This is a genomic window from Flagellimonas ulvae (assembly GCF_049333175.1).
GTDB lineage: Bacteria > Bacteroidota > Bacteroidia > Flavobacteriales > Flavobacteriaceae > Flagellimonas.
On sequence record NZ_CP186325.1, the window covers coordinates 3156103 to 3212755 of the forward strand.

Here is a 56653-nt window from a genome sequence, read left to right on the forward strand (position 1 = left end):
CAAAAAATATATCAAACAGAATGCGAAAGTGGTTGCTTTCAATGTAGACCCACTCTTCAACAATTCTGTGGATGGTTTGATGTATATTAAGATAGCCGATTTGCCAGAAAGCACGGTAAAACCGGTTATGGAAGAATTTCAAGCAGAGTTGGAACGGAAAACCGTTTAGCATGGAAAAAAGGGGAGTGCTTTTTGCCTTTTGCTTTTCTTTAATTGCCTTTGAATTCATCTTAGCTCAGGATTACCTTACCGGACAGGTAGTTAACGCCTCTTCCCATGAACCGCTCACAGATGTTTCTGTTTTTTATGATGGTACCGCTCTAGGAACTACCACGGATAGTAATGGATATTTTAGAATTCTATTACCTAATGGACTTTCCGTTGCTTTGATAATAAGTTTTATTGGATTTGAGACAATGGAAATCTCTGAAGTGACTTCAAAAGACCTTGGTATTTTGCAGCTCAAGCCTAAAACGGTTATTCTAGATGAGGTTGTGGTGGACGAAGATATTTGGAGCTGGGAGAAAAAGGCTGCTATTTTTGAAAAGGAATTTTTGGGGACTTCAAGAGGTGCATCAAAATCTCAAATTCTCAACCTAAAGGATTTGATACTTAAGTTTTCTCTAAGTGAAAAAAAATTATATGCTTTTGCTGATAAGCCTATACTTATCGATAATCCATACCTAGGATACTCTGTCAGTTGCATTTTAGAGTATTTTGAAGTAAGCTTTGAAAATATTGAGCGGAGAAAGCCTGTAGTTGAATCAACCATGTTTTCCTGTAGAACACTCTTTAAGGAGTATAATGGCGAGTTTGAGAAAAAAAGGGAGAAAGCCTATAAAGGCTCTGTGCTTCATTTCATGCGTTCGTTATCAAGAAAAGAATTGGAGAAAGAAAAGTTCAATCTCTATCGAAGAAGGTTTCAGATTGACCCTTACAGCCAATTAAAAGTAAAGCCCTCACAAAATTATGTAGAGGTCATGGCATTGGGAAAGGATTTTTTAATCCGGTTTAATGATGGAAAAATCTCTTCTATGAAATGCAAAACCCCTATTTTCTTTATTGACCAATTCGGTAATGAAAGCCCTAACAAAAGCGTTTTTTTCGGTGGTGAAATGGGCTCACAACGCATGGCAGATTTCCTTCCCAGCGATTATTGGCCAAATGACTAATTGGTCAATTCCTCCTTTACAAATTCGTACATAAAATCTTTGATTTCCCCTCTGGTCTTTAAAAAAGCTTTATGGATTTCTTCCCCAGTTCCTTTGACTTTGGATGGGTCAGAAAAATTATGATGAATTCGCTGAGCATTTTTCGCTGGAATAAAGGGACAATTTTCTTTAGCATGGTCGCAGACCGTGATGATGTAGTCCCATTCTATACCTTCATATTCGTCTACATGATTTGAAGTATGGTTGGAAATGTCTATTCCATCCTCTTGCATAATGGATACTGCACCAGGGTTTAATCCATGGGTTTCTATTCCTGCACTATACACGTTTGCCAAGGAATCCTGAAAATAATTAAGATAGCCATGTGCCATTTGACTTCTACAGGAATTGCCTGTACAAAGAATCAATACGTTTTTCATTTTTTTTGATGATTAATCTATACCTACTTTGGAACTTCGTTTTTCAAATAGAAGATTGTCTTTCCATATTCCATGGATTTTGCCGACTCTTTCACGTTTGCCAATAAAACGGAACCCAACTTTTTCATGAAGGGTAATGCTGTGCTTGTTTTCAGGAAAAATTCCAGATTGAATTGTCCAAAATCCAGCTTCTTCACTTTCTGTGATCAACTGTTTTAGGAGAGCTTTGCCAATACCTTTCCCCCTGCTATTCTCGCTTATGTATACACTCACTTCTCCAACCCCGCCATAAACACATCTACTAGATACAGGTGACAGTGCTGCCCAACCCAAAACTCTGCCGTCCTCTTCTGCTACTATTCTACAGGAATCAACATGGGCTTCGTCCCAACTTTTATAAGGTGGAACTCGCTGCTCAAATGTGGCAAAACCAGTTTTTATCCCTTCAGAATAAATACGGGCCACTTGATTCCAATCAGAAGCGTGCATGCTACGAATCTTCATGATGTCGCAAATTTAACAACAACCACTGTCAGGTGCACATGAACCTACTGTTGTTTTTAGGTTATTTTCTTCTGCGGTATCAGGAACACCACAAGTTTCTTTTGCTTTGCAATCTGTCTTTTGGATGGAAAGGAAGAATTGAAGTGTATCCTCTGTAGTGGTATAGCCGGAAACATATAACTGTGCGGTATGAAACTGATCGTTGCTATATTCCAATTTAAGTTCAGCATCTCGTACCATGGGTTTAATACGGTCTACCTTATTCAAAATGCCCAACGCCTTTGAAGCGGACATAAATTCGGTTTTAACGGATTCTGCTGGACTTTCCCATAATTGAATAACAGTTTCTTTCCAAAAATCAGTTCCTGTTCCACAGTCCACAGAGTCAACGGTAATGTTCTTTACCTCTGTTATGTGATAATTGGCCTTTACGAGAGCGCTTGGTTTATATTCAAACAATAGACTTTTTTGTCTATTTTCTTGTAATACGGATAAAAATTCTTGAGTGTTCATAAATCAACAACAGTTAAGGTTAATATTAGAAAAGAAATTATTGAAAGCTTGCTGAAGCTCAAGCCATCTTTTTTGGTCAATGCAATAGCATAAATTTTTACCTTCAAAAGTGCCTTGAAGCAAACCAATTTTTTTGATCTCATTGAGATGTTGGGAAATTGTAGGTTGTGCCAATCCTATTTCATCCACTAAATCATTACAAATACAGCCTTCCTGTTTGCTTATGTATTCCAATATGGCAATACGTGCAGGATGCCCCAGAACTTTAGCAACTTGGGCCAATTCATTATGTTGGATAGAAAAAATATGGGTCTTTGAACTTCCCATTGTAAATAAAATTTAATATTGCAATATTACGATAATATAATGAAATAAAAAAGCCAGAGAGATTTTCTGGCTTTTGTGTCTTATAGAGATTTAAACCAATTTTGGAAATGTTCTCCAACCAAAAAGACTGGTTTTTGATTTCCATTAATTGAGCCAATCAGACTTATGACCCATAAAATAACAGGAAATATCCATGCTATCAAGTTAACTACGGGGATTAGTCCCAAAACAAATCCTAACAGGAAGATTCCCAATACTTGCCTAATGTAGAATGACCCTATCTCAGTTTTGTTGCTACTGTTCATAATAATGGCAATGATCCAGCCAATTAAGGTCAAATGTGCAATGATTGCCACAGTCTTACCACTATCGGGGTTTTTTGGGTCAAATGCCTCTTTGACATCTTCTTGGAAATCTTTAGCGGCTTCCTTGGCATCCTCAGCCGCGTCTTTCGCTGCGTCTTTGGCTTTGTCAAAAGCTTCTTCTGCTTTATCTCCTAAATCTTTGTTTTCATCAGACATGGTACTTTTTATTTTGTTGGTTGTACATGCCTAAAAATAAACAATATTTTGTTTGTTAAAGGAATGCTTTATCAACAGGTTCCCAAAGCTCGATTTTATTCCCCTCTGGGTCTAGAATCCATCCGAACTTTCCATAATCATATTCCTCAACCTTATCGATTACCGTGACCCCTTCGGATTTTAAAACTTTCAGTAGCTCTTTAAGGTTTTCTACCCTAAAGTTCATCATAAATTGTTTTTTGCTCGGATTGAAATATTCGGTGTCCTCTTTAAAAGGACTCCACTGAGTCATACAATCTTTACCTTCTTTATCCTTCCACCAAAAACTCCATCCGTAGTTGTCCATAGGTATGCCTAAATGGGTTTTGTACCAAGTTTTGATGTTATCAGGGTCTTTGGACTTAAAGAAAAAACCGCCTATTCCTGTTACTCTGTTTTTCATTTTTTGATGTTTTTTTCATATAAATTAATCCAATCTTCAGGTGTCATCCTTTGACATAACTCTGCAATAAGCCCATATGGAATGTTTTCCATGTTCTTGAACCGTATGCAACTCTTGCCCATATCTAATTTGGTCTTCACATATTTTGGATACTCGCCCACAAACCAATCCAATAGTTTTTTATCCGCATATATTCCTGAATGGTATAAGGCCACAAAATTCTTTTGCGAAGCGATATTGATAAAAGGTAGAGGTAGTTTTGGGTCGCAATGGTATCCATCGGGATAAAGCGAATGGGGCACTACATACCCAATCATTTTGTAGCTTATACATTCCTTAAACCCCTTTGGTAAATTTTCTTGAATGGTCTTTCTCAATTTAGATACAGCTTCCTTCCTTTCTGGCGGAAGTTGGGCAATATATTCGTCTGGAGTTTTGGCATCTATGGTCATGGTAGCATCATTTTCGTTGCAATATCAGTGCAGAAAGTAATGAAACAATAAATCCAATCACAAAAACGGTCAATGACATAAGAACAAATGTCATTAGAGGATTGGCAAATATCTCCAATTGAGCGTCCATTTCCGCTTTCTTTAGTTTAAACTCTTCAGCTGACATGGTTTCTTCCATGGTCTTCAATGTTTCTGAGTAGTACGTATCCATAAATTCAGGATTCAGGACTTCGGTATAGATGACATCCAAGACTCCAAATACTACAGCGGTGATAAGACTGATGAGCAGACCTATCACCAATGCGTTTTTAAAACTGACCTTTCCTTCATTTTCCCTGTCACGATAATGCTTTATTCCAAAAAAGACAAAACTTAGGGATAAAATCATGGAAAGATACCCAAGAGCTTCCTGGGTAGGTAAAGGCAAATCATCAAGTATAAACCAACTGATCAAAAAAAGACCGCAAATGGCAATTGCGCCATATGTACCGTATTTGATTACTGTTTTTTTCATAGAGTTCAGTTTTAAGTTTAGCTCAAAATTAAAGGGAGATGGAGTTTTGGGTCTCATACTAAAGTACCAAAAGCATGGTACTTTAGTACAAAAGAGCTATTCGGAAATGATTTTCAGTTCTTTTGCCTTCTGAATTGCTTGGGTTCTGCGCTTGGCATCCAGCTTTACCAATAAATTGGAGACATGGGTTTTGATGGTACTTTCGGAAAGATGTAGTTTTTCCCCAATCTCTTTATTGGATAATCCTTTTACCACTTGTTGCAATACTTCGTATTCTCTCTGGCTAATACCAAGGGTTTCCAATTTCTTAAAATCTATCTTAAACGGGTTTGCTCCCCTTTTTACAAGTCCCTTTTTATTTATATAAATACCAATAATAAAAAATAGAATGGCAATGGCAGAAAGTAGCAGCTCAATGTTGAGATTGCCCGAACGATATGAATACTCACTTAATTTGAATAGAACGAGCAGAGCTACGATGAGGGAAGAAAAAACAAATACGGTTTTTTTCACATCATAAATTTAGCAAAAGCGCTCTTTGATTTTGTCAACAATAGTTTGGGCCAATTTTTCCTTGCTTTCAAAGGTCCAGCCCGCAACATGAGGCGACAGCATGACGTTCTTAGCCTTTCTCAAATATTTAAAAGCCTTTGGTCTTTGCACGAACATGTTTTCAAATGACTTTTTCTCATATTCCAAAACATCCAATCCAGCACCTAATATCTTACCAGTTTTTAGGCCTTTAACCAAATCTTCTGTCACTATACATTTGCCTCGGGCAGTATTCAAAAACCAGAAAGGTTTGTGGAATCCTTCAATGAAATCTGTATTGATCATACCCAAAGTAGATTCGGTTTGGGGAACATGCAAACTAACCACATCAGATTTTTGCTGGAATTCCATAATCCCAACCTGTCGTGCGTTTTCATCACCAACTCCGCCAATAATGTCGTAGCAAATGATTTCAACGTCAAAACCCATTAATTTTTTGGCAAAAGCCTTTCCCATATTTCCGTAGCCCAATATACCTACAGTCTTACCATCCAATTCTACGCCTCTATTACCTTCTCTGTCCCATTTTCCCTTTCTAACTTCTCTATGCGCCTTGTTCAATTTGTTTAGCAATGACAGTAACATGCCAAGAGCATGCTCACCTACTGCATTTCGGTTTCCTTCAGGAGCTGAGGCAAGGAAGATGTCCTTTTGCTTTGCGTACTTTGTGTCAATGTTTTCCAGACCGGCGCCTACTCGACCAATGAACTTTAAGTTGGTCGCCCTGTCCAAAAACTGTTGGTCTAAAGTAAACCTACTACGAATTATCACACCATCATATTCATGTATCTTCTTTTCTATCTCTTCTTTAGAGGAGGTATAATCTTCATGGTTTTCAAAACCGAGTGCTGCCAACTGATCTATTAGAAGAGGATGGTTGGTATCCAGGTGGAGTACTTTCATAAAATAATCGTCTTGTCGCAATTTACAATTTCCGAATAAATATCAAAGTCAGAAGAGTTGAAAGTAGTTCTGTATAGATTCGGTCGAATTTTATCAAAGTACAAACCTATTTTTCTTAACCATTGGGCAATTTTGACAGAAAAAAAATGTTAATACCACCGGATTGAATTCTTCCATTGGGTAGAACAATCAAGAAATCAAAACTATATACCAAGATTAAATTATGAGCAAAAAAAGTATTGCCAGTATCGCATTTGCAGTTATTTCACTAGGTACGTTCGCGCAGAAAGTAAAAGTGAAGAAAGATGTCATTCTAATTGACAAGCAGGAAACCCCTTTACGGGTTACTGAAAATAAGGTTGATAATAACACAATTTACACTTTTACAGATAGTGCAACGGGAGAAACTTTTGTAACCGTAGATTATTTTTTAGATGAAGTAAATGAAAGTAACAAATATGAGTGGCTTGTACTTTCAAAAGAAGGTGCCGCTTTTGAAAATGAAGTTGACATGGAGTATGTTTCCTTCACTTTGAATTACAGAAAAGCCATTGCAGAATTTTTAATGAAGAGAATGAATTTTTTTGATGCATCCGGAAAAGTAAATCAAGATGCAATTGGAAATTACTTTAGTCAAAAAAGGGAGAGGGAGAGCAAAGAAGAATATGATCAAATAGTGGCTCAAGAAAGAGAAGCAGGAGCTAAATTTGCGCAAACCGCCAGTTTGGGAATTGCAGTTGATCCCGATTACAAAAGAATTTTTAGAGGTGGGATTCCCTATACGTCCTCATCGGTGGATGACAGAAAGCGTAATGCAGAGGTTATTGAGAATATGATAGGGAGTTATAGATTTTCAGACCCAACCTCGTTAGTGGTACGAGATTTGGACAATATAAGGATAGGGACAATAACCCAAGATGCTTTTGGGGTTGTGAACATAGTTTCCCAATTGCTAACAAATCCTATAACCTATAAAACAAGAAATCGTTTCAGCGCAACGGACAAATACGCAACCAAAGATTTTCTTGTGGAAGCCGTACGTTGGTTGCACACACGCGGTATAGAATTAGGCCATAGCGCCAAGGAGTCTGTAGCTCAAGCTAACGCTGAGATAAGGGCAGAAGCACAAAAAGAATATGAAGTAGCTAAGGCAAATTCGTCCAATATCTACGATAAGAAGGGATATGCCTTGGACGAAAAAGGAGTTCGGTACGAGGGAGAAATAACGATACTTTTTGATGATATACCTAATCCAAACAGTCCAGAATCTGCAGGTACCGTGGTAAACTTGAATGGAGACGAATTTGGGAATAAGGTCAAAGTATCATACATCAATGAAAAAGACAAGAAACGCATAAAGACCCTTTCCGCCAAAAGTGGGGTTAGATTTTGTGTGTTTGAAGAAAGCGGTGAAGAAACTTGGTTTGAGGCTATAAAGGTAAAGAGCAATGGGCTTCTCGCTACCAGTGATGATGCTATATCAATTGGAGGTTCTGGAGGACTTTTTATGAAAGAAGTTTATAAAGAAGGCAAGGCTTCTGTGTACCAGTCTCCTAAAGGTGGACAGTATTATCTTAAGACTAAGGGTCAAGAAAAGGCATTCAGCTTTGCGTTTGGAGCTTTGATCAAAGAAGAGAAGAAAGCTTCAAAATTGAAGGATTACATGGGGGGATGTGAGTATAACTCTGGCAGTTATGACGAATCTAGTTTTCAAGATTTGGAGGAGATTAAAATACTGATTGATTTCTACAACAGCTCCTGTAAATAAAATTAAACTAAAACATAAATAGACCTACAATAGTCTTTATATTTCATAATAAGTCGGGTTCAACTCAAAGTTAATCCTTCAGAAGGTATTTAGATCTGTTCTGTACCGTACACCTTCCATTTTCTTTGTATAAATGGGAGGTGTACTTTGTTCCGCTGTATACATTGGGGCGATTGGCCATTGTTTTTCTTCTAAACTCGCTGTAAACTTTAAAGAAAAACCTCATGAAAACAATCAAACTCAATGCATTAAAAGGAAGTATGGTTTTTTCCGTATTCCTACTTTTCATGTCATCATGTACGGATGACTTTATTGGAAAAATTTCAGAAAAAGCAACAGTGGAAACCATTGTCCCCAACTTTCCCGGTAATGACGGAGTGTCCATTGACCGGCAAGGAAATGTTCTGACCAGTAATTTTGGTAATTTCTCAGGAACAGAAGTTTTTCGTACCATGCCGAGAACTGGAGAATTCGAGGTTGCCGTGGATAGTGTTTTGGCCCCAACAGGAAATGCAGTGGACCGACATGGAAACATCTATGTTGTGAACAATATCCGTTTCACTGCCCAAAATGATGGTACCACCGAGGCAGATGTACTCAAGGTTTCACCAGATGGCACTCGAACCGTACTTGCTACTTTGCCAGGATTCCCTTCAGGACTTACTTTGGATAGTAAAGGCAATGCTTACGTTTCAAATTTCAGTTTCCCCGGGGTTCATAAAGTAACTCCTCAAGGTGAAGCAACTGTGTTTGCAGAAGATGCACGTCTTGGTGGTTCAGTGGGAATAGATTTTGACATTAAGGGTAATCTCTACGTTGGTAACTTTGTTACAGGAGAGATATTAAAAATTAAAAGGAACGGTACCATAGAACTTCTGGCTACCCTGCCGACGGTAGTGAATGATTTTGTTATTGGATATCTAACCTATTTTGCTGGGTCGCTTTTCGTTACCGCTATCGGAGAAAATGTGATTTACCGAGTTACCTTGTCTGGCGATATGTCCATATTTGCCGGGAATGGGCAATCGGGAACAATTGACGGAGCATTGGAGGAAGCTTCTTTTGCCTCTCCAAATGGTATTGCTGCAGATCCGCTACGAAAAGTGCTCTATATCTCAGAGTTCGCTTCTGGAGGTGGGCTAAGGGCAATAAAATTCAAATAGGGATTACCAGTCACTATTTTAAACTGATGGTGCTTAGGTACCATCAGTTTTTTGTTTTGCAAATATCTAAATCTTAGGATACTCCGTCTGGGTCATTTCATGTTTCACATTGCCCGTATGCGCCGTGTTTTGTTTTTCAAAAAGCAATAAATGAACTTCCTCACCATCTTTTGTTGCAGGACAATGCTCCACCCCTTTGGGTACAACAATAATTTCGCCTTCCCTTACTACTTCCGTTCTATCCCGAAACTTCATGTACAAGGTCCCTTTTAGGACTTGAAAAAGTTCGTCTTCATCATCATGGGAATGCCAAACAAATTCGCCCTGTACTTTGGCCAAGATTACTTGCATGTCATCCACTGTGGCAATTTGGTGGGGATGCCATTGTTTTGAAAAGGCAGCATGTTTTTCCTTTAGATTGATAGGTTTCATATGAATAGCTAATTTAGATTCCTAAAATAATTTTTGCAATCCAGAAATAGATTAGAATTCCGAAAATATCATTACTTGTTGTAATAAAAGGTCCAGTCGCTATAGCAGGATCAATTCCACGTTGGTTTAAAAAGAGTGGTATAAAAGTGCCGATTATTCCTGCTACTACAATCACAACAACCAAAGAAATCGAAATAGCCAATGCTGTTGATAAATCTCCTTTCCAAACCCAAGTGAAAAATAACAGTAAAATGGCAAGAATCAATCCATTTAAAAGGGCCAAAAGCATTTCTTTCCACAGGCGATTTCCAACACTTCCCTTAAGATCATCATTAGCCAAACCTTGTACTATGATTGCGCTGGACTGCACGCCCACATTACCGGCCATGGCCGCAATAAGTGGAGTAAAGAAAAAGAGTATGGCATGTTGGGCTATCATCTCTTCAAAACCTCCCATTATGGCCGCTGCGCCCAATCCACCGAACAAGCCTAAAATCAACCAAGGGAGGCGGGCTCGGGTCAGTTCCCAAATGCTATCATCCGCCTCAACATCTTGCGAAATACCAGCAGCCATTTGATAATCCTTATCCGCTTCTTCACGGATTACATCTACAATGTCATCAATGGTAATACGACCTACCAAGCGACCAATTTCGTCCACTACGGGGATAGCTTCCAAATCGTACTTGGACATGATTTTGGCTACTTCTTCACCCTTTTCGTTTACCGTTACCGAATCTACCTTCGGAATATAAACGTCTTTAATATGTGTTTTGGTAGATGTGGTTAAAAGGTCTTTTAAAGAGAGTCTGCCTTTGAGTTTGCCTTCGTCATCCACGACATAAATAGAATGAACACGGGTTACATTTTCAGCTTGGGCCCGCATTTCTTTCACGCAGGTGAGCACATTCCAGTTTTCATTGACTTGAACCAGCTCTTTTGCCATCAGGCCCCCTGCGGTGTCTTCATCGTAACGCAAAAGGTCAACGATATCCTTTGCGTGCTCCTTGTCCTCAATTTCGGAGATGACTTCCTGAATGATATCCTTAGGCAACTCACTGACAATATCTGCGGCATCATCAGTGTCCAATTCCTCCAATTCTCCTGCAATCTCTTTTACGGAGAGATTGTTAAGAACCGCTTCCCGAACATCTTCATCCATCTCTGCAAGGATATCCGAGGTTTTTTCGCTGTCCAAAAGTTTGATAAGGTAGGTGGCCTCGTCCACTTCAAGCTCATCGGCAATTTCAGCGATATCCGCATAGTGAAATTCCTTCATCATAGCTCGCAAATCCACATTTTTTTGGTCTGCGATAAGTTGTTGGATTTCAGCTAGAAGCTCGTCTGTGAGTTTAAACGGAGTCATTGGCTATCTGTTGGGTCAGTGAAACAAAATCAGCTACATCTAGCTGCTCAGGACGCTGACCAAAGATAGTATCTTCTTTTAGATTATCAGAGAGATTAAAGGTTTTAAGGCTGTTGCGCAAGGTCTTTCTCCTTTGGTTAAAAGCGGCTTTGACCACTTTGAAGAAAAGATGCTCGTCGCAAGGTAACTTAAATTCATCTTTGCGGGTAAGCCGTAAAACTCCGGATTGAACTTTTGGAGGGGGGTCAAATACTTGTGGATGCACTGTAAAAAGATATTCCGCATGATAAAAGGCCTGTACAAGTACAGATAAAATCCCATAAGTCTTACTTCCTGATTTTTCACATATGCGTTGGGCAACCTCCTTTTGGAACATTCCAGAAAATTCAGGTATTTGGTTGCGCATTTCCAACACTTTGAAAACAATTTGGCTCGAAATATTATAAGGAAAATTGCCGGTTACGGCGAATTGCTCGTTGCCATAGAGTTGTTTCAAGTCGAATTTTAGAAAATCGGCCTCAATTACATTAAGCCTGCTATTCTTTTCCAAGACTTTGGGATGTTCCAGCGGAAAACTATGGTTGAGATACACTATGGATTCAGCATCCAAATCCATGGCCACTAAATCCAAGTCTCTCAAAAGAAGGTATTTTGTCAATACACCCATGCCAGGGCCAATCTCTACAACGTTGGTATATCCATTTAGGGATAGCGTGTCAGCAATTTGCTGGGCAATCACCTCGTCTTTCAAAAAATGTTGACCCAGATGTTTCTTTGCCTTGACTAGGTTTTGGTCATGTCCAGTTTTGATAGGTTTTTTTTTCTTCTTTTTGGACACGGTGCTTTTTTTGTGAGTTACTTGGAATTTTTGATAATGGGTTCCCGTCAGTTTTGAACCAGTACTCTACGGAATCTGCTGACTTACTACCTCAAGTTCGGTTCTAAAAGCTACGAACTTATCCGCAAAAAGCTTTAATCCATCTTTACGCAGTCTTTCGGCATCTTCTTTATAATATGCTTCAAGAGTTGACCGATCCTTGGTTGTGTATTGTATTGAATACGAAGTTCCACCCATTTCCTCCTCTACCAAAATTCGGGTCATCTTGGCATGGGAGAACTTACCTGTGGCTAACATATCTGGAATATGCTTATCCCTCATCCAATTAAGCCAATGATCGTGGACGGAGTTATCTATATTGATAGTGACATTATAAATGAGCATGGAAGGAATCTTTACGTTCTAAAAGTAGGGAGAATTAGTTAATGATATCCCCTCTTAACCTTCTAAAATGTTTTCTTGCTTTGGGAAAGTAATAACTGTCTTGATAGTTATAAATAATCTTTTCGTAATGGATTTTGGCATTTTCAGGTTCGTTCAGCTGATTTCGATATAGCTCACCCAAAGCAAAGTGCGCATCGTCTGCTAAAATACCATCAGCATAGAACTCCGTAATTTTTTTGTAATTGAATTCGGCATCTTTGTTTTTGCTGATGCTTTGAAGCAATTCACCTTGTTTTAGCAATGTCTCATCCTCAATTTTTTCGCCTTTATGATTTTGAAGAATATCTTCCAAAGCCTCAATGGCTTCGTTGGTTTTGTTCTGATAGGCAAGCAAATCGGCTCTTGCATATTTTTTGAGTGCGGTTTGGGTTGAATCTTCCAGCGAATTATCAGAGATAAGCAGACTTAGTTGCATGGCATCATTGGCAATAAGCTGTGAAGTAGAACCTCGTAAAACTTTAAGTTGGGTCAATGCCCAATCAAAATCGCCTTTGTAGAAGCTTGTCTGTGCCACTTTATAACGTGCATCCTGCCCCAAAACATCATTCTTGAGACTTTTTTGAATCTGGGTGAAATAGATGAGGGCTTGATTAAACTTCCGGTCATAAACCAAAATATCTCCCAACTCCATTTTAATATACGCTTTAGGCATTCGCCCCATAGGAAGCTCAAGACTTTCCTTCAACATGGTTATGGCGGGTTTTGGAGTGTTCTTCTTAAAGGTCAAAAAATTGGCATAGGCAATCTGTAGTTGTTGGGTCTGACTTTGATTGCCGTATTCGGAAATCAAATCTTGGTATTTTTTTTCTGCTGATGCCAAAGTTTTTGAGTTGTTTTCCATTAACTCAATGTCAATAAGATTTAAATGCGCATTAAGCTTTGTGACCGGATCATTTGCATTTTGAATAATGAATTCAAAAACATCCACAGCGCTGGTAGTATCCTTATCTTCCAAAGCAATATTACCCAGGCTTTCCAGTCGGTCCATTGTAGATATCTCGGAACGCTTGAAAATAGCTTTTTCTTGGTTAAATGCACTTTTGTATTGTTTCTGTTGGATAAACAGCCAGCTTAAGAGTTCGTTCCAAAGTACATCTGGATTCTTTTGGGCATTTCGTAGTAATACCTTTCTGAGTGTAACATTATTTGGCTGGGTAGCATCTTCAGAAATAAACTCGTCAATGTTTCGTAGGACGTTTGACCTTGATGTTCTTCCGTCAACTATGAGATTTAGATAAGCCTGATACATTTTTTCAATATCACCCTGTTCACCATATATTCGGGCCAATTGAAAATCATAGTTCAAATCTGGCTTCAAATCCATAGCTCTGGAATACGCTTTAATCGCTTGGTCCAAAAGAGCATATTTTTGGAAACGATACCCTACGCTATATCCAAAATTTGGATTTTCATCAATCTTCAACAGGGCCTTTTCATAATATTCATTTGCCTTCTCGGGTTGATTCTGTAGTGCATAGTTATAACCCAGTTCAATAAAAAAAGTGGGAAAAGCGTATGAGTCCTCAACTTTTTTTAGAAGAAAACTCTCGGCATCTCCATAGCGTTCCAATTGTTGGTAGCAAGCTACCAGACCTTCGCCATAGTCGGTTCTTCGTGGATTTTTTTTAGTCAGTTTTTCGAAAAAAACAACTGCCTTTTCGTATTCTCCATCATTAAAATATTGCTTGGCCAAAAAGTCTTCTTGACCATAAGAGTGGAAAAAAAGTAGGAATATAGTTATGAGACCTATCCATCGCATCGTTTAAATATAACGGGGAAAGTTTGATTTTTATGTTAATTGATTCTCAAAAACTCAATCTATGATATCAAACCCACAATAAGGTTTCAAAACTTCAGGTATCTTGATTCCATCTTCTGTTTGATAATTCTCTAAGATTCCAGCCAAAACCCTAGGCAGCGCTAATGAACTCCCGTTAAGGGTATGGGCCAATTGGCTTTTTCCATTCTTGTCTTTAAATCGAAGTTTAAGTCGATTGGCTTGAAAAGTCTCAAAATTGGAAACCGAACTTATTTCCAACCAACGGTCTTGAGCTGTAGAGAACACTTCAAAATCAAAAGTGAGCGCAGCGGTAAAGCCTAAATCTCCCCCGCAAAGTCTCAAGATTCGATAAGGCAATTTAAGATCTCGAAGAATATCTTTAACATGTTCCACCATTCCGTCGAGAGCTTTATATGAAGCATCTGGGTGTTCTATGCGCACTAACTCCACTTTATCGAATTGATGCAGTCGATTAAGACCTCTCACATGAGCACCATAACTTCCAGCTTCTCTTCTAAAACACGGAGTGTATCCAGTGTACGCAATGGGAAAATCTTTTTCAGCAAGCAAATCCCCTCGATGCATATTGGTGATGGGAACTTCAGAAGTAGGAATAAGATATAGATCATCTTCTTGAACATGGTACATCTGTCCTTCCTTATCCGGCAATTGCCCCGTGCCATATCCTGAAGCTTCATTGATCATCAATGGAGGTTGTACTTCAAAATATCCGGCATCAGTATTTTTATCCAAAAAATACGAAATTAAAGCGCGTTGTAGCCTAGCGCCTTTTCCTTTATATATTGGAAAACCTGCTCCTGTAATCTTAGCTCCTAATTCAAAATCAATTAAGCCATATTTTTTAGCGAGTTCCCAATGCGGAAGTGCACCTTCGTTCAACTTGGGAACGTCCCCTTCGCGAAAAATTTCTTCATTGTCCTCATCTGAATTTCCTGCAGGTACCGATTGGTGTGGCACGTTGGGGATTTGATATAGGTTTTGCTGAAGCGCTTCGGCTGCTTCGTTCAAATCCTCACTCAGTTGTTTTGAACTTTCTTTTAGCTCAGCAGTTTTTGCTTTTAGAAGATTCGCTTCTTCAGCTTTACCGCTCTTGTAAAGCATACCTATTTCTTTGGATAGCTTGTTTGATTCCGCCAGAGCATTGTCTAGTTTGGCTTGGATGGAACGTCTTTTTTCGTCCAATTCCAATACGGTATCCAATATGGATTCCGCGTCAAAGTTTCGCTTTTTCAATGCTTGGCAAACTGCATCCTTGTTTTCACGTAGTACCTGTAACTGAAGCATGAACTGGGTTTTAGAACGGCAAATTTACATCAATCTGCGAAAGGAGAACAACAGATTAATCGCTTTGTGAAGGACGAATCCACTCATTGTGTGAAAAGTGTTTCCACGGTATACTTGCCAGGTCAACCTTTGGGTCAATGAATTCTGAATACTTGCCTTGGTTTACTTTTACCCGATTAATAGCAAATACTTGGATATCTTCTCCTTTTTTTGCGTATTCCTTTTTGAGATATTGCGCAAATTGCCAAGTAAAATCAGGATAGCAAGCCACTTTTCTTTTCTGTTTCTTGGTCAAATGATCATTAAGTTTTACATATTCGGATTTGCCATTTTCCTTGTTCACCACCTTAAAACGGATATTCCCGGAACGGCTTCTTAGCATCATTCTCCAGCTTAACCGGTGTCCCTCCTCTGTCCAGAGCACATCATCAGGAAAGGTATGATGGCGAAGTGGGAGTAAGAGCTGGGTAATAAAATAAATACCCAATGCTCCAACAATCCATTTGTACTTTGAAGGATAGGAAACTTCTTGTGGAACTTCAACCTTTTTCTTTTTCAAAAAGATGTTTCTGATGGTTTGGGGGTCATAAAAGAAAACTATGAAGGCTAAGGATAAATAGGGGAATATCCCTATTTGAAAAACAATGCTGTTGAACAAATGGAAGAAAATGGAAAATATGAAAGCAACGTTTCTGGTGGGTTTCCAAAGCAAAGCAGGAACTACCAATAAATCAAAGAAAATCCCAAAGAAGCCTATAATCTTATGGACCCATTTTTGCTGAAGTAAATCGCCAATCAAGAAATAGTCTTTCTTACCGCTCATCAGAATCTCTATGATGCTAAAATCCAACCAATCACCATAAAGTTTGGCTATGGAAGCGTAGGTATACACAATAAAGAGCTGAAGTATAATTATCCATCTAAAAAAGTTGGACATGCTATGCGAACGAAAACTAGGATTCAGCTTGCTGTCCAGCGAAACGTCTCGATGTGCCGGGAACATAGCCATGATAAAGCCCAAAAGCATCAATAAGTAATAATGGTTGTTGTACGAGGTCTTTTGCATGAGGTATACCCCAGCCCACATAAAAGCAAAAGTGAGGGCGCTGAAACGATATTTATACCCAATTGTGATGAGTATGCCCATGATGCCCATTACGATAAAATAGATGTACATGCCATTGCCTGGTAAGGGCTGCAACCATTCAAACCCAATAAAGGAAAAAGTAAATTTGGGCTCAATAAAAGTTCGGCGTACCCATCCAGTGGCAATAGCGCCAAAAGCTTCGGCACAAATCAGGAGTCCATAGAAAATCCTAAAAACAACCAATTGGGCATTGTCTATTTTTTTAAATAGAAATTGATTAAGCATGGTGTTTTGCTATTAATTCCAATGACTGCTGTTTGTCTTTTTTGAGCTGCTTCTGTAATTCTTCCACAGATTCAAACTTGTGTTCATCCCTAAGGCGATGTAGTAGCTTTACCTGAACAAATCTATCGTACAGGTCTGCATTTAAATCAAAAAAATTAACTTCAATGCTTTGTTCTTTTCCTGAGACCGTGGGATTGCTCCCAATATTCATCATGCCATAATACTGTTTGGAATCCAATTCACCCGTAACAACATACACTCCCTTTTTTGGAATTAGTTTGTAGGACTCTTGTATGTGAATGTTGGCTGTTGGAAACCCAAATTTTTTACCCAATCCTTTACCTGTTTTAATGGTTCCGGATAGCAAATAAGAATAGCCTAAATAGGCATTGGCCGTGCTGATATCGCCATCTAACAAAGCGTTTCTGATTTTTGTGGAACTTACGGAAACATCATCAATTTCTTGTGCAGGTATTTCCTCTACTTCAAAATCCAAACTATTCCCAAACCCTATAAGGTCCTGTATGCTGGCATTACGATTTCTTCCAAATCTATGATCATATCCAATAATGATTCTTTTGGTGTTCAAAGTATTGACCAAAATATCTCGAACAAATTCGGTAGCGGACAATCTGGAAAATTCCTTGGTAAATGGATGGATGATTAAGTTGTCGAGCCCTAAACTTTTCAAAATCTCAACTTTTTCGTCAAGCGTATTTAAGAGCTTAATATCGGTGTCCTTTTGCAAAACCATTCTGGGATGAGGGAAAAATGTAAGTACTGTGGATTTGTGCCCTGCGGTTTTGGCATCATTTATGAGGCGTTCCAGTATCTTGCGATGTCCAATATGAACGCCATCAAAGGTGCCGATGGTCACGGCAGTTGAAATTGAACTTTTAAACTGGGAAATACCTTGGATTGTCTTCACTAAAAACAAAAAAATAAAAAAGCCTTATTTTTGAAACAACTTACAGCCCACTTATGCATGATAGCTAAATTACGTCTTGTTTGTTCAATTACCATATTTTTTAGCTTCTTTTACACTTCCGCCCAACAAGAGTATTGGAGCCAATCATCCACTAGCGGACTGAAGAGTATTTCCGTAGGTAATTTAAAAACTGAGAATAAGGTTTTTACTTTGAATTCTTTGGATTTCCAAAAGGAATTAAATGCCCTCAGTGCTTCAAAATCCACAACAAACCTTGTATACCTTCCTAAAGCTGATGGGAATATTATTCCATTCAAGCTGCAAGAGAAGTCGGTCTTACATCCAGAGTTGGCAAAAAAGTTTCCAAACATCAAATCGTTTGTGGGAAAAAGCTTGGATGGAAAGTATAGAGTTAGATTGAGCAGTTCTCACAAAGGGTTGCAAAGTATGATAGTTCAGTTAGATGGACATGAGGCTACTTTTATGGAGCCTGTCCTTGGCCAAAAAGGAGCCTATGTGGTTTATGATAAGAGTAATTCAGCAAAGACCGCGTTTGTTTGTGGAACGGAAAAGATAAAGCAACAAGTTCTAAAGACCTTGAACCCGCTTGTTGATGACCAGGTTTTAAGGACGTTTAGAATAGCGGTTTCTACCACGGGGGAATATACAGCCTATCATGGAGGAACTGTGGCCGATGCACTTGCAGCTGTCAATGCGACTTTGACCAGAGTAAACGAAGTGTTTGAAACGGATTTAGGAGCAACTTTGCAGTTGATTCCCAACAATGATTTGGTCATTTTTACAAATGCAGCAACGGACCCGTACAATGGGAACCTAAATACGCAGACGCAAAGTACCTTAACGTCAACTATTGGTGAAGCTAATTATGATGTGGGACATCTTTTTGCTAGGGCGCAACAAGGGCAGGACAATGGTAATGCGGGATTCATAGGATCGGTGTGCCAAGATAATCGAAAGGGTAGTGCATTTGCATCTGCTTTTATACCAGAAGGCGATGTGTTTGATTTGGATTTTGTAGCACATGAATTGGGACATCAGTTTGGAGCAAACCACACTTGGTCTTTTGAATCGGAGAGTACTGGAGTTCAAGCAGAGCCGGCAAGCGGAACTACTATTATGGGGTATGCAGGAATTGTTCCAGGTAATGACGTGGAGCCCAACGGAGATGATTACTTTCATTATAATAGCATAGTTCAAATCCGTGATTATTTGGAAACGGTCAGTTGTGGCGTTTCATCTGGCTTGTCAAACAATCCACCTTCGGTTACTCCTATAGGAGACTTTGTAATCCCTATTGGTACTGCTTTTGTATTAGAAGGAATTGCGACAGATCCAGACTTAGGAGATGTGCTCACTTACGCTTGGGAACAAATTGATGATGGTGTTGTAACCACTGCATCATTTGGACCAGAAAACCCTTCAGGCGCCAATTTCAGGTCCTTGCGGCCTTCAACCAACCCAGCTCGATATTTTCCTAGATTGTCTCGAGTGGCCCAAGGTAATCTGACTCAGACCAATCCTCCTGAAAGTAGTGCTTGGGAAACGGTATCTAATATCCAACGGGATTTAAATTTTGCATTAACAGTACGAGATAATGCCACTGGCGGAGGGCAGGTCATATCGGATATATTGAACGTGAAGGTTGTCAATTCTGCGGGCCCATTTGAAGTAACATCACAAGAAAGCAATATAACCTATGATGCAGGTAGCGCCCAAACTATAACTTGGGATGTGGCTAATACCGATGTTTCTCCCATCAACGCCCAGACCGTAGATATTTTTCTAAGTACGGATGGAGGAAACTCATTTCCTATTTTACTTCTTGAAAATACGCTTAATGATGGCAGTGAAGAAGTGCTGCTTCCAGGAGATGCGACTAATTCTGCCCGAATCATGGTAAAGGCAAGTGACAACGTGTTTTTTGCTATGAATTCCTCGAACTTCACCATTCAAACGTCTCAAGTGGTTTTGGATTTTGAAAGTTTATCTTTTGAAGTATGCGAACCTAACGATTTAGTAATTCCATTTAATTATCAAACCTTTAATGGTTTTAGTGAGACTTCTACCTTTTCCGCAGATGTTCCAGTAGGTATGTCGGCTGTTTTTTCACCTACACAAGGTATTGCCAACAATACAGCAGTGAATTTAACTTTGTCTGGAACCAATGCGGTTGCTCCGGGCGAGTATCCAATCACAGTTAGAGCTACGTCTGCTTCCCAAACCACAGAGGTCGATTTAAATGTGAGTGTTCAAAACACAACCTTTTCCAATGTCACTCTGCTTTCTCCTCTTAACGCTGCCACCAATGTTTCTCTTGAAACCGAATTCAATTGGCAAAGTGAACCAAATAGTAGTTCCTATACCATTGAAATTGCAACCGATAATGGTTTTGCCAATATTGTGGAAGCCGAAAATACGGTCTTTAATACCTACAAAACGAATTCTTTACAACCTGAGACCAACTATTTTTGGAGAATACGTCCCGAAAATAATTGTGGACAGGGAAGTTTCAGTGCACCTTTTTCCTTTACAACCATAAATGTCAATTGCCAAAACAAAGAGACTAACGACACCCCGATTACCATATCGCAAGCCGGGGTTTCAACACAAACGGCCACTATTCAATTTATAGAAGACTTACCTGTTGCGGACTTAAATGTAGCATTGGTCCTTAATCACACTTTTGTTGGGGATTTGGTGATAAATCTTATTTCTCCTTCAGGTACTAAGGTGGCACTTCTGGCCAATACTTGTGGAGAGTTAAATAATATTAATGCCACGTTTGATGATGATGGAACTGAAATAGTTTGTTCAGGAAATCCGGTAATATCTGGAACGGTAAAACCGATAGGGGATTTGTCTGCGTTTAGGGGTGAGCCAACCTTTGGAGAATGGACATTGGAAGTTAGCGATACTGCTCCAGGAGATGGAGGTTCTATACAATCATTTTCTCTGGAAATCTGTGCTGAGGGTAATTTTAGACCCGATGCTGATGGAGATGGGGTTTTTGATGATGGAGATGACCTTTGCTTGGGTACTCCAGCGGGAACTGAGGTGGATGTGACAGGGTGCCCTGTAAATCGATTGCCAGCAGATAATTTTTTGGTAGAAATAAACAGTGAAAGCTGTAGAAACAATAATGATGGTACTATAGAGATAACACCTGTGAATAACTCCTTGATGTATACAGCTGTTTTGGATGATGGGTCTTCAACGACAAGTTCTGACTTTTCTTCCTCTGGTTTGTTTGAAAATCTTAGTGCTGGAAATTATAGTTTATGCATCTCTGCAACGGACGGTACCATTACCTATCAAGAAACTTGTTTTGATATTATATTGACCGAACCGGAACCCTTATCGGTTGTTGCATCTGCAGAAGGTAGTATTGCATCATTGATTTTAGACGGTGGGACTTTATATAATGTGGAGCTAAATGGATTGGTGACCCAAACTGAAGACTCGGAAATAGAATTAAATCTGAAGAATGGATTAAATACCTTAAGGGTGTCCACTGGATTACCTTGTCAAGGAACTTTTGTGAGAACCTTTGTGGTGGGTTCTGTGGGGATTTTGTACCCCAATCCTGTGGATAAAGAGACCAAGCTTTTTGTTAATGAATTAAGAGGTGATGTCAACCTAAAAGTGTTTTCTGCAACTGGTAGATTGGTAATGGAAGACAATAGGACGATAAGTGCTAGGGAGCTGGTAATGGACTTTTCTTCATTGTCAACAGGAACCTATTACTTGCGAATTGAGGGGGAAGGGTTTAATGACGTATATAAAATGATAAAACGATGAGGTGTTTTACGATTTTGGGGGTATTGGGGCTGATTATGATTTCATGCGGGGGTAGTGACGACCCACCTCCAACTCCAGGAACAGTACAGTTAATATTTCCGGAAGAAAACTCGGAGTGCACAACTGGCGTGAGCGTAAACGAAGAATTGAGTCAAGTTACGTTTGAATGGCAAGCTTCGGAAAACACAGAAAGCTATACGCTTAGGGCAATAAATCTGAATACGAATACACCACAAACCATTACTACGGCTTCTACATCAGCAAGTATTTCCATAAATAAGGGGACCCCCTATTCTTGGTCTGTAAGCTCAACAAATTCTCAATCCAACGAGACTTCAATCAGCGAGACATGGCTTTTTTATAATGCAGGTTCGCAGACCACATATGCTCCATTTCCGGCTCAACTGCAAAGCCCTGCTTCTGGTTCAACAATCTCGCCCAATGCATCCAACGAAGTGGTTTTAGATTGGCTAGGTGCCGATGTGGAAAATGACATAGAAGGATATCAAGTGTTTTTTTCAAACCAAAACCCGCCGACCACAGAATTGGGAGCATTTGATGCCTTCACTTCCTCAGTATCTGCTTCTGTATCTGCCAATACGGTTTATTTCTGGAGAGTGATAACCCGAGATGCCGAGGGGAACACTTCGGATTCAGGAGTATTTGAATTTAAAACCCTTTAAGTTTAGGTTCCGTTGTATTGGTTCATGGTGTTTTTTGCACCAGCAAAAATGAAGGATTTAACGAGTTCACAAGATTTTTCCAGCCGTTCTTGTAAAATGGTCCGTTCTTCTTCGTTCCATTTTCCCAAAACATATTCTATTTGTCTCCCTTTGCCAAAATTAGCACTTATCCCAAATCGAAATCGGGGATATTGAGCAGTTTGCAAAAGGTCCTGAATATTCTTCAAACCATTATGACCACCATCACTCCCTTTAGTTTTTAGACGCAGTGTTCCAAAAGGAAGATTAATGTCATCTGTGACAATCAAAACATTGTCTAAAGGAATCTTCTCCTTTTCCATCCAGTACTTTACAGCTTTTCCGCTTAAATTCATGTAGGTGGATGGTTTTAGGCAAAGCACACTTTTCCCCTTATGCTTAAAGGTTCCAATTTCACCAAGTTTGGCGGTCTCAAATGAAAACTCTTGCTGTTGTGCCAGATAATCTAGAATTTTAAAACCAATATTATGACGTGTTTCTTCATATTCAGAACCAATATTTCCAAGTCCAACGATTAAGAATTTTTTCATGGTTTCTTTTTCTTCAAGTATTGGCGAATTGAAGCCTAACAGATTTTGTATGAGGTTCCACATTTAATATATTGTCTATCACAAAATGAAAAGCATCCCGCTAATGTAATCATCAGGGGATGCTTCTATGTATTTTGAAATGAAACTATTCAGCGGCAGCTGCTTCTGGAGCAGCAGTTTCTCCACCTTCAGTTGTTTCACCTTCTGCTTCTTCATCCTCCTCTTCTTCATCAGCAACAGATGTTCTAGAGGCTTTAACCTGAACAACCGCGGTGCTATCAGGGTGAAGAATGGTATAATCATCGTTCAGTAGAGTTTCCACTGGAATAGTACCACCAATTTTGAGTTTGGAGATATCAACCGTAACAAAATCGGGAAGTAAATCTGGCAACGCCTTGATAGAAAGCTTGCGTTTTCTGAAAAGAAGACGACCACCATTTCGTACCCCAGGAGAATTTCCTTCCAAACGTACAGGGATATTCATGGTAACAGGTTTGTCCTTGAATAACTGATAAAAATCGATATGAAGGATTTTGTCGGTCACTGGGTGGAACTGAATATCCTGCAAAACCGCTTCCAACTTGGTGCCATCTTCCAGCTCAATTACAGCTGTATGGGCATTGGGGGTGTACACTAAATGTCTGAACGCCAGTTCATCTGCTGAAAAGTGCAATGGTTTTTCCCCTCCGTACAGCACGCAAGGGACCTTTCCAGCATTACGTAAGGCTTTGGTAGATACCTTGCCCACGCTTTCTCTTTGGGATCCTTTGATAGTAATTGACTTCATTATATTGAATTAAAAATTTACATTAAAAATTTGGACGAAATTGACGTGTTATGGTGTACACGATGCATTACATCCGCAAACAAATCAGCACAGCTCAACACCTTTACTTTGTTATGTGATGTTCCAACAGGGATAGAGTCTGTTACAATAAGTTCTGTTAATTGCGAGTTTTCTATTTTTTCAAAAGCGTCGCCAGATAACAAACCATGGGTTGTGATTGCTCTGACACTTTTCGCCCCTCTTTCCATCATTAAGTCTGCAGCCTTGGTTAAAGTGCCTGCCGTATCCACTAAATCATCTACTAAAACCACATTTTTATTGGTCACATCACCAATCAGTTCCATGTGAGAGATTACATTGGCTTTGGCGCGCTGCTTGTAACAAATAACCACATCACTTTCCAAAGCTCTTGAATATGCATAGGCCCTTTTGGAACCTCCCATATCTGGTGACGCAATGCATAGGTTATCAAGATTCAATTCCTTTAGATAGGGTAAAAACAAAGTAGAAGCAAACAAATGGTCTACTGGTTTTTCAAAGAATCCTTGAATTTGGTCTGCATGCAAATCCATGGTTATGATACGGGTTGCCCCTGCTGTCTCTAACATTTTGGCCACAAGTTTTGCGGCAATTGGTACCCGAGGTTTGTCCTTTCGGTCTTGTCGAGCCCATCCAAAATAGGGCATTACCGCGGTAATATGCCTTGCCGAAGCTCTTTTGGCCGCATCCAACATCAACAACATTTCCATAAGATTCTGCGGACCTGGATTAGTGGAGCCAATAATGAAAATCCTAGCACCTCGAATGGATTCTTCAAAAGACGGTTGGAATTCCCCATCGCTATATCGGGAAAAGCGTATGTTACCCAAATCAGCACCATAGGACTTTGCTATTTTTTCAGCCAAAACCGTACTTTGGGTGCAGGCAAAAATTTTGGGTTCTGGAACTTGATACGCCATTGTAAACTATTGTTGTCTAGTTTTTTAAAACTATCTTTTTTTAAAGAGGTGCAAATTTAAAAATTTATTCGGCTTGCTAAAGGATAAATGTGAAATTTTAGTTTTGCGGATACAAAGTATTTTTTAGCTTTGCAGTCCCAATTTTAACGGGAGCCTTTTTTTAAGCCTTGGTGGCGGAATTGGTAGACGCGCTGGATTCAAAATCCAGATTTTAAATAGAGGCCTCGGTGGCGGAATTGGTAGACGCGCCGGATTCAAAATCCGGTTCTTTCGGGAGTGTGGGTTCGATTCCCACCCGAGGTACAAAAAAGCTGAGATAAAAATCTCGGCTTTTTTTATGCCCAGGTACAACATAGGTACAACATTTTGATGTTTTCTTTTCACAATTAAGATTTAAATGATTTGATATTAAATGAATTGAATTTATATTTCTTACTTGCTGATATTACTTAATTTGTAAACCACTCAGCACATTCCCAAACATTTCGTTGCATTTCACTTCGGGAAATGAACTTCACTCAAATAATCTAGGACACAATCCACAATTTCAGCTTTCAATTCTGTTAATCCCTCCCGCTAGGGTCAGGAAGGAACACTTTGTTCCCAAGCCAAAATTATGGATTAAGTCCACTTCAACTTCTAATAAAAAGGAAAGAACGGTAGTCAATGGTTACGCAATAGGATAGTATTAATATCTCTTACAGATATAATACGTTGTTCGTCATATAAAAAAAGTCCGTGCATACAGCAAGTTTCGGGTTTTATTGGAGTAGAATCAATTCTATTTTTACTGTTTTAAAATCTGATTTTTATGAATAATCAAGAATATATCAATTATACTCGAATAGCAGAAGCTATCGAATACATTCAAAAAAACTTCAAGGACCAACCAAATTTGGATGAAATTGCGGAACATGTTAATTTAAGTCCTTTTCATTTTCAAAGACTTTTTACCGATTGGGCAGGTGTTAGTCCTAAAAAATTCTTACAATTTATTAGTGTTCAACACGCAAAAAAAATCCTAAACAATCCGCAATCTACATTATTTGATACCGCTTACAAAACAGGACTTTCAGGAACTGGTAGATTACACGATTTATTCGTAAAAATCGAGGGGATGACACCAGGTGAATACAAAAACAAAGGCGAAAACCTAACCATAAATTATAGCTTCACACAGAGTAGGTTTGGTAGGGTTTTAGTTGCTTCAACCCGGAAAGGTATCTGTTATATGGGCTTTTCTGACAATATAGAAATTGCATTTTCAGCGTTGCAAAAACGTTTTCCAAAAGCCAATTTTATTCAGCAAACGGACGAAATTCAACAAAATGTGCTACAGATTTACACACAAGATTGGAGCAAAATCAACAAAATAAAATTGCACCTAAAAGGAACGGATTTTCAGTTAAAAGTCTGGGAAGCTCTTTTAAAAATCCCAACGGGAAATTTAGCCACTTACAGCAATATTGCTAAATCTATCAAAAAGCCAAATGCTTCAAGAGCAGTTGGTACTGCAATTGGAAAAAACCCTATAGCTTTTTTAGTTCCTTGCCACAGAGTAATTCAATCAACAGGAGTGTTTGGAGGTTATATGTGGGGTACTACTCGAAAAACCGCCATAATTGGTTGGGAGGCATCCCAAAATAGTAGATAGTAAGAGAGCAAGAAATGGGTTTTACCCAGTATATCTTCAATTTAGTTTTGCATAATACATTAAAATAAAATTATGCAAACGTTAAAAGACAAAGTTATCCTTGTTACAGGTGCTAACAGAGGAATAGGGAAATCATTGGTCAAAGAATCATTAAATAAAGGAGCTAAAAAAGTTTACGCCACTTGTCGAGATTTAAGTAAAATGCCAAAATTTGAGGATACAAGGGTTGTTATTCTCGAACTTGATGTAACCAATGACTACCAAATCGAACAAGTATTAAAACAGGCATCAGACACAGAGGTTCTCATTAACAATGCAGGCGTATTAAGTGCTGGCTCTATTCTAAAGGGAGAAATTGCCGATATAAAAAAAGATATGAATGTTAACTATTATGGAACTTTAGGAATGATGAAATCTTTTTCATCAGTTTTGGAAAGTAATTCGCCTTCAAGAATGATAAATATCACATCAATTGTTGCATATTCCCCTTTGCCGTCAATAGCAGGCTATTCAGCTTCAAAAGCTGCACTTCTTTCTGCCACCTATTCTGTGCGAATTGAACTAGCTAAAAAAGGTGTTACCGTTCACGCAGTAAATCCAGGTGCAATAGATACAGATATGAATAAAGGAAGCGATTGGGATATGCCATCACCTGATAATGTAGCCAAAGTAATTCTAGACAAAGTAGAGAATGAAGAATTGGATATAATCCCGGAGGATATTGGACTTGGAATGTTTAAAGCTTGGAAAGAAGACCCTAAAAAGTTAGCAGAAATATTTCACAATATCTATCATGCTGAATAAAAAGTACGAACATACCACCTAATTAAGAACTAAGTCTTTTTAAGCTAAATTAGAACAAATACTGACCTGATCATTGGTGGATAAACATTAATTTGGAAACCATCTGTCAACCAAAGTTTTTATTTCAAATTTAGCACTCTCAAGAATTGAATTTAATTGGGCTTTATTTTGGTCTAAACCAAAAGCTAAAATCTGTTCTGAAGATATTCCCATAAAATCAAAATTTTGTTTTGTGGTTAGTGAAGCGTATTCTTTAATATCATCAGAATTATTGTAAGCGAATCCACTTACCATAATTGTTAAAGCTTTTTTATCAATACAAAGACCTGTAAAACCAGTTTCGGGATTGAAGGAAAATGTTTTTTCACTAACCACTATAGCATCTACCCAAGCTTTTACAGTAGCAGGCATGGTAAAATTATAAATTGGGAAAGCCAATACAATGTTGTCTGCATTTAAAACATCTTCCGTAAGCTTGTGATGATTAGATAAAATTGAAAGTTCTTTTTCTGAAAAGTCTCTTTTCCCCATATTCCATTGCATAATTAAATTCAGATTTTCTTGAAGCAACAAATCTGGTGGAGTCTTTACCAAATCTAAGTGTTTAATTTTTGTTTTTTTGTCAGCGAGTTTTACAAATTCATCAAATAAAACTTTTGTGTAAGAGCCATTTCTTGGAGTGTAACTTATTACTAGTGTTTGAGTCATGTTCTTTATGTTTTTTGACAAAAGTAAATCTATCTTATTGATAACTTTAATTATTTTTGTTTGCTTATTAATAATAAAAATTATGATTAACTTAGAATGGCTGAGGACTTTTAGTGCTATATATGAATGCAACAATATTACGGAAGCTTCAAAGAAGTTGAATATGACTCAACCTGGAGTTAGCAAACATTTATCTGCACTAGAAAGCCATATTGGAAAAAAGCTATTTGAAAGAACGACCCGAAAATTAGCGCCTACCGAATACGGTAAGTTTTTATATACACAAATTAATAATCCATTACAGGAATTAGAAAAAGTAGAATATTATTCTGGTCAAAGGGCAAGAAAAGAACGACATGCTATTACAATTGGTTGTACTATGGACTTTTTTAAAAAAGAACTAATCAATAAAATTTACTCTTTTGATATGTACATCGTTACCCATTTTGGAACTGAAAAAGACTTGATAGAAGCTCTTGAAATGGACAAAATCCAATTATTGGTAGGAGTAAAAAAACATAACGTTTACGACCATCAATTCACATATATAAAAAATGAATCACTAGAATTAATATGTTCAGGAAACATTGAGATTCCAAAAAATATTGAAAAAAGTGAGCAGGAATTTATCAAATGGATACAAAAGCAAACTTGGTTTACTTATGACAATAACCAAAATGATATAAAAAGGTTCTGGCATTCTAGATTCAATACTAATCCTAGAATAGTCCCAAGATATATTTTGCCGTCTTATTTTGACATAATAGAAACTTTAAAAACAAATAGTGGATTTAGTATAGTACCTAAACATTTGTGTGGAGAAGGGTTAAACAAAAATTTGATTAAGACACCAGTTAAGTCTTCTAAAAAGATAGAACAAAAACTATTTTATTCATTTAAGCCTAAGAACACCAACTTGAAGGGAATCAGGCTTTTTATAGAGAAAATGAAAAAAACTAATGTGAACAAAGAACTGAGAGAAATCTAAAGTTTTGATTTACTTTCTATTGAAAAAATCCGCACTAGATTATTATACAAAACCGTTCAATAGGCTCAGCACATTCCCCTACATTCCGTTACTCTTCATTCCGGGAAAAGAGCTTCACTCAAATATTCTTGGACACAATCCACAATTTTAGCTTTCCATTCCGCCAACCCTTCCCGCTTAGGCCGGGAAGGAACGCTTCATTCCCTAGCTAAAATTGGAGATTTAGTCCGCTTTTTCAACGGAAAGACATCGCCTTGGTTTTCTTAACGGTATTTACGGCAAGGACTTCCTGAGTCCTTCCTCAAAAATCCCTAAAAACCAAACCGCTGTCTTACACATTTTAAGGGGTTTATAATGGCTGAAGCCTTTGCTGTTTTTCGGGTCATCGAAAAACGGGACGTGCATAACCAATTCTAAATTAAACCCAGCCGCTTACCTCGCTTAACTGTCGGTACGCTCAGATCGCAACCGGCTTTAAAAGAATTGCTAATGCCCTTATGGAACTTGTCAAGACCATGACGAGTTTCCGTGAAAAATAAGGTATCTACTTCCTTGAAATTCCAAGGAATTTACTACGTCGCAGACACACCTGATTTTCCACTAAAAGTCTTGACAAAACCCACTTCACCCATTGGTGCCCTGCACGGAAGAAATCAAACAAACACCCCTTAAAATTTAATTATGATTGAATGGAAAAGGGATAACAGTAATCTTTAAATCTTTAGTTATGAGTATGATTAAAAATCACGTGCAATTGATTGGAAACGTTGGGCAGGACCCAATCATTACGAACCTTGAAAGCGGGAAGAAAGTTGCCCGATTTTCTGTAGCCACAAATGAGAACTACAAAGACAGCAAAGGCGAGAAACAAATGGACACTAATTGGCATACTATTGTTGCCTGGGGCAAGACTGCTGAAATTGTCGAACAGTATGTGGTGAAAGGAAAGGAAGTGGGTATTGCCGGAAAGCTAAAAACAAGAACCTACGCCACTGACGATGGCAACCAACGCTATGTTACCGAGGTGGTCGCAGGTGAAATCCTATTGATGGGTTCAAAGGATAACAAGTAATCAAAAGAAAGAGGGCGTGCCTGTTGAAAAGACGCGCCCTCTTTTCATTATCCAAACTTAAAATTATTGAACAATGAAAGCTCAAGTTAATGAAATAAATGAGAATTTACAGCACTTCACGGGAACAGAAGTGTTTTACCAAATACCACTATTGAGAACAAGATTCACCGATGGTTTGAAATACCTGTCCGAAGTTGTCGAATGCTTTTGGCTTATTACGGATGCTTCGGTAATAGCGAAAAGTCTAATGAACCGGAGCAAGTTTATCACCATCGATTTTCAAAGGTTGTCCGAGGACAAACAAGACTACACAGGTTATGAGGCTGAAATCATTTACAGCGATGGCAACAACAATGTTTTGGAAACACACCGTTACAACGCGACCGATTTTCCACTAGATGAACTACGATTGTTCTTTGTAAATAATACATTAATGTTACCGAGTGAATATTGAGAGTTTCTTGACTTGAACAATACACCCTTGACTATTCAGGGGTGTTTTCCTTTTTTGATAGGCCATCAGAACCAAGAAAAAAACGTATCTTTATTTTGCTGAAATACGGCAACAAAATTTATATAGCTATCCTATTTTTTGACTTTCGCTGGTAGCTATATCCATCCATGTTTTAGGCTTTGTAATTGTTGAAATTCCCAAAAAATGCAATCAGCTTTTTAGCTGAATGGTATGGAATTTTCGTCCCGCTCGCGGGACGAAATGGAATAGCAAGAGGGTAACACGCTGCGCGGTGTTAGGTATTCCATTTCTGCCGTAAATCGTTGGTTTTTAGGTGTATAAAAATCATCCGGATTTTAGATTTTCCATGATTTACGTCAAATGCCCTCAAAACGCCTGAAAATAGGGATGGATTTACGTCAAATCTTCAAAAAAGCGAAAGAAAATGGACTCATTCATCACTATCCGGTTCAAACGGAAAACCGCCAAACGATTTCAGGAATTTTCGAAGATGCACTTTAAGACGCACACCCAAGCGATGGAAGCTATTCTCGATTTTTTCTTCTACAACGAGATTTCACCCAAGGAAAATTTAGGGCCTACCGGACGTACCATAGAGGCCAAATTATTGAAGCGCATCAATGCGGTGATTGCTATTATGCGAGATGTGGAAAAAACGCAGACCAAGCCTACGGTAGCGATGTTGCAATCTCTTTTTGAAGTAGATGAGCCTAAAAAGAAACCGCTGATTTTAGAAAAGAAGTTTACCCAAGAGCGGAATGAAACAAAGTTTAAAGAGAAGCTAAACCAATCAAACGAACTTTAAAATCTGGACTATGTATATCACTATCACCGCACAAAAATTAGGAACGAATTATTCGCAGAGCTCAGCGGATTTTGTGGACTACCTCGAAAAGGAAAACGAGGGTCTAGAAAAAGAAGAGATGGAACATTTCTTTAATCAATATGGCGATGAGATTTCAGCTAAAGAGGTGGTCAAAGAAATTGATGGAAATACGGCAAAACTCAAAAAGAAAGAACCAAAATTCTATTCCATCACGGTCAGTCCTTCAAAATATGAATTGCGAAAACTCGAAAGTAGTAGCGAAGATTTAAAACGATATACACGAGAACTGATGAAGGATTATGCGGCAAGTTTCAATCGGGAAATCAATGGACGACCTGTTACGGTAGATGACATTAAATACTTCGCCAAAATTGAACACCAACGGACTTTTAAAGGTACAGATTTTCAGGTACGGGAAAACCAACCTTTTGCTGCAAAGATTCTTGAGTTAAAACAAGAAGTCTGGAAAATTCAACAATGCGAAGCAAAGGGAAATATCGATAGGTTAAAGCTAAAAATTGCCAAACTGGAACGCGAAGCACCACATCAGCAAAACGGAAAGCGTATTGTCCAGGGAATGAAGAAACCTGGAAACCAAAGCCACATTCATATTATCGTCAGCCGAAAGAATGCATCCAATTCCTTCAGTCTTTCCCCAGGAAACAAACACAAAGCCTCTGAAGTAGAGATGCACGGTAAAAAGGTAAAACGTGGTTTTGACCGTGACCAATTTTTTGAGCGTGCAGAAAAGACTTTTGACAAGACCTTTGGTTACAAACGTAACTATGCTGAAACCTACAAAGCAAAGAAGGATTTTGTGAAGAACCCGAAACTTTACTTTGCAGCTTTGATAAAATTGCCAGCCAATGAAAAAGCCTTAGCCTTTAAGATGATGGGTAAATCAGGTGTGCCATTGATGCCTAACATCCCAACAAGTAAAGTACAACTAGCACTTAAAGTTATTAAACAGTTGCGAAAAGGCGCAGAAATTGCAGTTAAATCAAGCTCTATTGGGATATGAATTGGTCATTGGTAGAAATAGTGATTTATGTAGTAGTGCCTATCCTGTCATCTGTAATATTTTTCTATGCTTTTTACGATAATGAACCTACTGGTAAAACAGATAAGAAATATCAGGTAAAGTTTCCGACGAAATCGGGAAACTTAAAAATTGATAACATAAAGCGTGGTACATCCGTCATAGGATCTGCAGGAAGTGGGAAGACCGAAAGTGTGGTATATGGATTTCTAAAGCACTTTAGTGAAAACGGTTTTTGCGGTATCATACATGACTACAAAGATTTTGAATTAACTGAAATGGCATATCCGCTTTTCAAGGATAGCAACATCCCTATGAAGGTCATCTCTTTTGACAGGATTATCCACAGGGTCAATCCCATTGCACCAAAGTACTTAGAGAATGAAGAAAGTGTCAACGAAGTTTCAAGGGTACTTATTGAAAACCTTTTGGAACAACGAGAATCGGGAACTACCGGAACAACTAAATTCTTTAACGATGCCGCAGAAGGTTTGATTGGCGGTTTGATTTGGAAACTGAAAACGGATTATCCACAGTTCTGCACACTACCACATTTGATTGCTATATACCAAATGCTTGATACTGATAGCCTGGTCCAGTTTTTGGAGACCAACACCACATCAAGGGCAATGGCCGATGCATTTATTAGCGGAAAGGATTCTGAACGGCAGACCGCAGGTGTAAAAAGTACCCTGGCCAATGCGCTGAAACGCATCAGCACCCAACGTATTTTTATGGCATTGTCCGCAGATGAGGTACCATTGAATATAAATAATCGAGAAAATCCGGCGGTGATATCGGTAGTGAACAATCCCAAATTCGAGACATCTTATTCACCCATAATCGCTACCATAATTCACACCATTACCAAACAGATGAGCGTGCGTAATTCCAATCCATCGTTTTTATTGATGGAAGAAGCACCTACAATTCGTCTACTTAATATGCACCGCATTCCCGCAACACTGAGAAGCTATGACATTGCCACTATTTATGTAATGCAGGACAAAATCCAAAACGATATGATGTATGGTGACAAAGCAAGCAAAGCAATTTTGAGCAACCTGTCCTATCAGTTTTTTGGAAAAGTAAACGACCCGGACACGGCCAAATACTATGAACGTTTTTTTGAAATCATCAAAAGCCCAACAAGAAGTGTAAGCAAGGCTGCCAATATCTTTAAAACCGATACGCGCATTACTAAAGGCGAGAGAGAGGTTTCAAAAAGGCGTGCTGATGTCTTTTTCAGATTGAAACAAGGTGAGTTTATCACGTTTGCCGATGGGAACGATAAGAAAGTAAGGTTTAAACTTTCCAAAATAGAAAAGTACCTTCCAAGTTCACAGCCTATTTCAGCATCCGAAATAGAAAAAAACTACAATGAAATTTATAGCAAAGTCAAGTCCATATTCAAGTGAAAATTCCAACTTTTTTATCGGTGTCAAACTAGAACCAATCAAATATCAATATTGAAATCAGAATTGGATAGGATGTATAAATCCAGAGACAATACAATTTTCATATAAAAACTAAGCTAGGAGACACTTAAATCACAAATAACCTTCAAGTCATCTTTAGAAAAAATAGACTAAGAATTCCACAAACCAAAAAACCAATTGCAATCGGGAAAAGTGTACTTGCCATAAATTGACCAATGCACATAGCTATAGTTACCCCAAGAATGGTAGAGGTAAAAGTAAATAGCGAAGCACCAACGCCTGCAATATGGCCTATCTTTTCCATTGCCAGTGCGCTGACATTACCGAAAATAAAACCAAAGGAAAAGAATTGAATGATTAAGAACATCAGTACAAATGAAATAGAAGGATTGTAATCGCCCCAAAAAAGCCATAAAAAGATAGAAGATGAAGCAATAAAAACCACTAGAGCTAAATGGATTAAGTTCTTCATGCCATATTTAAGAACCAACGAACCATTGAAAAAAGTGGCGATTCCGAGCGCCAAAGAGATTCCACCAAAGATGTAGGGAAACTCATCTATAAGCCCATATTGATTTTGAAATATATGTTTGGAGTTGCTTAAATAAGCAATAAAGGCCCCCTCCATAAGAGCTGATATTAGGGTGCATAAAATAGCATTTCTGCTGCTCACAAATTCAAAGAAGCTGTTAACATAGTTAGCGGTGTTAAAACGTTTTCTTTTGGTCTTCGGTAATGTCTCTTTTTGTCGGAAGTAAAACCAAGTAGTCGTTGTTAAAACAAAAAGCAATTGAAAATAGAAAATGGCCTGCCAATCAAAATTGAGCAAAATCACCTGACCTATAATTGGAGCTATCATTGGTACTATAACAAATATGATTGTAATAAAGGAAATTATCCTTGCCATGTTATCTCCACTGTAAACATCCCTCACTATGGAAATACTTACCGTTTTCGGTGCCGCCAATCCAATACCCTGGAGCACTCTACCGAAAAGCATTGTTTCAAAGTTTTTTGAGTAGATGCATATGACGCTGCCTATGGCGAATATCCCGACCCCGACAAAGACGATAGGTTTCCTGCCATAACTGTCCGATAAACTTCCAAAAACAAACTGACCAATCCCCAATCCTAAAAAAATCATTGAAATGATATATTGCAAACTTGGAGGATGTTGATTGTCTATGGTATTCCCAATGTCGGTCAAAGCGGGTAAAATAGCATCGATTGACAGTGCTACATTCGACATCAAAAAAGCCATTAGAGCGATAAACTCCAGTTCCGTTTTTGCGTATTCCCTTTTTGCGTTGAGGAAAGCCATAGCCTGCTATCTAAAAGATTAACGCCCTAATAAACAGACCGTAATTTGATTTGGTTATTTCGCTATTGTCGAATTGGTCAAAGTTAGTGGCCAGCCCGAATTGAATATTGTCTAATTGAAGTCCTAGCCTAAGTTGCTGGTAGCCCCTATTATAGTTTTCAAAATCTGTGATCACTAAAAATTGACTGCGAAAATAACCTTTCAACTTATCGCTCAAATTGGGTTTGTACTCAAATAGGGTAAAATGAGTGTATTCCTTGTCGCCATTGATATTCATTGAGGGAAATATCACCAGAAGTACGGTTTTTGACACATAAGCGTATTGAGCACCAACAATGGCAAATGTTCCGGGACGCTGTATTTCTCCCCCGATTCCAACTGAAAAACCTTTCCCTAGATTATAAGAAAATAAATTAGAGACCACGAAAATGTTATTTTGATTGTTCTCGTGCTCCGCTTCAAATGAGGTTACATTGAAAAAATTGAATCTGTCACCGAACAGATTCTTATTTATTACGTGTTGGTAATACATGGCCCTGTTGCCACCGAATAATTCAACTGGAAGGGGTGGCTGTTGTCCAAGGGAGCAGATAGGAATAAATTGAATAAAAAAGATTGCAATGACGAACTTCGGTAGGTCAAGGCTCCAAATAAGAGGGATATTTTTTGATAGGATTTTGGGACTTCTCATTGCCTCCATTTAATTCTTGGATATTGTTTGTTTCTTTTTGGGTAAAAGTAGTATTTTTGTAAAACATACCAAATGGTCAGTTATGAATAAAGGAAAATTAACACGTTTGAACATACTTCAAAAAGCGTTTGAACTTTCGTATCAAAAAGGATATCAAGCTACAAGTGTTGATGATATTATACACTTTACCACAGTGACAAAGGGATCCTTTTTCTACCATTTCAAGAACAAAGAAGAAATGGGACTGGCGATGATTAATGAAGTGATGTTGCCTGGAATGAGAAAGTCCTTTATAGAACCCTTAAAAGACGGCGATACCTCAAAGAGAGTAATTATTAAAATGATGAGATACATTCTCTTGGAAGACCCCAATTTTGATACAAGATACGGATGCCCAGCGGTTAATATCATTGAGGAAATGGCGCCGATTAATCAACGGTTCAGCAAGGCGATTACCAATTTAACGGACGAGGTTTTGTCAAAAATTGAAGAGGTTGTCGATTTAGGTGTAGAAAGAGGCGAGATGAATAAGGATGTCAATTCAAAACAAGTGGCCAATTTTGTAATGTCAGGGTATATGGGGGTAAGAACCCTTGGTAAATTGTACGGAACAAAGTCTTATGATATTTACCTGAAGGAATTGAAAAAGTATCTGGACAGCTTATAATTTTTTTAAAATAAAAACATACCATTTGGTAAGTTAATTTTATGTATAATACCGTTTTAGTCTTACATAGTATTATGAAGTGGTTAGTACTGCTGCTACTCATCAGTTCAATTATAAAATCCTTTCATGGATTTTATAAAAACACCCCTTTTAGTAAATCCAGCAATTCTTTAAGGCATTGGACTGCTACCATCGCCCATATTCAATTGATGTTGGGAATAACGTTATATGCGCAAAGCCCAATTACGAAATACTTTTGGAACAACTTTGGCCAGGCTTCAAAGCATTTGGATAGCCTATTCTTCGGGATTATCCACATGCTTTTAATGCTTGTTGCCATAGCCATCATCACAATAGGTTCCGCAAAATCGAAAAGAAAGGAGTCAGCGAAGGACAAGTTCAAAACAATGGCCATTTGGTTCACGATAGGTCTGATACTGATTATAGTTGCTATTCCATGGCCATTTTCACCCCTAGCAGCTAGGCCCTACATAAGATTATTCTAATATGAAACGATATTTAAATTCCAGTATTGGTAGACTAAGGGTTCTTGCCATCTTAGAGGGTACTTCGTTGCTCATACTCATATTTGTTGCGGTACCTATAAAGTACATCCTGTTAAACCCAGTTCCAGTTAAATGGGTTGGTCAAATCCATGGTATCCTGTTTATTCTTTTTGTGTTCAACGCCCTTAAGGTTGGGGTGGAAGAACACTGGTCTTTTGCAAAAACAACATGGAAGGTAATCGTTGCCTGTTTTGTGCCATTTGGCACATTCTATATAGACAGAAAAATTCTAGCCAAAGCTCACAAATCAAACACTCATCGGCAATGAAAAAAGTCTGGGTAATACTTATAATTATTGGAGTAATCTATACGGTCTATAAAATTTACCAACAGAAAAACATAGACCCCAATCTAAAAGAATTGATTGCTAAAGGTGCAGTTATATTGGATGTAAGAACCCAGAGTGAATACGAAGGTGGCCACATTAAGAACGCGCTTAATTTTTCTTTAGGAGAAATTAGGGAAAGATATGTTGAACTGGATACTTCCAAAACCTATATCACCTATTGTTCACATGGTTTAAGGAGTATTAAAGTGAAGAATCTCTTAAGAGAAAGAGGGTTTAAACGGGTCTATAATGCGGGTTCACAAAGTGATTTGGAGGAAATACTTAAAGAAGATTAAATGATTCTGATTTTTAAGACATCTGTTAGAGACTTAGAGGATATTGAGGTTTTAAAAAACGAATTAAACAAAGTGCCTACAATGGTTAGGTGGAACTTTGATTTGGAAGATATTGATAACGTGCTTCGTGTGGAAAGTATTCAAGATGTCACAACTGAACTTGTCCATGTATTGAATGATAAAGGGTTTGAATGTGAGGATTTGGATGACGGCGTTATGTTAAACATGACTTGCACAGAGGATTGAGCGGAACTTTAGATAGTATTTTTACATAGGAAAATTAGACTACATACCATTTGAAATAAGTAATGAGCAATAACGAGCCAATTAATAATATCTTTTTTGTAGTTCCGCCCAAAGTCCATTTACTGGACATAAATGGCCCTGCCCATATATTTTATGAAGCCAGAGAATATGGGGCTTCAATTGATTTGCACTTCATTAGTCCAATCAATGAGAATAGGGTCGTGAGTAGCGCAGGATTGAGTTTTTCGGAGTTAAAGTCTTTTGGAGATTTTCTGCCGACCAAGGATGATTTTGTTTTTGTTCCAGGTCTATATTTCTCCATTTTCTCTAATAATGAGTTTCTTCAACAGTGCAATTCATTTTTCTCTTGGCTAGAGGAATGTGATAGGATAGGCGTAAATATTTGTTCAGTTTGTACAGGTAGTTTTTTATTGGCAGAGACTGGAATACTAGACCATAGAAGTTGTACCACTCACTGGAAAAGAGTAGGGGCCTTTAGAGAGCGCTATCCGAAGATAGATTTGAAGGAAAGTCGTTTGCTGGTGATTGATAAAAATATTTACACCAGTGCTGGTATTTCCTCAGGAATTGATTTGGCGTTGTTTATTCTTGAAACAAAATTCAGTCCCAAACTTGCTGCAGATGTTGCAAAGGAAGCTGTAATCTATTTTCGACGTGGGGAGTTTGATCCCCAATTAAGTGTTTTTCTTAAATACAGAAACCATTTAGAAGAACGAATACATAAAGCCCAAGAGTTTATAGCCCAACATTTGGACAAGCAATTCACCCAATTGGAAATTGCGGAGAATGTAAACATGAGCCCGAGAAACCTATCTAGATTGTTCAAAAAAGCAACGGGAATCACTATCCACACTTACACCGAAAATTTACGGGTTGAAAAAGCTAATAATTTGCTCAATGAGAACAACAAATTGGAAATGGTAGCAAGGGAGAGCGGTTTTAAAAGCATTAGCCAATTATATGCAGTGCTGAAAAAGCATAGAAACTAGATTTTCGCTTCCTCGAAGGAATTCCATTTTTTGTCCTTAAACCGAATGATTCTGTCCTTTTAAGTCTATTGATGGGAGTCTAATTTTGATTGATATCAATACATAATGAAAAGACTTTTTATCCTGCTCTCGGTCATTCTTCCGCAAGTATTTACAATGTCCCTTGTAGCGCAGAATTCCAAAGACCTAATGGAGAATCAAATCTACGTATGCGCCCCATGCAATAGAAGATGCGATGACTTGGAATTTGAACAGCCGGGAGTATGTCAACATTGCAACATGAAACTAATCAAAAAGGAAGAACTTCAAAATTATCCAAAAACGAATCGGAAAAAAATTGGTTTCTACCTCCAATCGGGTGTGGAAATTCTTGACTTAGCGGGTCCAATGGAAGTTTTTAATTACGCGGGATATGATGTTTTCACTATTTCCAAGACTAAGGACCCGATATACGCACAAGGTATCATGAAGGTGATTCCTGATTACAATATTTCTGATGCACCAGAATCGGAATTACTGGTATTCTTTGGCGGTAACGCAGTTTTACCGTCAAAGGACATGGAGCTAATAAATTGGGTCAAAGCCCAGAATCCAAAGTACTATTTCTCCGTATGCAGTGGCGCGTTGATTCTAGCGGCATCGGGCATTTTAGATGGTAAACAGGCCACAACATTTAGATATACGTTGGAGGTATTGGAAAAGAAATACCCTAAAGTGGAAGTATTGAGAGGAGCCCGATATGTTGACAATGGCAAAGTAATAACAACCGCGGGGGTATCCGCGGGGATTGATGGTGCACTACATGTTGTGGCAAAGCTTAAAGGACTTCCTGTTGCTGCGCAAACCGCATTTTACATGGAGTACGATTGGACGCCAAATAAGGGAATTTCCTTCCCCGATGACAATCCCTATACCTCGATGAATAAAGTTGAAGTTCTAAAAGATTACGAAGGCATATTCACCTCTAACGGACGAGATGAACTGGCCTTTACATTGGATGAAAAAGGCAGACAACTCTATATGGAGAGGGACGGAAAGCGGCACCCTGTCTTTTACATTGAGAAAGATAGGTTTCTAACATCTCATGCCTCCCACATTATTGAATTTTCCAGAGATGGGAATGATACAATAACTGGTTTGGAATCATCGGAATACGATGTAAAATTCATTAGCAAATAATGGTAATGCAAATCAAGACAATCAAGTACCAGCAAATAGCTAGGATAGCCGGGGCCACCTATCTTGTCTTAATTCTTCTTGGGATTTTTTCAGAAGCGGTTGTGAGGTCAAGTCTAGTATCCTATTCAGATGCATCAAATACAGTAGATAATCTTCTTCAATCGGAATTCCTCTTCCGTTTAGGAATTGTAGGCGATATACTGGTGCTTTTTGGGGATATAGTGCTAGCTGTCCTTTTGTTTTTTTTATTAAAGACATTCAATAAAACCTTAGCAGTTTTAGCCATGACCTTCCGGCTAGCCGTAGTAGCCGTATCCAGTGTAAATGTTCTTAATATGTTATCCGTGCTTTTGCTCGTCAGCGGCTCGGAATATTTAAAATCATTCAGTGTTGAACAGATTGAATCTTTGGTACTTTTCTTTTTCAAGTTACATTCCTATGGTTATGATGTGGTTCTAACACTTTTTAGTGCTCATTGTTTGATTATCGGTGCGCTGTTTGCTAAATCAAGAATAATTCCAAGTGTATTCGGAATAGCATTTCTAATTACAGCCTGTTGTTATTTCATATTTGGTTTTAGCAGTTTTCTTTTACCAGAAGTGTCCCAAAGCCTTTTTCCCATAATCCTATTGCCTCCATTGATTACTGAACTAGCATTGGCCTTATGGCTCTTGGTAAAGGGGGTCAGTCAATCAAAATATAATGTATTATAAAATGAAAAAAAGTATAGTATTTCTTTTTGGTCTGCTCGTCATTAATGTATCCGCTCAAACGAAGGACACAATAAACATAGCGGTGTTTTTGTACGACGGAGTAGAGTTGTTGGATTTTGCGGGACCAGCAGAAGTTTTTGCCGCCGCTTCGTATTATACCAACAACTATCACTTTAATGTGTATACGGTGGCCAAGGAAACCAAGTTGAAATCCCAAGGCTTCTTGGATATCACTCCGAACTACAGTTTTGAAACTGCGCCTAAAACAGATGTTTTAATTCTTCCTGGAGGGAATGCCCATGATGCACTGAATGACACTCTTACCCAAAAATGGATAGGAAAGGAAATTGAGAGATCTCCTGATGTACTAACAGTATGCTCCGGTATTTTCTTTTTGGAGGAATCTGGGCGACTCAATGGAATTAAAGTGACTTCCCATCATAAGATCTTACCATTTTTAAAACAGATACTGAAGCCTGAAAACGTCGTCGAAGAGGTCAAATATGTTGATTCGGGTAAAATAGTTACTTCTGCCGGGGTGTCATCAGGTATCGAAGGAGCTTTTCTGACTCTCTCCAAAATTGCAGGTTATGAGGTGGCGAACAGAACCGCAAGATATATGGAATATCCCCAATGGGATATTTCAAATGGAAAGATTACCTATGACCTAGGTGAGAAAGCTTCCGATTATTTAATGGCCAATAGCGATAAGCCCCAATTTGGGGTACTTGATTTAGCTGGCCATTTGGCACTTAGAGAGGGCCGCCCCGAGGAAGCTATGAAGTACTTTAAAAGGAACTTAAGTTTCTATCCTAAAAGCCCATTGTCTTATTATGGGTTGGCCTCCTCCTTCGAAAAAATGGGTAAGTGGGCCCCACCAGTCTATGAGGATTTTTTAAACGTTCTTAGAAACGAAGGGGCTCAGGCTGCAAATAAGATATACCAAGAAACTAAGTCTAAACATCCGAGTTGGGTTCTGTTCACTTTAAAGGATATAACTGTCCGAATTGAAAATCTTATAGCGCAACAAAATTATGAGGAGGCGGACATCGTCGGTCAGATGGCCTTAGAAACATACCCCAATAATGAAGAGCTATTGAAACTAAAACAAACATTAAACTCAAAATAAAACACAATGAAAAAAATCTTGCCACTTACTATTGTTCTACTCATGCATATTATCACATTTGCCCAAAATAAAAAGTCGGAAGTAAAGAATATTGCCATATACCTTCAGGATAATGTTGAAATCTTAGACTTTGCAGGTCCAATGGAAGTCTTTGCAGTTGCTGGCTTTAATGTCTACACGGTTGCAGAAACCAAGGAGCCTATGAAGTCTTTGAATGTGCTTACAGTATTACCAGATTACGGTTTAGACGACCCAAACATCCCTACACCTGATATTATTGCTTTCGTAGGTGGCGGTGATTTAAGTGAGGCTAAAAATGATAAAGTAAAACAATGGGCAAAAGAAATGGCATCTAAAGCTGAGATACAGTTCAGTGTATGTACTGGAGCCTTTTTTCTCGCTGAGGCAGGATTGTTGGATGGTAAGATTGCTACAACTTTCCACACTGCAATTGAACCACTAAGGGACGATTTTCCCAAAATCGATGTCAGGGACGATGTAAGGTTTGTGGACAATGGTAACGTAATCACCACTGCGGGCATTTCCGCGGGAATTGATGGGGCCTTACATCTCGTCGCCAAACTAAAAGGAACAAAATATGCACGATGGGTTGCCACGGAAATGGAGTATGATAAATGGGTGGCAAACGAAGGCTTGATTTTGGATAATCAATTTTTAAATGCAATCAGATACAAGGGTTTTGAGGAAGCATCTAAGGATGCGGACAAGTATGAGTTTTACAACGGAGAGTTGTTAAATATGGCCAGTCACTTGGAAGAACATGGGAAAGTAGAGGAAGCTCAAAAATGCATTGAAATGGCCATTTCTAGAATGGAGAACCCCAATCTAAGAACTTTTGAACTTTTGAAGAATGTTTATGAGAAGCAAGGAAAAAATGTTCCTCCTACCACAGATGATTTCATTTTGGCGCTAAAGAATGATGGCGTGGCTGGGGCAAAAAAAATGCACGAAAAAGTGGTTTATGAGTTCAAGGACTGGAAGTATCTAGATGCTGATCAAATTATTAGAACGGCCTACTTGGATTATTTTAAGAAGGGGGATATGAAAACTGCTCTAGAAACTATAAAACTTCTTGATGAGATATATCCCAAGGATGCCTATGTAACATTTGTTTTGGGGCTGTATCATGAAAGAAGTGATGATTTGCCTCATGCAGTCAAATTATACAGAAAATCTTTAGAAATGGATCCTACATTATTTATGGCCCAGAACAAGATGAACACTTTAAAAAAAGAAGGAAAAATATAAAGATGGCAGTTAATGCAAGTGCAGAAATCAAACAGCATACCTAAGGGGTACAGATATTCTTTAATATCCATTTGGGTAATGGCCTTTTTTTTAGTGGGCTGCGGAACGAAGGTATCCTATCTAGGTCAGGAACCACCGAGTGATACTCCAGTATTGTTTGCCCCTACCATTGTCAACACCGAGAGCATAGAAATCAACTCAGTATTCAATTCGAGGTTCACAGAGCTATTTTTTACAAGGATTATGGATGGACGTTTTGTAATTCATCACTCAGAACTTGTTAATGGTGTCTGGTCTTCGCCAAAGCCCATTGAAATGTATGCCGATAGAAAAAGAGAATCGGTCGCGATAGACCCTTCCGTTACCCAAGATGGTAAGACTATGTATTTCCTAGGGATTAGCCCAGAGGACCGGGCTAAAAATGCCAAACCGGATATTTATAAGAGCGAAAAGATAAACGGCAAGTGGCAGATTGCAACGAAAGTTGGATATCCAATATCAACGGATGAATATGCAGAATCGTATCCTGTGGTCGTGGCGGATGGAAGTCTGTATTTTACTTCGGACCGACCTGGAGGTCTTGGCAAACGCGATATTTATAGGGCTCAGTATCTAGGAGATGGAAGGTTTGATACACCGGTAAACTTAGGTCAGAAAGTAAACTCAGTTGTGAGCCAACGAAGTACTTATGTGGCACCAGACGAAAGCTTTTTGATTACTGGCGATACTTACATAAACAAAAAGGGCTTTGCCATATCCTTCAGGGAAGATGATACATGGCAAACACCCGTATCCTATGATTTTGGTGAAGCACTTACAAAGGATTGGATTTATTTCTGTCCTTATATGTCTCCGGATGGTAAGTATTTTTTCTTTTCCAAAAGACTCAGCGACCCATCCAATAGTGGTTGGAAAGGAGTGATAAAGGGTGAAGTGTATTGGGTTGAAGCCAGTGTGATTTATAGTCTTAAAGAAAAACAGTTTTGAAATTGGAAGTTGAAATGAAAGAACAAATTGTAAAGCTCTTTTTAAGGATTGCAGTGGCCGTCGGGTTTTTATCAGCGGTAGCAGATAGAATAGGATGGTGGCCGAGTGAGGTTTCCGCATGGGGAAATTGGGAAGCTTTTATTGCCTACACGGGTCAAATCAATCCGTATGCCCCAGCTTCGATGGTTCCAACTTTGGGATTTGTTGCAACGATTCTTGAGGTAGTATTGGCACTGTGCCTCTTAGTAGGTTTTAAAACGGAACTGGCAGCAAGAATCAGCGGGTGGTTGCTGGTATTGTTCGCAATGGCAATGGCAAGTTCGATAGGCCTAAAATATGTATTCGACTATTCAGTACTGGCAGCCGCGGCAGCAGCTTTCGCAATAAATGCAATGAAGCAGAAACGTTGGGAGCTGGATGTAATGTTATCAAGTAAAAAGTAGATTATTGGTTGGTGACGATAAAAGGAAGTATGACAGAAATAGGAACGTATGATTGGGCAAAATCGACAGATTCGTCTTTGACGAAATCGGATAAGCGCGCGATTCAATTGATGATAATAAAAAGTCAGTTGTATCAATTGAAACTCTTTTTGTCTACTTCCCTTTTATTGAACAAAAAAAGACTTTCCAAAGTAGATTTTAATGATATTGTGGTTCCAGATTCTTTGTTCGCAAAACATGCCGAGGACTATGCTAACGCGGTCTACAATCCCATGCTGTTGAATCACTGTTATCGCACTTATTATTTTGGTGCCCTAATTGGACAATATTTACAACTGAAGGTGGACAGTGAACACCTGTATATCAGTTCACTTCTTCACGATTTGGGTTTGACGGATCAATATAAAAAGGAGTCCTGTAATTGTTGCTTTGCCGTCGTTGGAGCGAGAAGAGCGGAGCAATTCACAAATGAAATTGGCATGGAAGAAGAAGCGTCCAAGAAAATCTTCAATGCAATTTCAATGCATCTCAACCCAGAAATATCTGAAGAACAGGATAATGAGACCAAGTTATTGTCCTATGGGGCCACCTTGGATGTTATTGGCAACAAAAGGCGATGCGTGCCCAAAAAGGAGCTTAAAAAAGTGCTGGAGGCCTATCCAAGGAAGGGGTTTAAATATGAAATATTGGATACCCTGAAAAATATTGATCATTTCAAAGACTCACGGGCAGACTATTTGAAGGAAATTGGTTTCGAAGGTTTGATACATAAGAACAAGCTAAATCAAATTCAGCAGTAACATGATGTTGGAAAGAGAAAATAAGACAAAAATCTTGGCTCGAATACTCGCTGCGTACCTTTTGGTTACCGGAGTTGGGTTCTTTTTTTCAGGTGAGTTTTATGAAAATATGGTGGCTACCCAGAATTTGGAACCGATACTGGTAAATCTATCGGGGATGGTTCATTTTTTTATCGGAGCTGTTATTCTTGCATTTCATTTTTACTGGAAGAACTTTTTGGAAATAGTGGTGACCATATTGGGTGTTCTTTTTTTGTTGAAAGGTTCAGCTTTGATTGCACTTCCAAGGTATATCTTACAGACCAACGACAACGATCTTCAACAACCGATAGTATCAGGAATTCTATTTACAGTTTTGGGAACACTTCTTTTATTGAGATCAATGCGCGATTAAACCCAAAAATGATATGATGTATTGTGATTAGGCCAGGAAAGCAATTTTGAGTAACCTATCCTATCAGTTTTTTGGTAAAGTCAACGACCCAGACACCGCTAAATATTATGAGCGCTTTTTAGAAATTATCAAGAACCCACTAAAAGCGTGAGAAAAGCTGTAAATATCTTTAAAACCGATACCCGAATTACTAAAGGTGAAAGGGAAGTTTCTAAGAGACGTGCTGATATTTTCTTTAGGTTAAAGCAGGGTGAGTTCGTCACTTTTGCGGATGGGAGAGATAAAAAAGTACAGTTCATCCTACCTAAAATCAAAAAATTACTTCTTGAGAAAAAAGAAGAGTTTTCAAATGTTGAGATTAAGAAGAACTTTGACAATGTATATCAAGAAGTAAAGTCCATTTTTCAATAAACATACCTCAGATTCTTTGATCATGACTAGTACCTAAACAAGGGAGGAGGTCAATTTTGGGGAAGGCCGCGGACTCTTTATTCTATCTATATTATAAATTTGAATCGGAATAATCATTCTAATATCAAAAAATCAATGCGCAAATTCAAATTTGATGAAAAAAAATACGGCTATGATTTAGCAATGGATTTACATCCCTTAGATGGTCGTCCTGCGGATTATTTTGAACATCAACTACATACCATAGATTTTTTTGAGATTATGTTTTTAAAGAATAGTACTGGTCACATAAACATTAATGGGTTTAATGCTGCTTTAAAACCTTTTACTATACTTTGCAGTTCACCAAATCAGAGGAAAACAAATGCTATTTTGGATGGTGAGGGGTATCACTTAGTATTTAAAGATGATTTTTTTGCCGATTTTTTCTTAGACAAACTTTTTGTTTACAAACTACACTTTTTTTACAACGCCATACATCCGCAATTCTTCCAAATAGACCAAACTGAATATAATATCATCGCGGACAGTTTAGAATTAATAACTAAGGAAATTGAAAATTTTAGGGAAGATAGTCGCCATATTATTCGTTCACTATTATACTTTGTCCTTACAAGATTAAACCGACAGTATTCTGATTTTTATGATATTGGATTATCTACTTACACAGACTCTATGGTCTATAGTTTCAAAGACTTATTGGAAAAGAATATAAGGACATTGCATTTGGTTAATGATTACGCTAATCTTTTGAATATTGAAAGAAGTATATTGAATAGATTGGTAAAGAAACAATTTGGTGCTACAACAAAGGAAATAATTCAACAGCGGCTACTTATAGAAATTAAAAATGAACTGGTCTTTACCACAAAATCAATTACCGAAATTGCTTCTGACCTAAATTTCAGTGAGCCTAATAATTTATCCCGTTTTTTTCAAAGATTGTCAGGAATATCCCCATTGGATTATAGATCAAATAGCAAAATGATATAAATAAAAATGTAAATGATAGGTATGTAGAGAGGTTTAGATTTGATTTTAGCGTCCATAAAAGTAATGACATGAAATCACGAATTTACACTTCGACCATATACTGTTTTCTATTGATACTTATCAGTATGTCCACCTTTGGACAAAACCCAAAACAAAAGACAAAAGTTGTTCTAATATCTGTTGATGGTGCTGCGGACTGGATACTTGATGATTTACTAAAACACAAAGCTTTACCAGAAAATGGAGCCTTCTCTAAAATGAAGAGAAAAGGTGCGTATGCCCTTAATATGATACCGGTCAGCATTAGTGCAACAGCTGTTTCACATATCTCTCTATTTACGGGAGTTCATCCAAATGTACATGGTGTTGTTGGCAATAATATCCTAATGCCTGGTGAAGAAATAAAATCACCTAGGGGTACATCAGGATTTTCAGCTTCCTTGGAAACTGAAACTATCTGGAATGCAGCTATGCGACAAGGTAAAAACGTTACCAATATAAATGCAGTAGGACAGGACAACACCACTCCTGACAGAAGAGGCACTAGAACCTTTGGGTATGGAAAAAAAATGGCCAATTCCGTAGTGTCTGATTTAACTATTTCCCAAACCCGTACAGCTGTCCATGTACCAGACTTTGAGTACGTAGGTAAACTTAGTTCAACAAGCAGGGCCTTTTTTAAGCTTTTTAAAGGTGGTGAAATTCCAGTTTTCTATTTTCTCGCTGATAGCACTTTTGATGGAATTACTAATTATGATACGATTTTGGTTGACCTTGATGAAAATATTGACAACGGATATATTGGCAAACTAAAAACAAATGAATGGTCAGAAATGACTTTTGAAGTAGGAGAACAAAAAGTTGCTAGTTGGTCCTATATCATGGATTTGAATCCAAGAACAGGAGAATCCAAGGTTTATCTCGGAGCAATTGGCTTTAACCCTTCCAGCCCAATAACCTTTAAAGAGAAAATGGATAATGAGGTTGGTATTTGGCCCTGTGAGCAAGATAATATTAAGCTTAGCAAAGGGTTGATTACCGAGCAGATGTGGTTCAACCAAGCTGAACGCTTGGCCAAATACTACCAAAAACTAATTTTATCCAATATAAAGGAAGAGAATTGGGATTTGCTGAGCGGCTACTTTACGCTTATAGATGACGTACAGCACCGTTTTCTTTTAAAAGATGAGCGCCAATTGGATTATGCCATGGAAAACGGAGATAGGCGCGAACGATATGAACGTTATATATTTTGGGCTTATCAAACAATAGATAGTTTACTAAGTGAACTTATGCAAGCTGCGCCTGAAGATGTTAATTTTATAATTGTTTCGGACCACGGAATGGCTCCTATCCATTCCATTGTACTTATAAATAAGTTTTTAGAAGATTATGGAATAATTGTAAAAGGAGATAAAGTTGAAGCAAGGGCCTATAGCACCGGCCCAGCAGCTCATATATATGTAAACGTAAAGGGTAGACAGAAAAACGGTGTTATTCCCAAAAAAGAACTTTCCAAACATATAGATAAAATCGTAAAAATCTGTAAAGAACTCAAGGATCCAGTAACCGAATTACCTGTTTTTCAAACCGTTTTAAAATCTTCTGAACTCAAAAAAATTCAAATAGACCATCCAAATAGATCTGGGGATGTATTTGTTAGTGCACGAATAGGTTGGTCTGTTTCATCTAAACTAGTTTCCGGGATACCTTTCATTGTTCCTAACTCTTTTAACAAAGATTCCTATTCGCATCTAGATAAGAAAGTACAGCAATTTCTGAGTTCTGGTTTTATGAATGAAACCGGACTTGGTGTTCATGGTAATCTGGGAACCAGAAGAAAAATGCACGCCATTTTTTATGCTATTGGGCCTGATGTACCAAATAGGAGATTAAGTTCTATAAGTGCTTTGGATGTAGTGCCCACAATTGCCGAATTACTCAAAATTAAGCCCCCCAAAAAAGCAAGAGGTATTGATGTTTTTGAGAATTAGCAGCTGAGTTCAACTGCAAATAAATAATGTTTCAAAAAGGCCCACGTTCCTTTGGTCCTTTACTCGTTACCTTCCACTGACCATCAACTTGTACCAGTTTAAATATTCCCGGTCTGTTATCAAATGAGGTTGTGTATTTTACCCAAGCGGTTTCTCCTTCAATAACTTCGTCCAAGATTTCAACGGTGATGTCCTTATCTGAGGTTTGCATCATACTTTGAACGGTAACCAAACTGGCATAGCCATCTTCTGTGGTATGCTTCTTTAAAGCGGATTCATCTTTATTGAAAAAGCTTTGCGCTACTTTCTTGCCAGTTTCCGAAGGCGTAAGGGATTCTTGTTCACCGCAGGAAACAAAGAGTATCACCATCGCACAAATCATAAATTGCTTCATAATCCTATCTAATTTGGGTTGTTCATCAATCGGTGTGGTATTTTCAATCTAATATTCCTTTCGCCGTTGTTTTCGTTTAACTCCAACACCACACGCCTTTCATTGGATATCGAAAACTTGGGCAACACATAAACCAATCTTTCCAAAGCGCCTTCTCTTATTTTGGAAGGCAGCTGATGTTTATAAACCGGTTCTTTATAGATACGTTGCAACGACTTCCTTTTGCCTTTTTGTCGAGTTTCAATGGATAAGTTTAAAAAGTTCACATCATAATCCATTGAACTATTGTTTTTGATTTTGACAACTACGTACAATTCCTGTTTATCGAAAACTATGTTTTCAAGGCTCAAAACAACACCGTTACTGCGTTTTCTTTTCAGATGACCGTATGTTTTGCGATTCAAAAGATAAGTGGAAAACCGTTCGTAATAATGGCTTTTATTCAGTGGTACTTCATTGCTGTAATCCGTATCAATTTCGTCTGTCCCAGCCCTGTTTTCATTACCGATACTACTCGATTCAGAAATGAAATAATTCAGTTTCGAGAGCTCCGCACTATACTTTACAATATACGAAAAAATAGCCCCATTTTTGTTGATTACCAGTAGATTACTTTCTTTGCCAGGCTTGGCTTGAAGCAGTCCCAAGTGCTGTTCTTTTTCCCTATTAAAAGTGAATACAAAATTGTCCGAACCTGTGATTCCTTGACGGATAGGTTCCGGGAAAAACAGCGCAACATTTTTGGTGTCGTTGGCGTAAATGGTATCGAGACGGTACTGGGCAAATAATTGTAGTGAACAAAATAACATTGCCGTAAAAAAGAATTTTTTCATAGTGAAATAGTTTATTGCCGATAATCGGCTTTAAGGATGAGTTTGTAGTTGTTGACCACCGTAACCTTTACATTTCGATTACTGCGGCGAAGCACTTGACCGATACCGCTCACTTGTGGTACTCCAGGTACGTTTACGTCTTGGATAATATCATCGAGAACTTCACGGCTGGCTTCTGCACGAAAGTTGTTTTCAACATAAATTCCCTCAGAGCCATCCTGTAAATCGAATGCCTTGAGTTTGGTGGGATGATGGTTGATATTTTCTATAGAAATCAAAGCACGATTAGGCTGAAAGCTGATAAAACCAAAGACGGGAGTGTTCTTGGGTATCAAATTGCCATTGATTTGGGCTGTCTTGGTCAATCGCATTCGAAGACGGCTATTGGTTTTTACCACCTGATTGCCATCGACAACGACGTAAATTGTTTCATCGGTGTTTCCAATAATTGCCAATTCGTTGACCTTTGGCGAAGCGGCAAAGAACAACTGATGTTCCAGTCCGATTTCTTGAGCTTCGATTTGTTGCTTCTTTTGAGAGACCGTCGTATCCAAAGCTTCCGCTTCCATTGCAATGTTTGGTCTTCTATTGGCTCGTCTTTTGCTTCTCTCTGAATATTGGATTCTGTTCGCCTTATAGATGCTATCCACAATTTGTTGCTTCCGCTGTTCAGGTAAATCGGGATTGTACAGCCCTGTAGAGTCCAACAGTTTTTCATCATAGATGCTTGGCGCAGTACTCTCTCGTACCTCCTTTAGGTCGTTGATGGCATCCAGTTTAGAATCGTATTCTTTTTGGTCTTCCTCCAATTCTGGAATCAAGGTCTGTTGCAGGGTATCCGTACCAGCTTCCTCATCGTCTATCAGCATTACCGAATAAGCAATGAGAAACAGGAAAATGACGGCAAGAACCGCTGCAAAAATGATTTTATTCTTTTCAACTTTCATCGTTAATCTTTTTTAAAGTGTTCTCGAAATAATTGGTGATTAACAATCCGTGCGGATTGTTGGGGAAGTTCCTATCCACCAGTATCAAATTCCCCGAGGAAACGAGTTCGTAGGTATCAATAACCGAACCGCGGTTGATTTCAAAAATGGTGACCGTCCTAAAGACATAAGTGTCGTTTTGTTGCTCTACCTGAGATTCAATGCTCAGCACTTTCTGAACCAAGGAATACTGTAACAGTCGATTGTAAACACCATCGGCTTTCTTCTGGCGGTACAGGTTATCCACAGAACTGTTGCCCAGCCAAAGTGCCTTTTTCAGATTTCGTTCGTAATTGCTGGCATCGATGTTATAGAAATAGGTATGGAACAGTTCCAAGTGCGCTAACGCCTCCACCTTAAAATTTTCCTTCTGGGTGACGAGCTTCAGAGGAATGATGGTGCCGTCGGTATTGATGGCAAAGGCGCTATTAAGTGCATCCTTTTTGGTCTGGAAGGCCATCCAAATAGAAAAACTACTGGACAAAAGGGAACAGACCACAACGGCCAAAACGATAAATCGATTCAGTTTGAGGACGTTGTAAATGTTTTTGTAAGGTGTTTTCATAATCAATTGGTAAAAAGTCTGAGTGTAAAAGAAGTGGCACGACGATACAGTTTGAATTTCAGGAAAACGATGAATCCGACAGAGCCCAATTGAACCACTGGTGCAAAAAAGCCTTGCCCTGTGTCGGTCCCAAAAAGCGATGTCCAAAAGTTGGTGTTGAGTTCCGTATAGAGCGCATTCACAAAAATGTTGACCAAGAAGAATGCCGGCACCAACATATACACGGCGGCATACAACTTAAAAAAGGTATAGGCCAACGAACGGAACTTTTCAAAAACGGCCAAACTGATAACCAAAGGGAAAAACGCCTGCATTATTCCCAAAAGAAAAAACCGCTCGGCCAAGAACAGGGGATAGATGAACAAGTCCAAAAGCCAAAGAATCACACCGAGGATAAAGGCAAAGATTTTAAATCCAAACAGGGGAGTAACCAAAGCCTCGTACAATAAAGACATTGCGGCCTGGGCTACTTCGATAATACTTACTTCCTCCTCAATGGGAACATCCTGCAATTGCAGGGGCAGTAATGCCGGTGCCGTACCGCGGTACTGTGCTTCGATGGAAACTAAAATTGCATCGAAGAATCCCAAGACTTGCGTCGAAAAGATAACTAGGAGAACGATGGCAAAATTCTTTGCCAGTTCCCCTGGACTCAACCCCCAAGTGTAGCCATCTTTATTCGCAACCCCTTCGTTGTATTTTTTGAGTATGTTGACCAGAAAGAACAGTACTGCAAGCGTCTTCATTCCCGCAATGATGTACTGCGAGAAGCTGCTGTTCTGTATGGTCTGAAAGACCGTGTCTATATATTCCAGTCCGAAAGACATTGGTTAGTACGCCGTTTCGCGGTTATTGACCTTATCCTGCATTTTTCTGAAAGAAATAATGTCACGATAACGCTTCGTTCTGAGATTGATACTCGATACCATTTCGTTGGATTCCGCTTCTTTCCTTTTGAGGATTTCTGCGCGCTCGGCATCACTCATTTTCAGGTAATCGCTCGATAGTATTTCATCAATGAAATCCATCGTATCCAAAGAATTTTGAACAAGGGCTTCAAAGGATTCCGTGACCCGCACGACTTCCTCGGGTTTGATGTAGGGCGAGTTCAATATGTCTCGCATATCGTTTTGCATCACTTGAATGAGCCGCTGGTTATTGCGCCCGATTTCCTCCACAGCCCTTAACTGTTGAACAACGCTGGATACCTTCTCTATGGCGTCTTTGGCATCCTTCAGAAATTTTACTGATTTAATCATCTCGGCCGTTTGCTTGCCAGATTCTATAAGCTGTTTTACGAGGCTTATAAAATTGGTATTGTCATAAACTGGCATCCCTTGGGCATTGGCGCCAGAAGGCAGTAGAATTGTAACCGCCAAGAAAAGTCCGAATAAGATTGTTTTGATTTTTGTTCGCATAATTATTGGGTTTTAGATGTGAATTGAATGATTGCTTTTTCCATATCTTGATGCTCATTGTAGAGCTTCATTATTTGCTCGTTCTCTTTGCCGTCGGTGAGATAGGCCGCATAGACTTCCTTCGGAACTTCCAAGCGGAAAATGTTACTTTCCTTTCCGATTTTGATAAGCAACTCAGTGTAGATGCGGGAACCAACAAAATTATTTTTGATGGATTTCAATTGGTTCAAGTCGTGGCTGGACAGGTTAAGGCGCTTGACCAGCTCGTCATAGCCTTTTTCATTGTTTAGACTGTAAATGACTTGGGTATTTTCAAGGATGCTTGCCGAAGTGGAGTTGTTAGGAAGTTGATTGATGGATTGCAAGATGATACCGATGGCACCGTTCTGTTTCCGAATAGCCTGGTAATAGAATTCCACGCTTTCCAGTACGTTCTCAAACTTCAGTTGCTTCGCAAACTCATCAAAAAGGATGATGCCCTTTTCGGCTCGGTTACGCCAAATGGTTCTTTGGATGGCCGATTTGATGAGCTTGAGCATAACGGAAAGGATTTCCTTGTTATCCTTCACTTCATCCAGCTCAAAGACAATCAAGCGTTTGTCCTCAATTTTATACGTCTGGTCTTCGCTTACCTCAAACAGGAAGCTGTATAGACCATCACCGACATACTCGGACATCACGTGCAAAAAGCTCGTGACATTAAAGTAGTCGGGATGGATTTTCAGGTCGCTCAGAATGCTTTCCTGATGCCTTTCTATAAAGTTGTAAAAACCTTCAAGCGAATGACTGTCCGCAATGCTGTTGTAATAATGGCGCAACATCTTTTTGACCGAAACCGATTGTGCCTTGGTGACCTTTAAATCCGAAGCAAACAGTTCAAAGAGAAATACGGATAAATCCTCCAGCCGTTCTGGGGTCAAATCGTTGCGGTTACTGATAAAAAATGGATTGATGCCCAGATTCTTTCCGCTCTCATAGCGAAGCACGGTGTACTTTTCAGGATAGAGCTGCGCAAATTTGGTGTACGACCCACCCAAGTCGATGATGACCAAGCGGACACCGCTTTCAAAATATTGACGTAGAATATTATTGGCCAAAAAGGATTTGCCCTCACCCGTAGGTGCAAAAATGGCAAAGTTCCGTGCTTTGATGCGTTTCTTTTGTTCATCCCAAACATCCTTCAGTACGGGTATGTTATGCTCACGGTCGTTAAAGATGATTCCGGTATCGTCAGAATTGTAGTTACTATTGTTGATGAACAGGCACAGGGCGTGTTTCAAATCCGTGACGTATAAATCATTGTTCGAGAAATTGGAAGAGAAACAGAAAAAGCTATTCAGTATATAATTCTTCCGTTCGGTACCTCTTGGGTAATAGGGTACGATGTCCAGCTCCTTGAACTCCGTTTTGATTTTTGAGGTAATCTTATCCAGATTTCTACTGTCCTTCGCCCAATACACCACGTTCAAATGGCCACGGATTACCCGTGCATTGTCATCGGCATTGATTTGGTCAAGAATGTGTTGGATTTTACCCAATATTACCTTATTCTGCGACCCGAAGTTTGAACTCTTGTTCAGCTCTTCAACTTTCTTGTCAAGCTGTTTACGCCACTTTTGTTTGTCGTCGAGATAGAGAATCTGGTTGACAATGTGGTTCTCGTTTAGGGTTAGCCCCAAGCCATCAATAAACCCTTGATGAAATACAAAATCGTCAGAAGTGAATTTCTCATTGGTCTTGCTACTCTGTACACTTTCGCCAAAGCACAGTTCGCTGTTGACGGCCAGGGCATCAAAATGGTTTTCCCCTATGTAAATGTCATTTTTACCGAGAATGACATCGGTATCTATATCTTCATTGAACCCGTTGAAATAGGCCATGGTCAGGTCTTCTATTTCTTTCGCTTTAAGCGAAACAAACCGCATCTTTCGGCTATTGTTTATAAAGGCTATGGAATCGCTTACCGAACCGACAAAGCCTTTGATGTTTTCATCATAATCCTGAATGATACTCTTGGAAACCTTGCGGAAGGGATTGACGTATTTCGCATTGTTGAGCACCTTGTTTTTGGTCAGGATGAAAAACAGGTAGCACGAATGCTCAATGTATTGCCTTCCCTTAAAATGTTGATGGGTGGCTTTCTCCAAAAAGGTGTCATTTGGGAGTGCGGCCGAAGAATAGGATTTCTTCAAGTAGATATCCTGTTTATGTACAACCGTTCCAACAGGCAATGATTTCAGGGCTTGAAACCAGGCACCGTGGATGTCCTCATAATCCTTTTCAGACAAGGAATAGATTTCAGGAAGCTCACCTTTGTAGCATACTACCACATTGCCGTTATTGGCAAACACGATATTATCCTGAATATCAACGATGGGTCGGTATGCCGAAAGGTTGATTTTATTCATAAGTAAATCCGGAGTTACGTTTGTTACTGATGATTTTTGGAAAGGGATTGCCCATTTGAAACAGCTGTGGATAGTTCGCTATTCGCAATAGAATGACATAGAGACCACCGTTGCATACCATCAGGCCGATGATGATGCCAAAGCTGAACGAGAAGATGATAATGAGCAGAGACGCCAGGATGGATACAATCATCAAGGCAAACAGGGAAATGGGCAGGCCAAAAATGACTGCCCGTTTCCGCATATTTCTATAGACCTCAAACCGCTTCATATTAAACCACGATGCCTATGAGGTAGGTAAAGATTCCAACTACGGCACCTGCGATAAGTACAAAGACCAATACACGGGTAATCCCTTTTTTAAGGTCAGCATTCTCACCAAAGAAATGTCCCGCATTAAATAGGAAGCCTATCAAGAAGATGACCCCTAATATGATAGGGAAGATGGTTCGAATGGTATCGGAAACATCATTGACCGAATCTTCGATACCACCGATTTGTGCAAATAATGAAGTTGAAAAGAGCGAAAGAAATGTCGCCAGATAGAGCGTTTTTTTCATAACGAATGGGTTTAAATTTTTGGTTCATTTTCGTTATGAAAAATTTATGTAGATTTATAGTTCAAATAACTGATAATCAGATATTTGTGGATAAAATATTGTTTGATTTAGGATGAATTATTTTGATAGTATTTGATGTCAAATGCTATGAAAATTTGGAAGCCTATTGTTAATAACTCAAAAACCTAAAATGAAAAAGTGGCTCAAAAACGTCAGTTTGGTGATTTTGCTTCTCAAAAGTTGCATCTTTTTGGGTCAGGATTTGGATGTAAAAAAGAGAGTTATGATTGACCCTGGCCACGGCGGAAATGATTCCGGTGCCGTGGGTCAAAATTCGGTAAGGGAAAAGGAGGTCGTGCTCAATATCGCTGACGCCATTTTGTGGCTCAATGAAAAAGCCAATTCGCCTTTGGAAATCTATTTGACCCGATACAATGATACGTTGGTTTCATTGTCCGATAGAACCAAACTGGCCAAAGCTTTAAAAGCGGATTTGTTTTTGTCTTTGCATTGTA

At 38.7% G+C, this 56653-nt stretch carries 64 protein-coding genes, 1 tRNA gene and 1 pseudogene (2 of these 66 running past the window's edge); 33 read left to right on the forward strand and 33 right to left on the reverse strand.

Annotated elements, in window-relative coordinates:
- Positions 1-169, forward strand: the final stretch of a protein-coding gene (locus tag ACOKFD_RS14535) for a GNAT family N-acyltransferase (protein WP_422858568.1). It extends 1625 nt beyond the left edge of the window; the window shows 169 of its 1794 coding nt (coding positions 1626-1794); its start codon lies beyond the left edge, outside the window; it ends in the stop codon at positions 167-169.
- 1 nt (position 170) lies between these two features.
- On the forward strand, positions 171-1172 hold the full coding sequence (locus ACOKFD_RS14540) for a carboxypeptidase-like regulatory domain-containing protein (protein ID WP_422858569.1): 1002 nt from the start codon (positions 171-173) through the stop codon (positions 1170-1172).
- Here ACOKFD_RS14540 and ACOKFD_RS14545 read toward each other — a convergent pair.
- From ACOKFD_RS14545 to ACOKFD_RS14590, 10 genes are all read right to left on the reverse strand, one after another.
- Complete coding sequence (locus ACOKFD_RS14545; RefSeq protein ID WP_422858570.1) at positions 1169-1591, reverse strand: arsenate reductase ArsC; 423 nt, start codon at positions 1589-1591, stop codon at positions 1169-1171. The two genes, ACOKFD_RS14540 and ACOKFD_RS14545, sit on opposite strands and share 4 nt — an antisense overlap.
- A gap of 12 nt (positions 1592-1603) precedes the next feature.
- Positions 1604-2095: a GNAT family N-acetyltransferase gene (locus tag ACOKFD_RS14550; protein WP_422858571.1), complete on the reverse strand. Its 492-nt coding sequence runs from the start codon at positions 2093-2095 to the stop codon at positions 1604-1606.
- Positions 2096-2107: 12 nt separating this feature from the next.
- Positions 2108-2608: a DUF6428 family protein gene (locus ACOKFD_RS14555; protein ID WP_422858572.1), complete on the reverse strand. Its 501-nt coding sequence runs from the start codon at positions 2606-2608 to the stop codon at positions 2108-2110.
- 3 nt (positions 2609-2611) lie between these two features.
- Positions 2612-2935 carry an ArsR/SmtB family transcription factor gene (locus ACOKFD_RS14560; RefSeq protein WP_422858573.1) on the reverse strand — a complete coding sequence of 108 codons (324 nt, stop codon included), beginning with the start codon at positions 2933-2935 and terminating at the stop codon, positions 2612-2614.
- A gap of 80 nt (positions 2936-3015) precedes the next feature.
- Positions 3016-3456, reverse strand: coding sequence for a YtxH domain-containing protein (locus tag ACOKFD_RS14565; RefSeq protein WP_298995211.1), 441 nt, complete (start codon positions 3454-3456; stop codon positions 3016-3018).
- Positions 3457-3511: 55 nt separating this feature from the next.
- Positions 3512-3898, reverse strand: coding sequence for a VOC family protein (locus tag ACOKFD_RS14570; RefSeq protein ID WP_422858574.1), 387 nt, complete (start codon positions 3896-3898; stop codon positions 3512-3514).
- Entirely contained in the window at positions 3895-4350 is a 456-nt protein-coding gene (locus ACOKFD_RS14575; protein WP_422858575.1) for a DUF1801 domain-containing protein, read from the reverse strand. The genes ACOKFD_RS14570 and ACOKFD_RS14575 overlap by 4 nt, the downstream gene beginning before the upstream one ends.
- Positions 4351-4357: 7 nt before the next feature.
- Complete coding sequence (locus tag ACOKFD_RS14580) at positions 4358-4864, reverse strand: DUF4199 domain-containing protein (RefSeq protein WP_422858576.1); 507 nt, start codon at positions 4862-4864, stop codon at positions 4358-4360.
- 96 nt (positions 4865-4960) lie between these two features.
- Positions 4961-5377, reverse strand: a complete 417-nt coding sequence (locus ACOKFD_RS14585; protein ID WP_422858577.1) for a response regulator transcription factor — start codon at positions 5375-5377, stop codon at positions 4961-4963.
- 9 nt (positions 5378-5386) lie between these two features.
- The gene (locus tag ACOKFD_RS14590; protein ID WP_422858578.1) at positions 5387-6319 is read right to left on the reverse strand and encodes a 2-hydroxyacid dehydrogenase; all 933 of its coding nucleotides are present in this window, start codon (positions 6317-6319) and stop codon (positions 5387-5389) included.
- A 223-nt stretch (positions 6320-6542) separates the two neighbouring features.
- Between ACOKFD_RS14590 and ACOKFD_RS14595 the strand changes: the two genes are divergently transcribed.
- Together ACOKFD_RS14595 and ACOKFD_RS14600 are read left to right on the forward strand one after the other, a co-directional pair.
- Positions 6543-8087, forward strand: coding sequence for a hypothetical protein (locus ACOKFD_RS14595; RefSeq protein ID WP_422858579.1), 1545 nt, complete (start codon positions 6543-6545; stop codon positions 8085-8087).
- A 224-nt stretch (positions 8088-8311) separates the two neighbouring features.
- Positions 8312-9250: a hypothetical protein gene (locus ACOKFD_RS14600; protein ID WP_422858580.1), complete on the forward strand. Its 939-nt coding sequence runs from the start codon at positions 8312-8314 to the stop codon at positions 9248-9250.
- A 66-nt stretch (positions 9251-9316) separates the two neighbouring features.
- On the opposite strand, the gene ACOKFD_RS14605 is transcribed toward ACOKFD_RS14600, so the two are convergent.
- The 8 genes from ACOKFD_RS14605 to ACOKFD_RS14640 all read right to left on the reverse strand — a co-directional run bounded on the left by ACOKFD_RS14605 (position 9317) and on the right by ACOKFD_RS14640 (position 17715).
- Positions 9317-9682 carry a cupin domain-containing protein gene (locus tag ACOKFD_RS14605; protein WP_422858581.1) on the reverse strand — a complete coding sequence of 122 codons (366 nt, stop codon included), beginning with the start codon at positions 9680-9682 and terminating at the stop codon, positions 9317-9319.
- A 13-nt stretch (positions 9683-9695) separates the two neighbouring features.
- On the reverse strand, positions 9696-11048 hold the full coding sequence (mgtE, locus tag ACOKFD_RS14610; protein ID WP_422858582.1) for a magnesium transporter: 1353 nt from the start codon (positions 11046-11048) through the stop codon (positions 9696-9698).
- Entirely contained in the window at positions 11035-11886 is an 852-nt protein-coding gene (gene rsmA / locus ACOKFD_RS14615; RefSeq protein ID WP_422858583.1) for a 16S rRNA (adenine(1518)-N(6)/adenine(1519)-N(6))-dimethyltransferase RsmA, read from the reverse strand. The genes mgtE and rsmA overlap by 14 nt, the downstream gene beginning before the upstream one ends.
- Before the next feature lie 66 nt (positions 11887-11952).
- On the reverse strand, positions 11953-12270 hold the full coding sequence (locus ACOKFD_RS14620; protein WP_298995180.1) for a DUF4286 family protein: 318 nt from the start codon (positions 12268-12270) through the stop codon (positions 11953-11955).
- 34 nt (positions 12271-12304) lie between these two features.
- Positions 12305-14089: a tetratricopeptide repeat protein gene (locus ACOKFD_RS14625; RefSeq protein ID WP_422858584.1), complete on the reverse strand. Its 1785-nt coding sequence runs from the start codon at positions 14087-14089 to the stop codon at positions 12305-12307.
- A gap of 54 nt (positions 14090-14143) precedes the next feature.
- Complete coding sequence (gene serS / locus ACOKFD_RS14630) at positions 14144-15415, reverse strand: serine--tRNA ligase (RefSeq protein ID WP_298995177.1); 1272 nt, start codon at positions 15413-15415, stop codon at positions 14144-14146.
- 55 nt (positions 15416-15470) lie between these two features.
- Positions 15471-16787: an HTTM domain-containing protein gene (locus ACOKFD_RS14635; protein WP_422858585.1), complete on the reverse strand. Its 1317-nt coding sequence runs from the start codon at positions 16785-16787 to the stop codon at positions 15471-15473.
- Positions 16780-17715 (reverse strand): bifunctional riboflavin kinase/FAD synthetase, encoded by a 936-nt coding sequence (locus ACOKFD_RS14640; RefSeq protein WP_422858586.1) that lies wholly within the window; start codon positions 17713-17715, stop codon positions 16780-16782. The genes ACOKFD_RS14635 and ACOKFD_RS14640 overlap by 8 nt, the downstream gene beginning before the upstream one ends.
- Before the next feature lie 30 nt (positions 17716-17745).
- Between ACOKFD_RS14640 and ACOKFD_RS14645 the strand changes: the two genes are divergently transcribed.
- Together ACOKFD_RS14645 and ACOKFD_RS14650 are read left to right on the forward strand one after the other, a co-directional pair.
- A complete protein-coding gene (locus ACOKFD_RS14645; RefSeq protein WP_422858587.1) occupies positions 17746-21534 on the forward strand; it encodes a reprolysin-like metallopeptidase in 3789 nt (1262 codons plus the stop codon).
- On the forward strand, positions 21531-22217 hold the full coding sequence (locus tag ACOKFD_RS14650) for a hypothetical protein (RefSeq protein ID WP_422858588.1): 687 nt from the start codon (positions 21531-21533) through the stop codon (positions 22215-22217). The genes ACOKFD_RS14645 and ACOKFD_RS14650 overlap by 4 nt, the downstream gene beginning before the upstream one ends.
- A gap of 2 nt (positions 22218-22219) precedes the next feature.
- On the opposite strand, the gene pth is transcribed toward ACOKFD_RS14650, so the two are convergent.
- The 3 genes from pth to ACOKFD_RS14665 form a co-directional block, all read right to left on the reverse strand.
- On the reverse strand, positions 22220-22849 hold the full coding sequence (gene pth / locus ACOKFD_RS14655; RefSeq protein ID WP_422858589.1) for an aminoacyl-tRNA hydrolase: 630 nt from the start codon (positions 22847-22849) through the stop codon (positions 22220-22222).
- A gap of 82 nt (positions 22850-22931) precedes the next feature.
- The gene (locus ACOKFD_RS14660) at positions 22932-23573 is read right to left on the reverse strand and encodes a 50S ribosomal protein L25/general stress protein Ctc (RefSeq protein WP_422858590.1); all 642 of its coding nucleotides are present in this window, start codon (positions 23571-23573) and stop codon (positions 22932-22934) included.
- A gap of 17 nt (positions 23574-23590) precedes the next feature.
- On the reverse strand, positions 23591-24532 hold the full coding sequence (locus tag ACOKFD_RS14665; protein WP_298995157.1) for a ribose-phosphate pyrophosphokinase: 942 nt from the start codon (positions 24530-24532) through the stop codon (positions 23591-23593).
- Between the two features lie 221 nt (positions 24533-24753).
- Here ACOKFD_RS14665 and ACOKFD_RS14670 point away from each other — a divergent pair.
- The 3 genes from ACOKFD_RS14670 to ACOKFD_RS14680 all read left to right on the forward strand — a co-directional run bounded on the left by ACOKFD_RS14670 (position 24754) and on the right by ACOKFD_RS14680 (position 26990).
- A tRNA-Leu gene (locus ACOKFD_RS14670) sits at positions 24754-24835 on the forward strand.
- 508 nt (positions 24836-25343) lie between these two features.
- Positions 25344-26186: a bifunctional helix-turn-helix domain-containing protein/methylated-DNA--[protein]-cysteine S-methyltransferase gene (locus ACOKFD_RS14675; protein ID WP_422858591.1), complete on the forward strand. Its 843-nt coding sequence runs from the start codon at positions 25344-25346 to the stop codon at positions 26184-26186.
- A 72-nt stretch (positions 26187-26258) separates the two neighbouring features.
- On the forward strand, positions 26259-26990 hold the full coding sequence (locus tag ACOKFD_RS14680; protein ID WP_422858592.1) for an SDR family NAD(P)-dependent oxidoreductase: 732 nt from the start codon (positions 26259-26261) through the stop codon (positions 26988-26990).
- An 87-nt stretch (positions 26991-27077) separates the two neighbouring features.
- Here ACOKFD_RS14680 and ACOKFD_RS14685 read toward each other — a convergent pair whose 3' ends face one another.
- Positions 27078-27698, reverse strand: a complete 621-nt coding sequence (locus ACOKFD_RS14685) for an NAD(P)H-dependent oxidoreductase (RefSeq protein ID WP_422858593.1) — start codon at positions 27696-27698, stop codon at positions 27078-27080.
- A gap of 82 nt (positions 27699-27780) precedes the next feature.
- Here ACOKFD_RS14685 and ACOKFD_RS14690 point away from each other — a divergent pair, with 82 nt between their 5' ends.
- From ACOKFD_RS14690 to ACOKFD_RS14715, 6 genes are all read left to right on the forward strand, one after another.
- Positions 27781-28686 carry a LysR family transcriptional regulator gene (locus ACOKFD_RS14690; protein ID WP_422858594.1) on the forward strand — a complete coding sequence of 302 codons (906 nt, stop codon included), beginning with the start codon at positions 27781-27783 and terminating at the stop codon, positions 28684-28686.
- A gap of 727 nt (positions 28687-29413) precedes the next feature.
- A complete protein-coding gene (locus tag ACOKFD_RS14695; RefSeq protein ID WP_422858595.1) occupies positions 29414-29758 on the forward strand; it encodes a single-stranded DNA-binding protein in 345 nt (114 codons plus the stop codon).
- Between the two features lie 73 nt (positions 29759-29831).
- Complete coding sequence (locus ACOKFD_RS14700) at positions 29832-30212, forward strand: DUF6876 family protein (protein WP_422858596.1); 381 nt, start codon at positions 29832-29834, stop codon at positions 30210-30212.
- 445 nt (positions 30213-30657) lie between these two features.
- On the forward strand, positions 30658-31038 hold the full coding sequence (locus tag ACOKFD_RS14705) for a BfmA/BtgA family mobilization protein (protein ID WP_422858597.1): 381 nt from the start codon (positions 30658-30660) through the stop codon (positions 31036-31038).
- Between the two features lie 10 nt (positions 31039-31048).
- Positions 31049-32080, forward strand: coding sequence for a MobB family relaxase (mobB, locus tag ACOKFD_RS14710; protein WP_422858598.1), 1032 nt, complete (start codon positions 31049-31051; stop codon positions 32078-32080).
- Positions 32077-33516, forward strand: coding sequence for a type IV secretory system conjugative DNA transfer family protein (locus ACOKFD_RS14715; protein ID WP_422858599.1), 1440 nt, complete (start codon positions 32077-32079; stop codon positions 33514-33516). Before mobB ends, ACOKFD_RS14715 begins: the two co-directional genes overlap by 4 nt.
- A gap of 145 nt (positions 33517-33661) precedes the next feature.
- Here ACOKFD_RS14715 and ACOKFD_RS14720 read toward each other — a convergent pair whose 3' ends face one another.
- Positions 33662-34858, reverse strand: a complete 1197-nt coding sequence (locus tag ACOKFD_RS14720; RefSeq protein WP_422858600.1) for a multidrug effflux MFS transporter — start codon at positions 34856-34858, stop codon at positions 33662-33664.
- Between the two features lie 10 nt (positions 34859-34868).
- Entirely contained in the window at positions 34869-35549 is a 681-nt protein-coding gene (locus ACOKFD_RS14725) for a hypothetical protein (RefSeq protein ID WP_422858601.1), read from the reverse strand.
- Between the two features lie 82 nt (positions 35550-35631).
- Between ACOKFD_RS14725 and ACOKFD_RS14730 the strand changes: the two genes are divergently transcribed.
- The 17 genes and pseudogenes from ACOKFD_RS14730 (at position 35632) to ACOKFD_RS14810 (ending at position 48974) form a co-directional block, all read left to right on the forward strand.
- Positions 35632-36216 (forward strand): TetR/AcrR family transcriptional regulator, encoded by a 585-nt coding sequence (locus tag ACOKFD_RS14730; RefSeq protein ID WP_422858602.1) that lies wholly within the window; start codon positions 35632-35634, stop codon positions 36214-36216.
- Between the two features lie 74 nt (positions 36217-36290).
- The gene (locus tag ACOKFD_RS14735) at positions 36291-36722 is read left to right on the forward strand and encodes a hypothetical protein (RefSeq protein ID WP_422858603.1); all 432 of its coding nucleotides are present in this window, start codon (positions 36291-36293) and stop codon (positions 36720-36722) included.
- A gap of 1 nt (position 36723) precedes the next feature.
- On the forward strand, positions 36724-37050 hold the full coding sequence (locus tag ACOKFD_RS14740; RefSeq protein WP_422858604.1) for a DUF3817 domain-containing protein: 327 nt from the start codon (positions 36724-36726) through the stop codon (positions 37048-37050).
- Positions 37047-37406 carry a rhodanese-like domain-containing protein gene (locus ACOKFD_RS14745; RefSeq protein WP_422858605.1) on the forward strand — a complete coding sequence of 120 codons (360 nt, stop codon included), beginning with the start codon at positions 37047-37049 and terminating at the stop codon, positions 37404-37406. The genes ACOKFD_RS14740 and ACOKFD_RS14745 overlap by 4 nt, the downstream gene beginning before the upstream one ends.
- The gene (locus ACOKFD_RS14750; protein WP_422858606.1) at positions 37407-37652 is read left to right on the forward strand and encodes a hypothetical protein; all 246 of its coding nucleotides are present in this window, start codon (positions 37407-37409) and stop codon (positions 37650-37652) included.
- A gap of 62 nt (positions 37653-37714) precedes the next feature.
- A complete protein-coding gene (locus ACOKFD_RS14755; RefSeq protein ID WP_422858607.1) occupies positions 37715-38662 on the forward strand; it encodes a GlxA family transcriptional regulator in 948 nt (315 codons plus the stop codon).
- A 105-nt stretch (positions 38663-38767) separates the two neighbouring features.
- The gene (locus ACOKFD_RS14760) at positions 38768-39841 is read left to right on the forward strand and encodes a DJ-1/PfpI family protein (protein WP_422858608.1); all 1074 of its coding nucleotides are present in this window, start codon (positions 38768-38770) and stop codon (positions 39839-39841) included.
- Positions 39842-39846: 5 nt separating this feature from the next.
- Entirely contained in the window at positions 39847-40554 is a 708-nt protein-coding gene (locus ACOKFD_RS14765) for a DUF4386 domain-containing protein (protein ID WP_422858609.1), read from the forward strand.
- A 1-nt stretch (position 40555) separates the two neighbouring features.
- Positions 40556-41683, forward strand: coding sequence for a DJ-1/PfpI family protein (locus tag ACOKFD_RS14770; protein WP_422858610.1), 1128 nt, complete (start codon positions 40556-40558; stop codon positions 41681-41683).
- Positions 41684-41689: 6 nt separating this feature from the next.
- Positions 41690-42952 (forward strand): DJ-1/PfpI family protein, encoded by a 1263-nt coding sequence (locus tag ACOKFD_RS14775; protein ID WP_422858611.1) that lies wholly within the window; start codon positions 41690-41692, stop codon positions 42950-42952.
- A gap of 12 nt (positions 42953-42964) precedes the next feature.
- On the forward strand, positions 42965-43939 hold the full coding sequence (locus ACOKFD_RS14780) for a hypothetical protein (protein ID WP_422858612.1): 975 nt from the start codon (positions 42965-42967) through the stop codon (positions 43937-43939).
- 14 nt (positions 43940-43953) lie between these two features.
- Complete coding sequence (locus ACOKFD_RS14785) at positions 43954-44382, forward strand: DoxX family protein (RefSeq protein WP_422858613.1); 429 nt, start codon at positions 43954-43956, stop codon at positions 44380-44382.
- Positions 44383-44411: 29 nt separating this feature from the next.
- On the forward strand, positions 44412-45182 hold the full coding sequence (locus tag ACOKFD_RS14790) for an HD domain-containing protein (protein ID WP_422858614.1): 771 nt from the start codon (positions 44412-44414) through the stop codon (positions 45180-45182).
- 1 nt (position 45183) lies between these two features.
- The gene (locus ACOKFD_RS14795) at positions 45184-45576 is read left to right on the forward strand and encodes a hypothetical protein (RefSeq protein ID WP_422858615.1); all 393 of its coding nucleotides are present in this window, start codon (positions 45184-45186) and stop codon (positions 45574-45576) included.
- A pseudogene (locus ACOKFD_RS14800) lies at positions 45575-45987 on the forward strand (type IV secretory system conjugative DNA transfer family protein); the annotation flags it as partial. The gene ACOKFD_RS14795 and the pseudogene ACOKFD_RS14800, both read left to right, overlap by 2 nt.
- Positions 45988-46086: 99 nt before the next feature.
- Positions 46087-46980 (forward strand): helix-turn-helix domain-containing protein, encoded by an 894-nt coding sequence (locus ACOKFD_RS14805; protein WP_422858616.1) that lies wholly within the window; start codon positions 46087-46089, stop codon positions 46978-46980.
- A gap of 68 nt (positions 46981-47048) precedes the next feature.
- Complete coding sequence (locus ACOKFD_RS14810) at positions 47049-48974, forward strand: alkaline phosphatase family protein (RefSeq protein WP_422858617.1); 1926 nt, start codon at positions 47049-47051, stop codon at positions 48972-48974.
- A 31-nt stretch (positions 48975-49005) separates the two neighbouring features.
- On the opposite strand, the gene ACOKFD_RS14815 is transcribed toward ACOKFD_RS14810, so the two are convergent.
- From ACOKFD_RS14815 to ACOKFD_RS14855, 9 genes are read right to left on the reverse strand one after another with little or no spacing between them, the layout of a single operon-like run.
- Positions 49006-49368 carry a hypothetical protein gene (locus ACOKFD_RS14815; protein ID WP_422858618.1) on the reverse strand — a complete coding sequence of 121 codons (363 nt, stop codon included), beginning with the start codon at positions 49366-49368 and terminating at the stop codon, positions 49006-49008.
- A gap of 8 nt (positions 49369-49376) precedes the next feature.
- Positions 49377-50201, reverse strand: a complete 825-nt coding sequence (locus ACOKFD_RS14820; protein ID WP_422858619.1) for a DUF4138 domain-containing protein — start codon at positions 50199-50201, stop codon at positions 49377-49379.
- An 11-nt stretch (positions 50202-50212) separates the two neighbouring features.
- Positions 50213-51148, reverse strand: a complete 936-nt coding sequence (traM, locus tag ACOKFD_RS14825; RefSeq protein ID WP_422858620.1) for a conjugative transposon protein TraM — start codon at positions 51146-51148, stop codon at positions 50213-50215.
- Complete coding sequence (locus tag ACOKFD_RS14830; protein WP_422858621.1) at positions 51138-51752, reverse strand: conjugal transfer protein TraK; 615 nt, start codon at positions 51750-51752, stop codon at positions 51138-51140. The genes traM and ACOKFD_RS14830 overlap by 11 nt, the downstream gene beginning before the upstream one ends.
- A gap of 2 nt (positions 51753-51754) precedes the next feature.
- Positions 51755-52579 (reverse strand): hypothetical protein, encoded by an 825-nt coding sequence (locus ACOKFD_RS14835; protein WP_422858622.1) that lies wholly within the window; start codon positions 52577-52579, stop codon positions 51755-51757.
- Between the two features lie 3 nt (positions 52580-52582).
- Positions 52583-53170, reverse strand: a complete 588-nt coding sequence (locus tag ACOKFD_RS14840) for a conjugal transfer protein (RefSeq protein WP_422858623.1) — start codon at positions 53168-53170, stop codon at positions 52583-52585.
- 2 nt (positions 53171-53172) lie between these two features.
- Positions 53173-55578, reverse strand: a complete 2406-nt coding sequence (locus ACOKFD_RS14845) for a TraG family conjugative transposon ATPase (RefSeq protein ID WP_422858624.1) — start codon at positions 55576-55578, stop codon at positions 53173-53175.
- A complete protein-coding gene (locus tag ACOKFD_RS14850; protein WP_422858625.1) occupies positions 55571-55849 on the reverse strand; it encodes a hypothetical protein in 279 nt (92 codons plus the stop codon). The genes ACOKFD_RS14845 and ACOKFD_RS14850 overlap by 8 nt, the downstream gene beginning before the upstream one ends.
- Position 55850: 1 nt before the next feature.
- Entirely contained in the window at positions 55851-56138 is a 288-nt protein-coding gene (locus ACOKFD_RS14855; protein ID WP_106144264.1) for a hypothetical protein, read from the reverse strand.
- 190 nt (positions 56139-56328) lie between these two features.
- On the opposite strand from ACOKFD_RS14855, the gene ACOKFD_RS14860 reads away from it, so the two are divergent.
- A protein-coding gene (locus tag ACOKFD_RS14860; protein WP_422858626.1) for an N-acetylmuramoyl-L-alanine amidase family protein crosses the window boundary here: on the forward strand, positions 56329-56653 show its 5' portion. 317 nt of this gene lie beyond the right edge of the window; only the first 325 of its 642 coding nucleotides appear in the window; its start codon is at positions 56329-56331; its stop codon lies off the right edge, out of view.

Bases quoted from the DNA above. Each gene is read 5' to 3' on its own strand.
- ACOKFD_RS14540 (WP_422858569.1), top strand. From the start codon at position 171: ATGGAAAAAAGGGGAGTGCTTTTTGCCTTTTGCTTTTCTTTAATTGCC.
- ACOKFD_RS14545 (WP_422858570.1), bottom strand. From the start codon at position 1,591: ATGAAAAACGTATTGATTCTTTGTACAGGCAATTCCTGTAGAAGTCAA.
- ACOKFD_RS14550 (WP_422858571.1), bottom strand. From the start codon at position 2,095: ATGAAGATTCGTAGCATGCACGCTTCTGATTGGAATCAAGTGGCCCGT.
- ACOKFD_RS14555 (WP_422858572.1), bottom strand. From the start codon at position 2,608: ATGAACACTCAAGAATTTTTATCCGTATTACAAGAAAATAGACAAAAA.
- ACOKFD_RS14560 (WP_422858573.1), bottom strand. From the start codon at position 2,935: ATGGGAAGTTCAAAGACCCATATTTTTTCTATCCAACATAATGAATTG.
- ACOKFD_RS14565 (WP_298995211.1), bottom strand. From the start codon at position 3,456: ATGTCTGATGAAAACAAAGATTTAGGAGATAAAGCAGAAGAAGCTTTT.
- ACOKFD_RS14570 (WP_422858574.1), bottom strand. From the start codon at position 3,898: ATGAAAAACAGAGTAACAGGAATAGGCGGTTTTTTCTTTAAGTCCAAA.
- ACOKFD_RS14575 (WP_422858575.1), bottom strand. From the start codon at position 4,350: ATGACCATAGATGCCAAAACTCCAGACGAATATATTGCCCAACTTCCG.
- ACOKFD_RS14580 (WP_422858576.1), bottom strand. From the start codon at position 4,864: ATGAAAAAAACAGTAATCAAATACGGTACATATGGCGCAATTGCCATT.
- ACOKFD_RS14590 (WP_422858578.1), bottom strand. From the start codon at position 6,319: ATGAAAGTACTCCACCTGGATACCAACCATCCTCTTCTAATAGATCAG.
- ACOKFD_RS14595 (WP_422858579.1), top strand. From the start codon at position 6,543: ATGAGCAAAAAAAGTATTGCCAGTATCGCATTTGCAGTTATTTCACTA.
- ACOKFD_RS14600 (WP_422858580.1), top strand. From the start codon at position 8,312: ATGAAAACAATCAAACTCAATGCATTAAAAGGAAGTATGGTTTTTTCC.
- ACOKFD_RS14605 (WP_422858581.1), bottom strand. From the start codon at position 9,682: ATGAAACCTATCAATCTAAAGGAAAAACATGCTGCCTTTTCAAAACAA.
- mgtE (WP_422858582.1), bottom strand. From the start codon at position 11,048: ATGACTCCGTTTAAACTCACAGACGAGCTTCTAGCTGAAATCCAACAA.
- ACOKFD_RS14620 (WP_298995180.1), bottom strand. From the start codon at position 12,270: ATGCTCATTTATAATGTCACTATCAATATAGATAACTCCGTCCACGAT.
- ACOKFD_RS14625 (WP_422858584.1), bottom strand. From the start codon at position 14,089: ATGCGATGGATAGGTCTCATAACTATATTCCTACTTTTTTTCCACTCT.
- serS (WP_298995177.1), bottom strand. From the start codon at position 15,415: ATGCTTCAGTTACAGGTACTACGTGAAAACAAGGATGCAGTTTGCCAA.
- ACOKFD_RS14635 (WP_422858585.1), bottom strand. From the start codon at position 16,787: ATGCTTAATCAATTTCTATTTAAAAAAATAGACAATGCCCAATTGGTT.
- ACOKFD_RS14650 (WP_422858588.1), top strand. From the start codon at position 21,531: ATGAGGTGTTTTACGATTTTGGGGGTATTGGGGCTGATTATGATTTCA.
- pth (WP_422858589.1), bottom strand. From the start codon at position 22,849: ATGTGGAACCTCATACAAAATCTGTTAGGCTTCAATTCGCCAATACTT.
- ACOKFD_RS14660 (WP_422858590.1), bottom strand. From the start codon at position 23,573: ATGAAGTCAATTACTATCAAAGGATCCCAAAGAGAAAGCGTGGGCAAG.
- ACOKFD_RS14665 (WP_298995157.1), bottom strand. From the start codon at position 24,532: ATGGCGTATCAAGTTCCAGAACCCAAAATTTTTGCCTGCACCCAAAGT.
- ACOKFD_RS14675 (WP_422858591.1), top strand. From the start codon at position 25,344: ATGAATAATCAAGAATATATCAATTATACTCGAATAGCAGAAGCTATC.
- ACOKFD_RS14680 (WP_422858592.1), top strand. From the start codon at position 26,259: ATGCAAACGTTAAAAGACAAAGTTATCCTTGTTACAGGTGCTAACAGA.
- ACOKFD_RS14685 (WP_422858593.1), bottom strand. From the start codon at position 27,698: ATGACTCAAACACTAGTAATAAGTTACACTCCAAGAAATGGCTCTTAC.
- ACOKFD_RS14690 (WP_422858594.1), top strand. From the start codon at position 27,781: ATGATTAACTTAGAATGGCTGAGGACTTTTAGTGCTATATATGAATGC.
- ACOKFD_RS14695 (WP_422858595.1), top strand. From the start codon at position 29,414: ATGAGTATGATTAAAAATCACGTGCAATTGATTGGAAACGTTGGGCAG.
- ACOKFD_RS14700 (WP_422858596.1), top strand. From the start codon at position 29,832: ATGAAAGCTCAAGTTAATGAAATAAATGAGAATTTACAGCACTTCACG.
- ACOKFD_RS14705 (WP_422858597.1), top strand. From the start codon at position 30,658: ATGGACTCATTCATCACTATCCGGTTCAAACGGAAAACCGCCAAACGA.
- mobB (WP_422858598.1), top strand. From the start codon at position 31,049: ATGTATATCACTATCACCGCACAAAAATTAGGAACGAATTATTCGCAG.
- ACOKFD_RS14715 (WP_422858599.1), top strand. From the start codon at position 32,077: ATGAATTGGTCATTGGTAGAAATAGTGATTTATGTAGTAGTGCCTATC.
- ACOKFD_RS14720 (WP_422858600.1), bottom strand. From the start codon at position 34,858: ATGGCTTTCCTCAACGCAAAAAGGGAATACGCAAAAACGGAACTGGAG.
- ACOKFD_RS14725 (WP_422858601.1), bottom strand. From the start codon at position 35,549: ATGAGAAGTCCCAAAATCCTATCAAAAAATATCCCTCTTATTTGGAGC.
- ACOKFD_RS14730 (WP_422858602.1), top strand. From the start codon at position 35,632: ATGAATAAAGGAAAATTAACACGTTTGAACATACTTCAAAAAGCGTTT.
- ACOKFD_RS14735 (WP_422858603.1), top strand. From the start codon at position 36,291: ATGAAGTGGTTAGTACTGCTGCTACTCATCAGTTCAATTATAAAATCC.
- ACOKFD_RS14740 (WP_422858604.1), top strand. From the start codon at position 36,724: ATGAAACGATATTTAAATTCCAGTATTGGTAGACTAAGGGTTCTTGCC.
- ACOKFD_RS14745 (WP_422858605.1), top strand. From the start codon at position 37,047: ATGAAAAAAGTCTGGGTAATACTTATAATTATTGGAGTAATCTATACG.
- ACOKFD_RS14750 (WP_422858606.1), top strand. From the start codon at position 37,407: ATGATTCTGATTTTTAAGACATCTGTTAGAGACTTAGAGGATATTGAG.
- ACOKFD_RS14755 (WP_422858607.1), top strand. From the start codon at position 37,715: ATGAGCAATAACGAGCCAATTAATAATATCTTTTTTGTAGTTCCGCCC.
- ACOKFD_RS14760 (WP_422858608.1), top strand. From the start codon at position 38,768: ATGAAAAGACTTTTTATCCTGCTCTCGGTCATTCTTCCGCAAGTATTT.
- ACOKFD_RS14765 (WP_422858609.1), top strand. From the start codon at position 39,847: ATGCAAATCAAGACAATCAAGTACCAGCAAATAGCTAGGATAGCCGGG.
- ACOKFD_RS14770 (WP_422858610.1), top strand. From the start codon at position 40,556: ATGAAAAAAAGTATAGTATTTCTTTTTGGTCTGCTCGTCATTAATGTA.
- ACOKFD_RS14775 (WP_422858611.1), top strand. From the start codon at position 41,690: ATGAAAAAAATCTTGCCACTTACTATTGTTCTACTCATGCATATTATC.
- ACOKFD_RS14780 (WP_422858612.1), top strand. From the start codon at position 42,965: ATGCAAGTGCAGAAATCAAACAGCATACCTAAGGGGTACAGATATTCT.
- ACOKFD_RS14785 (WP_422858613.1), top strand. From the start codon at position 43,954: ATGAAAGAACAAATTGTAAAGCTCTTTTTAAGGATTGCAGTGGCCGTC.
- ACOKFD_RS14790 (WP_422858614.1), top strand. From the start codon at position 44,412: ATGACAGAAATAGGAACGTATGATTGGGCAAAATCGACAGATTCGTCT.
- ACOKFD_RS14795 (WP_422858615.1), top strand. From the start codon at position 45,184: ATGATGTTGGAAAGAGAAAATAAGACAAAAATCTTGGCTCGAATACTC.
- ACOKFD_RS14810 (WP_422858617.1), top strand. From the start codon at position 47,049: ATGAAATCACGAATTTACACTTCGACCATATACTGTTTTCTATTGATA.
- ACOKFD_RS14815 (WP_422858618.1), bottom strand. From the start codon at position 49,368: ATGAAGCAATTTATGATTTGTGCGATGGTGATACTCTTTGTTTCCTGC.
- ACOKFD_RS14820 (WP_422858619.1), bottom strand. From the start codon at position 50,201: ATGAAAAAATTCTTTTTTACGGCAATGTTATTTTGTTCACTACAATTA.
- traM (WP_422858620.1), bottom strand. From the start codon at position 51,148: ATGAAAGTTGAAAAGAATAAAATCATTTTTGCAGCGGTTCTTGCCGTC.
- ACOKFD_RS14830 (WP_422858621.1), bottom strand. From the start codon at position 51,752: ATGAAAACACCTTACAAAAACATTTACAACGTCCTCAAACTGAATCGA.
- ACOKFD_RS14835 (WP_422858622.1), bottom strand. From the start codon at position 52,579: ATGTCTTTCGGACTGGAATATATAGACACGGTCTTTCAGACCATACAG.
- ACOKFD_RS14840 (WP_422858623.1), bottom strand. From the start codon at position 53,170: ATGCGAACAAAAATCAAAACAATCTTATTCGGACTTTTCTTGGCGGTT.
- ACOKFD_RS14845 (WP_422858624.1), bottom strand. From the start codon at position 55,578: ATGAATAAAATCAACCTTTCGGCATACCGACCCATCGTTGATATTCAG.
- ACOKFD_RS14850 (WP_422858625.1), bottom strand. From the start codon at position 55,849: ATGAAGCGGTTTGAGGTCTATAGAAATATGCGGAAACGGGCAGTCATT.
- ACOKFD_RS14855 (WP_106144264.1), bottom strand. From the start codon at position 56,138: ATGAAAAAAACGCTCTATCTGGCGACATTTCTTTCGCTCTTTTCAACT.